The following is a 57,671-nucleotide window of genomic DNA, read 5'->3' as shown; positions in this document are numbered from 1 at the left end:
GCATGAACGCCAAGGTCGACGACCCCAACCGCATGCGCATGACCGGCTCGGAGTTTTACATGAAGACCGAGGAGGAGATGCGGGCGATGTTCCCGTATTGCCCCGAGGCCTGCGACAACACGCTCGAGATCGCCGACAAGTGCTATGTCGAGCTCGACTGGGACTCCATCATCCTGCCGCGCTTCCCGTTGCTCGACCCCGGCGAGACGCACGAGAGCCAGTTCCGCCGCGAGTGCGAGAAGGGCCTGCGCCAGCACTACGGCGACGACTGGGCCACGCGCGAGATTGGTGGCGTCAACATCAAAGAGCGCTTTGAGTACGAATACAAGGTCATCTGCGACAAGGGCTTTGCCGCCTACTTCTTGATCGTTGCCGAGTACGTGCAATGGGCCAAGGACAACGGCATCGGCGTCGGCCCCGGCCGTGGCTCGGCCGCCGGCGCTATCGTCGCCTACGCCATGAACATCACCGCGTTCGACCCGCTCGAGAACGGCCTGATGTTCGAGAGGTTCCTGTCCCCGCAGCGTACCGAGATGCCCGATATCGATATGGACTTCGACGATGAGCGGCGCCTCGAGGTCGTGGAGCACGTTCGCCAGCTCTACGGCCCCGAGAAGGTCACCCACGTCATCACCTACTCGACCATCAAGGCCAAGCAGGCCATCAACGATGCCGCGCGCGTCCTGGACTACCCGGTCTACACGGGCCAGCGCCTGTCCAAGATGGTCTCGAGCGATCCCAAGGTCAAGCTCAAGCAGGTGCTCGACAAACAACCCGGCAAAGAGGATCTGTTTAACCCCGATTTTGCCGAGGCCTATAAAAAGGACGACGACGCTCGCCGCATCATCGACACGGCGCTCTCGATCGAGGGCCTCACCCGTGGCGAGGGCGTGCACGCGTGCGCCGTTCTGATCTGCCGCGACCCCGTCAACGAGCACGTGCCCACTAAGCTCGACACCAAGGGCGGCGTCGAGATTACCCAGTACGAGGGCCATACCGTTGCCGACATGGGCCTGCTCAAGATGGACTTCCTGGGCCTGCGCACGCTGACGGTTATCTCCAAGGCCAAGGCGAACATTAAAAAGAACTTTGGCATCGACATCAAAGAGGAAGAGATTCCCTTTGACGACCCCGAGATCTTTAAGCTCATGGGCTCCGGTCACACCGCCGGCGTCTTCCAGGTCGAGTCCGCCGGCATGACGGCCACGATCAAGAACATGAAGCCCACCGAGTACAAGCACGTCGTGGCATTGATCGCTCTGTACCGCCCGGGCCCGCTGGGCGCCGGCATGGTTTCGTCCTACATCAACCGTATGAACGGCAAGGAGCCGGCCGTCTCCTACGACGACCGCCTGGACGACATCCTGGGCGAAACCTACGGCACCATGGTCTACCAGGAGCAGGTTATGCTCATCTCCGTCGAGATGTGCGGCTTCTCCAAGGGCGAATCGGACTCGCGTATCCGTAAGCCCGTGGCTAAGAAAAAGATCAAGCTGCTCACGTCGACGGTGCTCCACTGGGAGGATGGCTCGGACGAGACCACCTACGACCACTGGATGAACGGTGCTATCAAGAACAACTACACGCGCGAGGTCGCCCAGAAGATTTGGGACGATGTTCTCGAGTTCGCGTCTTACGCCTTTAACAAGTCGCACTCCGCCGGCTACGCCATCCTGGTTATGCAGACGGCGTGGCTCAAGGCGCACTATCCGCACGAGTACATGGCGGCCGTTCTGACGTCCTACACGGGCAAGACCGACAAGATCGTTCATTACGTCTCGGCGTGCCGCCACGACGGCATCCCCGTGCTGTCGCCAGATGTCAACGAGTCCGGTACCGAGTTCACGGCTACCAAGGAGGGCGTGCGCTTTGGTCTGGCCGGCATCCGCGGCGTGGGCACTGGCGTGGCGCAGGCGATTATCGCCGAGCGTGAGGCGGGCGGCCCGTTTAAGACGCTGCACGACTTTGTCGAGCGCGTGGACTCGAGCCAGGCCAACCGTCGCGTGATCGAATCGCTCATCAAGGCAGGCGCCTTCGACTCCACGGGGTATCCGCGTCGCCAGATGATGCACTTTGTGGATAAGAACAACCCCGAGAACATCATCGATGCCGCCGTGAAGCGCCAAAAGGATCGCGCGAGCGGCCAGACGTCGTTCTTCGATATGTTCGGCGACGTTGAGGGCTCGGGCTTTGAGGTGAGCGTGCCCGATCCGGACGGCCAGGAGTGGGACCGCCACCTTAAGCTGAGCCAGGAGAAGGAGGTTCTGGGCATCTATGTCTCGGACCACCCGCTGCGCCCGTTTGAGTATGCACTTAGCAAAGCGCGCGACTTCTCGTTCTCGCAGATCGACACCGGCTACGAAGTTCAGAATCCTACGGGCGGCACCATCAACCAGGAGATTCCCGAGGGCAAGGCGCTGTGGTGGGCCGGCATGGTCTCGAGCGTGTCCAAGCGCGTGACCAAAAACGGCGACCCCATGGGCATCGTGCAGCTCGAGGACATGGAAGGCGAGGCCACGGTCGTGGTGTTCCCCAAGACCTACAAGGAGGCCGAGGGGTATCTGTACGGCGAGGTCGATCCCGAGACTGGCGCGCAGCTGTCCGACGCGTTTGTGCGCATTAAGGGCAAGCTCGAGCGCTCGGACCGCGGCGACCAGATCATCGCGCAGGAGATTGTGCCGCTGGAGCTTAGCGAGGAGAAAAACAAGCCCAAGGTCTTTGAGGTCATGGTGCCCAACAGCCGCTTTAGCCAGGGCAATATGGCGCGCCTGGCCACGGTGCTCACCACCAACCCGGGCGGCGACCGCGTGGAGATCTTTATTGAGCAAGTCGACGGGCGCGTGCTGCGTGCTGAGGTGCCGGCCAAGGTCAATGCACGCTCGATTCCGCTGCTGGCAGAGGCAAAGGCCATCGTGGGTAATCAAGGCCGCGTGACGGTTATCTAAGATGATTTTTCTGGGACGGGGATTAAAAAATCATTTTGGGTGACGTGTAGCGGCAGACCAGTTTTTCTGGGACGGGAATGATTTTTTCATCCCCGTCCCAGAAAAATCATCCGGTGGGTGGATTGGAGGAAGTGATGGCACAGGGGACGTTTGCGCAGGCGCTTCGTAAGGAGGCGGCGCTCAGCAGTACCTTTATGAAGGGGCGCTCGCTCATGCTCAACGGCGCCGTGCTGTCGTTTGAGGACTCCGGCTCGCGCTTCTCCAAAAATGTGACTATCGAGGGCACGGTGCGCGGCTCGCGCGGCGACCTGTACAAGACGCACGTGGCGCTCGACATGGACGAGCACGAGGTTATCGACTACGACTGCGATTGCCCCGCTGCCTATCGCTACCCCGGCATGTGCAAGCACGCCATCGCCACGGCGCTTGCGTATCTGGACGCAAGCGGCGCCGAGCCCGTCGAGGGCCTGCGCACACCGGTTCGCACGTTTACGGCGGCGCCTAAGCAAGCCGCGCGTCCTGCGTCTGCCGCACCGGCGGTCAACCCTAACTTTCCCTTCCCGGCGCCCGTCCCCACGAGCCCGAGCCTCATGAAGGCGCTCTCCGATCTTTCGGACGCGCGCATGGATGAGTTGGCGGGCATGCGCCGCAAGCTCGCCGGTACTGTCGACCCCGATGCCCCCAAGGCGGTGTTGGAGCCCTCGCTGGTGCCGTACTACAATCCGCTGTTTGCCGACCGCTTTAGCTGGGCGCTCGAGCTTCGCATCCGCTGCGGCTCGGTGTCCTACGTGGTCAAGGACATCGACGGCATGGCCGCCGCCTACGTGCGCGGCGGCACGTTCTCGTACGGCAAGAAGCTCACATTCCTCCATACGCCCGAGGCCTTTGACGAGGTTTCGGTGCGTCTGCTCGACCTTGTTGTGGCAACGGTTGTGTATCTGAGCGACATCACAAGCTCGCGTTCGGCGTCGTACGATTTTGCACGCAGCGGTTTTGTCGCCGAGCGCCAGCTGCCGCTGTCCGAGCATGACATCGTATATGTGCTGGACTTGCTGCGTGGCCGGACCATCTCCTTTGAGCCCGCCTGGTCGCGGGGAACGACGACGCATCGTTCCTACGAGGTAGCGGTTGAGTTGTCGCCGGTGGGGGAGGACGAGGCCTCGGCAAAACAACCGCCGCTCCTTGCCGCCAAGATCGCGCCGGCGGCCGGTGGCAGCTACGACCTGCGCCTGCCCGCCGATATGTACTGCTTTGCCTCGGGCGACGTTGCCTATCTGGTCGACGCGCACCGCGCGCGCCGCGCCGATGCGGCGTTTGCCCAGCATGCCGCACCGTTTCTGTCGCGTCTGCTGCCCTGTCGCGCGCCGGTCCATATCGCCGCCGAACAGGTGAGCGAATTCTGCCGCATGGCGCTGCCCGTGCTACGCGAATACACCGACCTCACCGCTCCCGCCGTGCTCGACACCGTGGCGCCCGAGCCGAGCTTTGCCATGGCAATCGGTGTCGATGATGGGCTTGTGACCTGCAAGATTACAGTTGCCTACGGCGACTGGTCGGCAGATCTCTTTAGCCTGGGCGCTCCGGGCAGCCTCTTCGAAGAGCAGCGACCGGGCGTGCCGCCGCGCGACGAGATAGCAGAGTTTCGCGTTATGGACACGGCGGCCCTGTATTTCGACTTTTACGAGGGTGGCCTGGCGTTTGAGGAGCGCGATGACGCCCACCTGTTCCACTTGCTGACCGAGGGCCTGTCTGCCCTGTCCGAGCTGGGCGAGGTCATGCTCAGCGACCGCCTGCGCCAGGTCTCGGTTCGCCCTGCGCCCAAGCTCTCGGTGCGCGCGACCGTCAAGAGCAACCTGCTCGATGTCGAACTGGGCGCGAGCGGTCTTTCGGCGGCAGATCTTGCCATCTATCTCGATTCATATAAGCGCCACCAGACGTTTGCGCGTCTCACGTCGGGCGACATCATTCGCCTGGACGAGGGTGCCCGCGCCGCGTTTGGCCTTGCCGAGGATTTGGGGGTCGATGCTGTCGACCTGCTCGACGGCGTTTCGCTTCCCGCGTCGAGCACCCTGTTCGTCGATAGCATGCTTGCGCGCACACCCGCGCTCGAGGCCGATCGCGACGCGGCGTTCCGCCGTACCGTCGAGCGCCTGGACACGCTCGGCAAGATGGACTTTACGGTGCCCGCCTCGCTCAAGGCCACACTGCGTGGCTACCAGGTCGACGGCTACCAGTGGCTCGGCTCGCTTGAGCACCTGGGCCTAGGCGGCATCTTGGCCGACGATATGGGCCTGGGCAAAACGCTGCAGATGATCGCGCACATTCTGGCGCGCGTGGAGGCGGGGGATACCAAGCCCACGCTCGTGGTATGCCCCGCGTCGCTCGTGTACAACTGGGCTGCCGAGCTGGAGCGCTTTGCCCCCTCGCTTGATGTGTGTGCCATCGTGGGCGCCAAGGCCCAGCGTCGCGTGCAAATTGCCGGTGCCGCCGAGCACAACGTGGTCGTGACGTCGTATGATCTCATGCGCCGCGATATCGACGAATACGTCGAGCAGGACTTTGCCCGCGTGGTACTCGACGAGGCCCAGTACATTAAAAACCCGCTCACCCAGGTGGCCCGCGCCGCCAAGCGCCTGCCGGCCGGCGTGCGCTTTGCCCTGACGGGCACGCCCATCGAAAACCGCCTGTCCGAGCTCTGGAGCATCTTCGACTTTTTGATGCCGGGCCTTTTGGGTACGCGCGACTCATTTGCCAAGCGCTTTGAGAGTCCCGTCGAGCATGCCGAGGGCGACAGCGCCGCTCGTCTGCAGGCGCTTGTGTCGCCGTTTGTGCTGCGTCGCGTTAAGGAAGACGTGGTGACCGACCTGCCCGAGAAGATCGAAGACACGGTGATGGCGCAGCTTACCGGAGAGCAGCGCAAGCTCTACCTGGCCAACCAGGACCGCATCGCCCAGCAGGTGCAGCACCGCGAGGCATCCGAGTTTAAGAAAGACAAGCTCAAGGTGCTTGCCGAGCTCACCAAGCTGCGTCAGATCTGCTGCGACCCGCATCTGCACTATGCGGACTACAAGGCGGGAAGCGCCAAGCTCGATACGTGCATGGAGCTCGTGCACGGCGCGCTCGACGGCGGTCATCGCATCTTGCTGTTCAGCCAGTTTACGGGCATGCTCGATATCATCGGCAAGCGCCTGGCAAAGGAGGATATCGCCTTCCTTAAGCTTACGGGCGCATCGTCTAAGGAGAGCCGCGCCAAGATGGTTGCGCAGTTCCAGGCGGGCGAGGTGCCGGTGTTCTTGATTTCGCTCAAGGCGGGCGGCGTGGGTCTCAATTTGACGGCCGCCGACGTGGTCATCCACTACGACCCGTGGTGGAACGTGGCGGCACAGGACCAGGCGACCGACCGCGCCCACCGCATTGGCCAGCAGCACACCGTGACCGTGTACAAACTCATCGCCAAGGATACGATCGAGGAGCGCATTATGCAGATGCAGGAGTCCAAGCGCGATCTGGTCAACAGCGTGCTCGGCGGCGATGGTATCTCGTCGGCACTGTTTACGCGCGAGGATGTTCTGGCGCTGCTCGGTGGCGACGGTCGCTAGCCGCGCGCGGGGTGGGACTGCTGGAGCGGACAGGACGGTCGACGCATTTTGGCCCGACCGCTTGCCTGATCCGTTATGTGTTCATTTGCAATGCCGTGGATGGTTTGTCTGCCTTTGGGCATAAGAACCATCAAGAACATTGGCACATCAGCAAAGGAGAACATCATGGCGAAATTCTTTAAGGACCCCGACGGTAAGCTCATCGCTGCCCTTGGCGACGGCGTTGCGACCCCTGCCGGTTGCACGGAGCTGACCGCAAATACTGAGGACGCGGCGCACGAGAAGCACGTGCCCGTCGTCGAGACCGAGCGCGACGGTCACGTGATTCGCGCACGCGTTGGCTCGGTCGAGCACCCCAGCCTGCCCGAGCACTACATTGAGTGGATCGCCCTTGAGGCCGAGGGCCGTCTGGAGGTCCATTACCTCCAGCCCGGCATGAAGCCCGCGACGTTTTTCGCGGGCGGCTCCAAGACCGGTACCGTCTATGCCTACTGCAACCTGCACGGGCTGTGGTCCGCGACATTCTAGGAGCGCGTCCCCGCTCGGGGTATCATAGCTAGCATATGCACATGCAAGCGCCGACTGCATTATGCGGCCGGCGCTTTTACTACGATTTCGATGGTTTACGACGGAAAGGGCTGGGCCATGAAGCTCGCGCTTGCACAGATCGATATGCGCCTGGGTGATATTGAGGGCATTTGCGGCCGCATCGAGGACCAGGCTCGTCTGGCCCACGAGCGCGGAGCGCGCGTGCTGTGCGTTCCAGCTCCGCTCTTTATGGGCGCCATGCCCGGTGGCCTGGTGGGCGCTGCCGACTTTGAGCACGACATGCTTGCCGGCTTGACTGGTGTCGCCGAGCGTATCCAGGAGCTTGACATGATCTGCATCGTGCCCGCGGCGGTTTCGTTTGAAGGCCAGCCGCTGCTCGACTACATGATGCTCAAGGACGGTCATGTGGTGCCGGCGCGTTCGAGCATTGCCTTGCAGCGTGGCGAGAACAACGACACGCGTTGGGCGCCGCCGGTGTTCGACGTGGACGGCGTGCGCATCGCCGTGATTTTTGACTTGGACCGCGAGCTCGAGATGTTGCCGACCGGCGTCGACCTCATCGCGTATTTCCAATTCAACGCGTTTGACATGACCGACCGCGAGACTGCCGCCATTGCCGCCGTTCGCAGCGGCGCCTACCGCAAGATCGCATCCAAGCGCAGCGTGTGGTTTGCCTGCATGGCGCCGGTCGGTGCCTATGACGAGTCGGTGTATACCGGCGGTTCGTTTGTGCTCGACGACTGCGGTCGCGTGGTGGCCCAGGCGCCGTGTTTTGAGGAGAGCCTGCTGGTTCAGGAGATTCAGCGCGGCGTGATGCTCGATGCCCTGGAAGATCACGAACTGCCCGAGTTCCGTTCCGAGGAGTGGTTGTGGCAGGCGCTGGTGCTCGCCGTGCGCGACAACGCTCGGGCCCACGGTGCGTCGCGTGCTGTGGTGGCACTCGAGGGTGACCTGCCGTCATCCCTGCTGGCGGCGCTGGCCGTTGACGCTCTGGGTTCGCGTAACGTAATTGGCCTGGTGCTGGGGCGCAACCGTATCTTTACGCCGGCGCAGGAGGAGGCCGAGGCTGCCCGCTGTGCCGCCGTCCGTGCCATCGCCGAGCGTTTGCACATTCGCACCGTCGAGCGCGATGCACCGGATGCGGCGCGTGTGCTCGATCGCGACGTGTCGGCGGGCGATGCCGAGCGTCTGCGCTCGCGCACGCTGGGCCTCATGCTGGAGGACACGGCGCTCGAGCTGGGTGCGATGGCGCTGAGCCCGCTGTCCAAAACCGAGTATGCGCTGGCGGCGCCGGCGCTTTGCGGCGGCTACCAGGGCGACTTTGCGCCCTTTGGCGATGTGTACCTGTCGACGCTTGAGTTTGTGGCACGTGTGCGCAACCGCACGTCTGCCGTGGTGCCCCAAGAGCTCGTGACGCTCAACGCGGTGGAGGATTGCATGGAGCGCGTGCTGGCGCAAGCGCTCTCGACGATCGACGGTCCGGTCGATATGCTCGACCGCGCGGCACAGCTGCTCGGCGGGCTTGAGCCGGGTGAGGTCGATGGCGCGCTCGAGGCGCACGTGGACCGCAATCGAGCTTTCGACGACATCCCGATGGCCGCTGGCAAGCCTGAGGCTTGCTCGCTGCTGCTGATGCTCGTTCGACAGGGTGAGGCTGCCCGCCGCATGTTGCCGATGGCGCCGATCGTCTCGGCCCGTTCGTTTGCCGAGCGTGCCTGGCCGTATATGCTCGCGTGGTCCGACCTGGGGCTTAACGGCAAGGAGCGTATGACGGTCGATTCGCTGGCGCGCGCCGAGGTGCGCCGTTTTGCTGACGAGGATACGAGCGAGCGCGTGCGAAACGAGATGATGGGCGTGCTGGGCGAGCTACTGGGTATTTCGCCCGAGCAAATGGAGGAGCTGCGCTCCGAGGACGGTCAGCGTCGTTTGCACGAGGGAATGAAAAAGTTCGAGGGCGAGGTTCAGGACGCCATCGATAAGATGATGGGCGGTCAGGGCGGCCCGCAAGGTGGGCCCCAGGGCGGACCGATGCCGCACCCGCCGGTGGATCCAAGGCAGTTCCCCTTTTTCTCTCAAAACTAACTCTGGGATAGGGCCAAGGTTACGCGGTTTTACCAAACCGCGTAACGAGTCGACGCTGCGCGAGCCCCTGCCGGGCAATCTGCCGCTCAAACCGTCGCTTGCGTACAGAAGTACGCGGCGCTCCTCTTTCGTGACACCTTGCCACGGCAGGGACTCGCTCGCTGACTTATGCTCAACCTATGGTTCAACCTTGCTTGCTAGATACGGTCGCTGTTGTGTTATTCTAGAACAGACGTTCGTGAATAGTGCGCGGGGCCTTGCCTTGTGCTTTGAAAAAGACGAGGGGAGGTTGGCTTGGTTATCTTGGGCATTGACCCCGGTTTGGCTCATACGGGTTGGGGGATTATCGAGGAGCGTCGTGGCGAGGTTCGCTGCCGTGCCTATGGCTGCATCGAGACCAGTGCCGGAAGTCCGCTCGCGGTGCGCCTGTCGCATATCGCCCGCGACCTCAAGGGTGTCGTGGAGCGCTACCGCCCCGATACCGCTGCTATCGAGAGCATTTACTTTGGCGCCAACGTTCGCTCGGCCATCCCTACGGCTCATGCCCGCGGTGCTGCACTCGTGGCGCTTTCGGAATGCGCGCTCGAGATTGGCGAGTACACGCCCATGCAGATCAAACAGGCTGTTGTGGGCACCGGCGCCGCGGACAAACGGCAGGTCGCCTACATGGTGCGCACGCTCACGCAGCTCGACCACGACCCGCATCCCGACCATGCCGCCGATGCCCTGGCCTGCGCCATCTGCCACGTAAACCTCAGCCGCACCCGCGCCCTCACCGGTGGCGAGTTCTATCAACAGAGAGGAACCGGATACTGATGATTTCCCAGCTCCATGGAACGCTTGTCGAGGCCACGATGAGCTCTGCTGTCGTCGATGTGTCGGGCGTTGGCTTTGAGCTCGGCATCTCGGGCAGCACTGCGGCCACGTTGCCGACGCCCGGTGGCGAGGTCTGCCTCTACACGCGCATGCAGGTGCGCGAGGACGCCATGACACTTTTCGGTTTTTCCTCAAAGGATGAGCGCATGATGTTCGACCGGCTCGTGTCCGTTTCGGGCGTTGGCCCGCGCCTGGCGCTTGCCGTGCTTTCCACCTATACCGTGGGGCAGCTGTATTCGCTGGTGATGGCCGAGGACGACAAGGGCATGGCCAAGGTACCCGGTGTGGGCAAAAAGACAGCTCAGCGCCTGATCCTGGAACTCAAGAGCACCTTTGCCAAGGATAAGGGCTTTGTGCCGGTCGACGTGATTCCCGGACAGGTTGCGATGCCCGTGCCCGCTGCCGCTCCCTCGGTGATCGATGATGCCCGTGCGGCGCTCCTTTCCATGGGCTTTAGCCCGCAGGAGACCGATGTTGCCCTGAGCGGGTATGATGGGCAGAATATGCGTGTCGAGGATCTGCTCGGCGCGGCGCTTAAGCGACTCGGAATGGATGCGTGATGTGGGAAGCCGATGACTCTCAGGACTTGTGGGCGACGCCCGGTAACTCGCCGGCGGCATCCATGGCGCACGGCGAGCGCATGGTGGGCTCGGAGCTGACGGCCGAGGATCTCGATGTCGACCGCACTTTGCGCCCTCAGCGCCTGGACGATTACTGCGGCCAGGAGCACATCAAGCAGAGCCTGCGCGTGTTGATCGAAGCGGCGCAGAGCCGTGGCGAGACGCTCGACCACGTGATCTTCTCGGGTCCTCCGGGCCTGGGCAAGACCACGCTGGCCACCGTTATCGCCAACGAGCTGGGCGCTCAGATCAAGACCACGAGTGGCCCTGCCATCGCGCGCACGGGCGACCTGGCGGCCATCCTTACTAACTTGCAGCCGGGCGATGTGCTGTTTATCGACGAGATCCACCGCCTCAACCGTTCGGTCGAGGAGGTCCTGTACCCCGCGATGGAGGACTTTGCCCTCGATATCGTGATTGGCAAGGGTCCGGCGGCGCGCTCGATTCGCCTGGATATCCCCAAGTTTACGCTGGTGGCGGCAACGACCCGCTCAGGCATGTTGACCGGCCCGTTGCGCGACCGCTTTGGCATTTCATATCGCCTGGATTACTACACGGTCGAGGAGCTCGCGCAGATTGTGACGCGCTCGGCGACTATCCTGGGCGTGACGATCGACCATCCCAGTGCACTCGAGATCGGCTCGCGTTCGCGCGGCACGCCACGTCTTGCCAACCGTCTGCTCAAGCGCGTGCGCGATTACGCACAGGTGCGCGGCAACGGCCCCATCGAGCTCGATATCTGTCGCCAGGCGCTCGAGTTCTTCGAGATCGACGAGCTCGGTCTGGACTGGATGGATATTCGCATTTTGGAGACGCTCGCCAAGACGTTCTCCGGTCGCGCCGTGGGACTTACGACCCTTGCCAGCGCGGTGGGCGAGGACCCGGGCACGCTCGAGGATGTCTATGAGCCCTATTTGCTGCAGTGCGGATTGATGATTCGTACGCCGCAGGGCCGTCAGGCAACCCTCCGCACCTTTGAGCACCTGGGGATTGAACCTACCGTTTAGGGCGTTTTGTTTTGGCGGGCTGTTGGACTATCGCTGGGCATCGGGTAAACATATCGCCGTTCATCGGTTATGGGCGTTTTACTATTGCGCGCCCGTGCTATGCTGAATTGGTCTTTTTCTCATTCGGTAACGAAAGGACCGCCCATGCCTACTGACATCGAAATCGCACGTTCTGTCACGCCGCTGCCTATTACCGAGGTGGCCAAGAACGCCGGCGTCGACGTTAAGCACCTTATTCCGTACGGCTTCGACAAGGCTAAGGTCGACTATTCACTGCTCAACGAGCCGACTGATCACCAGGCCAAGCTCGTCCTCGTGACCGCTATCAACCCAACGCCCGCGGGCGAGGGCAAGACCACCACGACCATCGGTCTGGCCGATGGCCTGCGTCGTCGCGGTATCAAGAGCGCCGTGGCCCTGCGTGAGCCTTCGCTCGGTCCCGTCTTTGGCGTCAAGGGCGGTGCCGCTGGCGGCGGTTGGGCCCAGGTCATTCCCATGGAGGACATCAACCTGCACTTTACCGGCGACTTCCATGCCATCGGTGCTGCCAACAACCTGCTGGCCGCCATGCTCGATAACCATATTCAGCAGGGCAACCAGCTCGGTATTGACGTTAAGCGCATCACTTGGAAGCGCGTCGTCGACATGAACGACCGTCAGCTGCGCCATGTTATCGATGGCATTGGCGGTAAGGCCCAAGGTGTGCCGCGCGAGGACGGCTTCGACATCACCGTTGCCTCCGAGGTCATGGCAATCCTGTGCCTGTCTACGAGCATCAACGACCTCAAGGAACGCTTGGGTGAGATTGTCGTCGGCTATAGCTTTGCCGGCGAGCCCGTCCGTGCCCGCGACCTCAAGGCCCAGGGTGCCATGGCCGCGTTGCTTAAGGACGCGCTTAAGCCCAACCTGGTGCAAACGCTCGAGGGCACGCCCGCGTTTGTCCACGGCGGTCCCTTCGCCAACATTGCCCACGGCTGCAACTCTATTATGGCCACGCGTATGGCGATGCGCTTTGGCGATGTTGCCATTACCGAGGCCGGCTTCGGTGCCGATCTGGGTGCCGAGAAGTTCCTCGACATCAAGTGCCGCATGACGGGCGTTCGCCCCAGCGCCGTCGTGGTCGTCGCGACCGCTCGTGCGCTTAAGTACAACGGTGGCGTCGCCAAGCCCGACCTCAACGAGGAGAACCTCGAGGCACTCAAGGCTGGCATGCCCAACTTGCTGCGTCATGTCGACAACATCCAGAACGTTTATGGTCTGCCCTGCGTGGTCGCCATCAACCGCTTCCCGACGGACACCGAGGCTGAGCTTGCACTCATCGAGTCCGAGTGCCAGAAGCTCGGCGTCAACGTTAAGCTTTCCGAGGTCTGGGCCAAGGGCGGCGAGGGCGCGCTCGAGCTGGCCGATGAGGTCATGCGTCTGATTGAGCAGCCGAGCGAGCTCAAGTTTGCCTATGAGGACGGCGCTGATGTCGCTGATGCCCTCGAGGCCGTTGCCACCAAGGTCTACCGCGCCGACGGCGTTGACTTTACGCCGGCCGCCAAGCGCCAGCTCGCCGAGCTGCGCGAGAACGGCTTTGGCAACCTGCCGGTGTGCGTCGCCAAGACGCAGTACAGCTTTAGCGACAACGCCAAGGCCCTGGGCGCTCCCGAGAACATCCGCATCACCGTGCGTGAGCTCAAGGTTTCCGCCGGTGCCCACTTTGTGGTCGCGCTGACCGGCAGCGTTCTGACCATGCCGGGTCTGCCCAAGGTGCCCGCGGCCGAGAACATCGACGTCGACAACGACGGCAACATCACCGGCCTGTTCTAAGTCTGCTGTCCATAGCTGCTTGTCCGCCCCGCCGTGCCCACAAGGCCCGGCGGGGCTTTTTGATCCTTAGGCCCGCGCATGTCTTGTAGATACCGACGGACTCTGCCCATCATAGGCTTTTGCGCGGGTAGAATGCATGGATAACTTGAGGCTCACGCGCGACGGAAAGGAATCGTTGCATGGATCAGGACAAGACAACCGTGATGGGCGGCTACGGTTCCGCGCAGGCTGGCGATAGCGCCGATGCGACCCGCGTTGTTCCCAACCCCGGTTATGCCGACCCCGCCGCGACGCAGCCTTCTGCCGAGCCCACCCGGGTTATGGGCTATGGCGACACGGCGCAGGATTCTTACGCTGCATCTTCGCAAGGCCCCTATGGCAACGCAGCTCCGGATCCGTTTGATTACGCGCCGCAGGATTCTTATGCTGCCTCGACGCCGAATCCCTATGACAACCTGCCGCAGAATCCCATTCCGCAGCCTCAGCAGACGACGTATATGCCTCGCACGGCGCAGCCTCGCTACGAGTCGCGCGAGCCGTATCGCGAGTACCCCAAGTCGATTCCGCAATATGGCGAGGACGAGGAAGAGACGCCGTCGCGTTCGTCGAGCGTGATTAAGAAGATCCTCATCGTGCTGGCGATCTTCTTTGCGCTGTCGGTTGTGTTTGCCATCGTGTCGGGCATGCTCAACAAGCGGGGGAGTTCAACGGCCGATACCACTGCCGAGCAAACCGAGTCCGCCTCGTCTAGCACCGTCGATCTGAGTGATATCCCGGGGCAGTACTGGTCCAACGCCAAGAAGATCCTCAAGTCGCGCGGCGCCGATCTTTCGAATGCCGTGGTCCTGACTGATGATGGCTCAACGCCCGTCGTCGATGCCAACTGGGTCGTTACTTCTGCCTACTATAACGACAACGGCAACCTCGAAATTCAACTCACGCACAAGAACAGTTCGGGCAACTCGTCCGACGGCCAAAGCGGTACCGACAGCTCGAGCTCCAATACGCTGGAGGACTTGAGCAACAAGGCGCAGGAGTTGGGAGACAAGGCGCAAGAGCTGGGCGACACCGCTCAGAACCTGGGCGATACCGCGCAGAACTTGGGCGGCATGGCGACGGATGCCTGGAACGCCCTGCAAAACGGCATCTCGGGCGCGCAGGGAAACTAGCGGACGAGCGGAGCGGGGCTACAGCTGCTCGGCCGGACGCTCGGGCGAGCTGAAGCCCGAATCAAACGTGACGACGCATGAGACATCGGGCCGGCGCTCGTGCACGATGCGCGTGACGAGCTCCAGCAGCTCCTCGTCGGATATGTCAAAGCCGTCGGGACGCACCAGGTCAAACGAAACGAACCCGTCGTGCTCGTGCAGATCGTGGATGGAGAGCGCGGGATCGATCTGCATGACGCCGCGCTTGACCCAGCCGCGCAAGTCATCGCCGGTTGTCGCGATGGGGTCGCAGTGCAGCGTGATACCAATGCCCATTTGGCGCTTGATGTCGTGCTCGATGGTGTCCAGAATCTCGTGGTGCTCAAACGCGTCGCCCTCGCCGGGCATCTCCACGTGGGCGCTGGCAAACTGACGACCGGGGCCGTAGTCGTGCACCATGAGGTCGTGTGTGCCCAAGACCTGCGGATAGGACATGATCTTGTCGCGGATTGCCTGGACGAGCTTGGGGTCGGGCGCTTGCCCCAGCAACGGGCTGATGGCGTCGCGCACCAGGCCCAGGCCGCTGATGCAGATGAAGATGCCCACACCCAGGCCTGCCCAGCCATCGAGATCAAAGCCGGTCGTCTGCGAAATAAGCGCCGCCACCAAGACCGAGCCCGAGGTGATGACGTCGTTTTTGGAGTCCTGCGCCGTGGCGATGAGCGTTTCGGAGTCGATGCGGTCGCCCAGCGTGCGGTTGAACGCGGTCATCCAGAGCTTAACGAGCATGGACAAGACGAGGGCGGCTAAGGAGAGCACCGAATATGCAGTGGGGGAAGGCTTGATGATCTTAGTGACCGACTCGAGGATCAGATTGATGCCGACGGCGCAAACCAGGACGGCGACGAACAGGCCGGCTAGGTACTCATAGCGACCGTGGCCATAGGGGTGGCCTTCGTCTGCCGGGCGGCTGGCAAGGCGGAACCCGAGCAGACTCACGATGTTGCTCGAGGCATCGGAGAGGTTGTTGAAAGCGTCGGCGATGAGGGAGACGGAGCCGGCGAGCAGACCCGCGATGCCCTTGGCCAAGCACAGCGTGATATTGAGGCCGATGCAGATGAGGCTTGCGGCAAAACCCGCGTTGGTGCGGCAGGAGGTATCGACCGGCTCGCTTTCGCTGCCGGGAACAAGCATATGTACCAGCCGATTTACAAATAGCATAGTGGTCGTCCTCACAATCATGTTTAAGGGGATAGTGTAGCTCGCGCGGGGGCGCCGTGCACCGATGCTCAGAAAATGCAGCAATAGTCTGCTGGTGCTAACGAGCGAGCCTTCTCGTCTGCCTGGGTGGTCCATTTTGGGCCACATGGGTATGGGCATGTGCCTGCTTGCTCGACATACTTAATGTCGACAGCCCCTGTGCAAAGGAGGACGTTTCCATGGACGAGATGTTTGCCATTAAATGTCAAAACTGCGGCGGCCCTATGTACTCGCACCAGGCTAAGCGCAGCTTTGAGTGCGCTTATTGCGGTGTGGTCATTCCGTGGCAGGCTGATGCGGGGGAGCCCAAGAGCGCCCTGGGCATTCGCCATACGCCGCTGACGGTGGTAGATGGACTGCTCAAGCTCACGCATGTGTCGCAACTCGAGCGCCCGGAGGACCCGGACTGGTATTTCTTCAATTCGCACTGGCGCAATCAGTCGGTCCTGGAACATCTGCTGTGGGAGGATCGCGGTACGGCGCAGGAGTTCCAAGAGGCCACGCATGTGAGCATTCCTTGCCCCTTCTGTGGTGCGTCCTTTGAGGGCGAGTCGACCCAGCGCGTGTTTGAGTGCCCGTCCTGCGGCAACAAGATCGGCATTGCCGACCTGCTCAAGCCGGGGACGTTTAGCAAGCGTCTGACCATGGGCGTGGGTGCAGAGTATGTGCCGGAGCAGGGCATTCCCTGCGAAATCTCGCCGCAGCAGGCACGTGCCAACGCACTGCAGCTGGTGCGCCAGTATGCGGAAGCCTTTGCCGGGCACGACGTGGAAGATGCGATCCAAAACGACATGATGCTCTTCTATTTCCCCATGGCGCTGGCGGACCTGCGCATGATGGCGTCCTTCCCGGGCAAGGGCCTGAGCAAGGAGACCCTGGTGTACTACGAGGTGCTCGACTGGGCATACCCCAGGGCAAACTACCTGGACGTTCGCCTCATGGGCATTTTGGAGCCGTGGGACTTTGCCAAGGTCGGTCCGTTCGATCCCGCCATGCAGGAAGGTGACTTTCGCGTTGTCTCAGTCGATGCGTCTACCAAGGACCAGGTGGTCATTGATAAGTTGGCGCTCGACGTTGCGGGCAACGACGCCGAGGATGTACTGGGGCTCAATAAAAAGAGCATTCGCATGTGGGCGCGCAAGGCCCGCAAACATAAGGACGGCCTGGTGATGGTGCCGGTCTACTTTGTCGATCGTCCGGCGACAGACGGCCGCGATGGCGAGCAGGTGCGCATTGCCGTAAACGGCCAGACGGGCCGCGCGGCCGCGGTGGTGTTTAGCGACAAGCGCGAAACGCATATCGTGGCGCCGCTCAGCCCGAGCCTGCATCTGTCCGGTGAGAGCACCGTGCACGCCACGCCCGTCGAGGTCAAATACGTTAAATCGCCCTTCCTGTACCAGATCGTGCGCCGTGGAGGCGGCGAGCAACCGCGCCAGGTTGCAGCCGCCGTCGAGGGTTCCTACCGAGAGGAGAAGCCCAAACGCCGCGGTCTGCTGGGTGCGCTATTTGGGAAGTAGGGGAGTAGCACCGGTTGTTGCCGTAAGGTGATGGCCGGGGGTGCGGGGCAGCTCTCAGGAGTGCGGGCTGCCGTCTGATTGTTTGAGGGTGCCAGATGTAAATAAACAGTGGAGCGGCTGCAAAAGAGCCTCCTCACTGGGTAAAATCAGGTTGTGCCGCGGAACCCGCTCCTCAGCTAGTCACACTTCGGAAGCGCGGGCAACGCAGGTATTATCGTCTAAAGGGCCGGCTGCAACCGGCCCTTTTCTGTGGCAGCCAATGGACCCACATCAGACGAAGGCCGCGTCTTTGCCTGTCAGGTCACGCTCGCCAGCCACGGCTAGAATGTCGTTGCCGGCGTCCATGACCGGTATTGTTTCGTAGCGTGCGTCGCAACCGCGAGTGCGCCTGCGACGGCTGCGGTGGCTTCGGTCGCAACGTGCTGCTACCCTTGCGTTTCGCCATTAGTCGCTTCGTTGATGGCGCGGTACTCGGCGCTTAGTTCGCGCGCCAGCTCTTCCTTGCTTGGAAGATACGGCAGGTATTTGGCGGCAAACACTTGGTCGTTGTCTTCGGGCAGCGTGTACTCGACAATCGAATCGCTTTTGTCCGCGCAGAGCACGATGCCTATGGGCGGATTGTCGCCTTCGTTCATGAGCTCGCGCGTGTAGTAGTTCACATACATTTGCATCTGGCCCAGGTCCTGATGCGTAAGATCGTCCGTCTTAAGGTCGATGAGCACGAAGCAGCGCATCAGATAGTTGTAAAAAACAAGGTCAATATAGAAATGGCGCCCATCAAAGGTGATGCGCTTTTGGCGCGCCTCGAAAGCGAAGCCACGGCCAAGCTCCAGCAGGAACTTCTGAAGATGCGTGATGAGCGCCTGCTCTAGATCGCTCTCGCGAAACGCAGCATCGTCCGAGAAACCTAAAAACTCCAGTACATATGGGTCGCGGATGATATCCTCGGGGCGATGGGTCGGGGCGCTCTCTTGGATTTCCTGGGTGACGGCCTCTTTGTCCTTGCTGGCAAGTAGGCGCTCGCGGAACATGGTGTTGATCTGGCGTTCGAGCTGACGCGTGCTCCAGCGAGAATCGGCGCATTCGTTCATGTACCAGGTGCGAGCTTCGGGGTCAGGAATGCGTATTAACCTGCGGTAATGTGTCCAGCTCAATTCGGGACGCAGTGAGTCCCGAATTGGAAATGCAAGATAGAACTGACGCATTTTGCGCAGCTCTCTTGCTTCAAAACTTTTACCAAAATCCTTGGTAAGTCTGATTGCGAGGGCCTTGAGCAGCGCCTCTCCATACTTGGCGCGCCCCTCTCCGCCCTGTTCATCAACAATACTCTTGCCGATCTCCCAATATGCCTCAACCATCGCAAAGTTAACGGCGGTATAGGCCTTGTCGCGAGCGGCGTTGAGAATCGAGGAGACCTGCTTGTAAAAACCTTCGGGCACGATTGCCGATTCTCCACGGTTTACCAGTTCGCCCATCACTGTCGCCCCACTTTCCTTTTGTGGAATGCGTCTTTATCACATTTAGTTTAAAGCCTCGCGCGGACACGAATTGCTGTGCTGTCTGACATCTTCGCATGGGGCCTTGCGGTGACTAAAATGTGACCATAGAGGCAGTTTTAGCGAATCCCACGGGAGCGACGCGTATGGACAATAACACGCTGCTATTCCAGGACAAAGGTTCGGGTAGGTATAAAGACGTCAAGATCTACCCCAACCGTATTGAGGTGCTCAAGAAGGGCACTTTTGGTGGCAAGCACACCGAGATTGTCTATCTTAAGGACATTACGGGGGTCAACAGGATCAAGGGCCGCGATGTTTTTCTGCGTAACAGGCTGTTGACTGCTTGTGTCTTTAGCCTGAGCAGCCGTGCGAAGGCCCAGGAGTTTGTTAACGCGCTGAACATGGTGATGTAGCCTATGGCGGCGTTTGGGCCAAGGTAAAAATCGGGGGCACAGAACGGTGTCCTGCGCCCCCCATTGAGTCGATGTGTCTAAAAGGCCGGCTTGCCTATTCGCTACCGTCCCCAGCGTTTTCGCGGTCGTTGGCAAGCATTGCCGCGCCGGCGACCGTTGTCGCTACGGCGGCGGCAGCGAGCCCGGCGGCAATGCCGGAGCCGTCGCCCGTGTCGGCGAGTTTTCCGCCCGAGTTCTTGCCCTTGTTGCCCTTACCGTTCTTATCAGCGCTGCCTGCGTTGGAACCCGTGCCACCGTCGGTGCCGGTGCCGCCTGCACTGCTCGAGGCCGCTACGGTAAAGCTCGCGGCTCCGTCATTAGCAAGCTTGTAGTTTTGCGCCGCGTCGCCCAAAAGACCGTTCGCGCGCACCCAGTACGTTCCCGCGGTAAATGCCTCGCCCTCGACCATTGCCGTGCCCGGAGCGCCGTCCGCGTCGTGCACAAACTCGAGCTGAGCCGTGCAGGCATCGTTTTCGAGTTTGCCCTCGAGCAGCGCCGCGACCTTTGTGCGCACATCCTCGCCGGCCTTAAGGCCTTCGAGCCCCTCAAAGTGGGGTGTCAGTGCGCGCGGATCGATATCGATGGGCACGGATCCCTGCAGCCCCGTAACGGTCTCGTTGCCCAAGGCGTCGACATCCACGTATTCGATGGTAAACGCATGGCCCGAAGCCGCCACGTTGAGTACGTTGCTGCTGTCGACAAGGCGGAAATGGCCCTCGCCAACGGTCTTGCCATCCTGGAGCGAGGCATCGCTCAGCGAGTCGCCGTACGTCATGCGCATGCGGGTCGGGAGGCAGCACGAAGCCGACTGCGTGTGCTTCGTATCGTAATTGTAATTGCGCTGGTAGATGCTCCGGGCCAGCGCCGCATCAACAAAGTCGGATGCGATGATGCCAATGTGCTTGAGGTAATCTGACTTTGTATCCTCGGTGCCGCTGGGATTGATGTACGGGCTCTTGTACAGATGCTCGTTGACTACTCGTGCCGAGGTAAAAGGATTGCCTCCGTGCGACAAGCCCGTGCAGCTGGTGTAGTTGATAGACCAGCAACGCTCCTGGACTTGCACCTCGGCCCCGGCATCGTCCACGACGTCTACCTTGTTGCACGTGCGCCCGGTCGTTTCCTTCAGCGCATTATCGACCCAGCTGAGCTTGTCGGTTCCCGTGAGTTTGTACTTGTCCTGGGCATATACCTTGGTGCAATAGGGCTCTTCATTGCCCGTTTCCCCTATGGCTTCAAATCCCCGCGCGTCTTGGACGAGACACATCGACTGCCCGGAATGCGCCTTGATCTTGTCATCCCATTGGGTGAGGTCGAGGCCCCACGTGTGGCCGCTTACGCTGTTGCCGGCGAGCCCAAATCGACGCAGCAGGACGATCTTTCCGCGCACCTCGCCCAGCGTGGGGACGTGGCTCGACGTGTAGAACAGGTTGGGGTTATCGGCCATAACCTTGGCGAAGGCCGTCGTTATGCTTTCGTCGGTAGCCTCATCGTTGCCGCGCGATGCGAGCATGATGAGCGCTTCTGACGGGTTTTCGTTCAAAAACGTTTTGAAGTACCCGATGACATCGGAGAGATGCAGATAGTTCCCGTCTTTTTTGAGTAGGTAGAAAATCCCGTGGTCGATGCCGGGGTCATCGCCCTTTCCGAGCCGGATATCAAAATAGCGAATGCCTTCGAGCAGCTGCGTGGGAATGTAATCCTGCTGGCATTTTACTTGCGAGGATTGGGGCTCAGTGTCGTTGTCCACGCTGCAGGTGCCCGAATCGTGCGTACCCGGGATGCTCAGCTCGTCGAGGAACTTGTTGTCGTCGACGTATTTCATCCAACATGGTCCGTCGACGTAGCTGCTGTACGTGATCCAGTCGAGGCTGCTAACCGTGGCATCGTTCTTTTTCATGTCGTAACCGATAAGTTCGAGCTCCCACGGAATGCTCTTACTCTTATGGCAGATCTTATTGTTGTCCTGGTCTTTGCCCGTTCGATTCTATTGCCAGGTACTTAATGTCTTTTTTCTCGGTTTCTTTCTCGACCGTGCGGTCTCGGATGATGTAGGTTCCGTTTGATTGACGCTCGAACGCAAAAGCGCGGCTGGGCTTGTTGTCATACTCGCCGCCCCATACGTGGATGACCTTTCCATCTTTGTCCGAGTCGTCGTCGACCGACCAAATGCTGTAGCCCGTCTTTTTATGCTCTTCGAAATTGAGCAAGGTGCGGATGGCGTACCAGTTTGTATCGTCATTCTTGGTCGTTACGTTCTCAAGGATGAGCTTGCTGGACGTGCCGTCGTTAAACAGGTGACAGACGTTGCCGCGAACGTTGCCGTCTTGGTTGACGCTCGCGGTGCGAAAATAGCCCGCGGGGCGAAGGCGAATGACGAAATTGTGGAGGCTGTCCGACGGTGCGGGTGTGTTGTCTGCAAATGCCGCTCGCAGGGGAATGCCCGGCGCTGCGGTTTCGGGCAGGCTTGCAAGTGGTGACAACGCCGCAAGCCCTAGGCCCAGCGTAAACGCTCGGCGGCTGATGGCATGGTGTTCGGTCATAACTTCTCCATTCGCAGAGTGCGGTTATGCGATAGTTTTGGTCACTATACTGCCCAGATGTTTAAAGATGCTGGTTTAATTGTCTGCGCGGCGCAATAAATCGGCGGGCGGACGTGTTGGGGTGTTTGTCGTTTTCGTACTGTTGCTACATTTGGAGCGGTTCCGGCGTCCGGCATCCTCGCGTTCGTTGGCTACCGGCATAAGAAAGGGAGGGTCGGTTTACCGGCCCTCCCTGGGTACGAAGCGCTGGGGTACCGCCGCTTGTTAGCACTGCGCCCGTGTTTCCCGCTGCGCTCGCCAGTTACTTAGCGCTTGATCTCGATATCGTCGAGCTTGACGTCCATGGCCTCGGTCTTGGCCTCGGCGATGTCGTCGGCAAATTCCAGAGACTTCATCATGGTCTCGACGGCGTCCTTGTGCTCCTCGACGTTGTCGATGCGCACATACACGCTGCCACCGTCAACGTCGGTGAAGTACTCGGTCGTCACGCCGCCCGAGTGTGTGTAGGAAGCGTTGCGTCAGGTCTTGCCGTTGTACTTGACGGGGTCATTCTCGGTCCACTCAAAGCTGGCATTCCACTTTGCCTCGTAGTCGAACAGCTCGTCGGCGTTCTTGTCAGAGTCGAAGACGGGGATGAAGCGATCACTGGCGTGCTCGCTCTCGGTGAACTTAAACTGGGCCCTGTCGGCGGTGTCGCCGGCAACGTCGGTAATCTCGACGCCCTCGGGAACCTCGACCTTAAACCAAATGAAGTCGGTCCTCATATCCACGGCTGGCTTTTCTGCCCCGCCGCCACCGCCACTTCCGGTAGCGTCGCCGCTGCCACCGCAGCCCACCAGGGCAACTGCGGCAAAGAGACTGATGCAGAGGGTGAGAATCGCAAAGGCCTTCTTTTTCATGGTCGTGTCCTCCTCGATCTGTAACCGCCCATGGATTACCTGTCTTTACTGTACGCGTGGACGGCTCGCTAGGGTGGGCCATGTGTCCCATTCTGAGGGCCGGATTTGCGCCGTTAAGTGGCAATATGTTCGGGCGCAAAAGAGGGGAGGGCTGGTGCTGTCGGCCCTCCCCGGGTTGGGCGCCCGTTGTTTTAATGGGGCGCATGTGCGCGGGTGCGCGTAGGCGCGTGCGGGTGTCCCGTTACTTGATCTCGATGCTCGAAATCTCGACTTCGCGTGCCTCGGAAACTGCCTCTTCCATGTCATCGGGGAACTCGATGGAGTTGAGGAGTGCCTCGGCTTCTTTCTTGTGCTGGTCGAAGTTCGAGATGAGGACGTAGACGCTTCCCGGCTCAACATCGGTAAAAAGCATGGTTGAGATGCCGCTGTTGTCCTCGTATGTTCCGACGAGCCACGTCCTGCCGTTATACTCGACGGACCCGCCATCTTTCCACTGGAACGTATCCCCCTTCTTTTCCGCCTGGTCGGCGTGGGATTCCTCGGCCGTCAGCGCTTTTTTCCAAACGGGGATAAAGCGATCGGCCGAGGCGTTCTCGTCTTCGGGGAAGGTGAGCTGGACCCTGTCGGCATTCTTGCCGGCAGAGTCGCTTACGCCGACGCCCTCGGGCATCTCGACCTTAAACCAGATGTAGTCGGTCTTCTTGGCGACGGGGGCCTTTTCCTTGCTCTCGCTCTTGGGGGCGCTGCCGCCGCCCGATGCGCTCCCGCCGCAGCCCACAAGGGCGAGCGCGGCAAAGAGGGCGATGCAAAGGGAAAGGATTGATAGGGTCTTTTTCATCATGGTGGCGTCCTCCTTGTCTGCTGATGACATCACGGCGCCGCATGCTGTTGGGGTACTGATTGCGCTGGCGGCGGATGTCTCTGTGTACTGTGCGACTTATGCCTCCGTTCATCGCTTGTGGCCGTTGCGCGGCCGTTCCCCAACGGGTTCCTTACTTATAGATATGCCCCAGCTTGTGCTGCTCGGGAGTCTCGAAAGGTGGGCCATGTGTCCCATGTTTGCGTTGACATGGCCTATCGTGTGCCATAGAAATCCGCGATGGCCAGGTGCGCTGACGCTCGCGTACTTATGGGCTAGACTTAGCACCATTACGTGATCGATGCGGTCGGCCGACGTCGGCCGCCCGACCGATATATATGACTTGAAGGTGCGTGTGCGTATGAGCCAAGAGATGATGGATAAAACCTGTCGCGGTTTTGCCGAGGCGCTGGCCGCGCGCGAGCCAGTTCCCGGTGGTGGCAGCGCGAGCGCTTTTGTGGGCGCGCTGGGCGCCTCGCTGTGCGGAATGGTTGCCCGCTACGGTGCGACCAATCCCGCGCTTGCTGATCGTGCGGATGACCTGACGCGTGCGTTTGCCCAGGCAGACGAGTTGGCGCAGGAACTAGTGGGCCTGGTTGCCGAGGATGTGCGTGCGTACGGCCAGGTGTCTGCGGCATACGGTATTCCGCGCGAGGACCCGGCTCGACCGGCTGCGATTCAGGACGCGTTGCACGTGGCGGCCATGCCGCCGTATCGGATCATGGATGCCTGCGGGCGCGCGCTGGCGCTGCTCGAGGACATGGCAGACAAAGGCTCGCGCCAGTTGCTGTCCGACGTGGCGTGCGGTGCCGTATTCTGCCGCGCTGCCATGCAGGGCGCGAGCCTGACGCTCTTTGCTAACACCACATCTATGAAAGACCGGGCGCGCGCCGAGGAACTCGAGGCGGCGTGCGATGAGCTGCTGGATACGTGGCTGCCGCGCGCTGATGCGCTGGCGCGCCGCGCCGCCGATGCCGCGAGGAAGAGGGGGTAGCCATGGCAGAGCTGCTCAAGGGTGCTCCCGTTGCCCGTGCTTTGACCGAGGAGCTCGCCGCTCGCTGCACGGCTTTGCGCGAGCGCGGCGTTGTGCCGACGCTGGCCATCGTTCGCGTGGGCGAGCGCGAGGACGATCTATCCTACGAGCGCGGCGCCCTCAAGCGCTGCGAGAAGGTTGGCATCGAGGCTCGCCGCATTTTGCTTCCCGCCGATGTTTCGCAGGACGAGCTGCTGGCGGCTATTAAGGACATCAATGCTGACCCCGCTGTTCACGGCTGCCTGATGTTTCGCCCGCTTCCCGCTGGACTTGACGAGGATGCGGTTGCCGCGGCGCTCGATCCCGCCAAGGACGTCGACTCCATGACGCCGGCCTCGCTGCTTACCACGCTTTCGGGTCGTGGCGAGGGCTTTGCTCCCTGCACGGCCGAGGCCGTGTTGGCGTTGCTGGACCATTACGGTGTTGAGCTGGATGGGGCAAAGGTTGCTGTGGTCGGACGCTCACTGGTAATTGGCCGCCCCGTTGCCGCCATGCTTACGGCGCGCAACGCAACCGTGACGACGTGCCATACGCATACGCGCGATCTTGCCGCCGAGTGCTGTGCTGCCGACATTGTGGTTGCCGCCGTTGGACGCGCGCGCACGATTGGCGCAGATGCGGTCCGCGAGGACCAGGCGATTATCGATGTTGGCATTAATTGGGACGAAGCCGCTGACAAGCTGGTCGGCGACGTCGATTTTGATGCCGCGGAGCCGGTTGTTGGCGCAATCACCCCCGTGCCGGGTGGCGTGGGCGCCGTGACGACAGCAATTCTCGCCAAGCACGTGATCGAGGCGGCTGAGCGCGCGGTAAAATAGGCGTTTGGAGGCTGTTTAGGGGGTTGGTTAGATACCCTGTGGTCAAAAAATGCCAAATATGAGTACTGTTGCCAAGTTAGTCACATATGTTTGAGATCATTTTGGCTCTTTAGCGATAAGTAATATCGTTAAAGAGCCAATTTTATTGGACGTATGGGGAATTACTAGACTCAGTTTTTGGACAGGTGAGGATTCCCGGCGCCCGGAACAGTGCAATTTGCTGCCACTAAATTTGTGACAGTACTCATATTTGGCATTTTTTGACCACGGGGGCTGCCGAGGCCGTGGTTTCGCCCTTTTTGCGCCGAAGCGATACACTGTTGCCGTTTGATTTCTTCGCTCAAGGAGGATGCGCATGCCGTGCACAACGATTTTGGTTGGTAAGAACGCGAGCTACGACGGGTCGACCCTGGTCGCGCGTAACGAGGACTCGTCCAACGGGGTGTTTGAGCCCAAGCGTATGCGCGTGGTGCATCCCGACGAGCAGCCGCGCGTCTACACGAGCGTCCTGAGCCACCTGACCGTTGAACTGCCCAATAACCCCATGCGCTACACGAGCGTCCCCGATGTTGTCCCGGGCCACGGCATCTGGGCCGAGGCCGGTTTCAACGAGCTCAATGTGGGCATGTCCGCAACCGAGACGCTCACTACCAACGAGCGCGTTCGCGGTGCCGACCCGCTTGTGGACTACGTGCCCGCCAAGGGCAACGAGGGTGAGGACGGCTATGTGCCGGCGCAGCCTGGTGGCCTGGGCGAGGAGGATATGGTAACCCTGGTCCTGCCCTACGCCAAGTCCGCCCGCGATGGCGTTCGTATCCTGGGCGACCTGCTCGAGCGCTACGGCACCTACGAGAACAACGGCATCGCCTTTAGTGATGTGGACGAGATCTGGTGGCTCGAGACCATCGGCGGCCACCACTGGATCGCCAAGCGCGTGCCCGACGACGCCTATGTAACCATGCCCAACCAGCTGGGCATCGACAGTTTTGACCTGGATGACGCCGAGGGCGCCCAGGCCGACCACATGTGTTCCGCCGACCTGCGCTCCTGGATGACCGAGTGGCATCTGGACCTGACGCTGGGCGTCGAGGGCTACGGCCCGGCTGCGGTCTTTAACCCGCGCGAGGCCTTTGGCTCGCACAGCGACAGCGACCACGTCTACAACACGCCGCGCGCCTGGTACATGCAGCGCTGCCTCAACCCCAGCGACGTGTGGGATGGCCCCGACGCCGACTACACGCCCGAGAGCGACGATATCCCCTGGAGCCGCGTGCCCGAGCGTAAGGTGACCATCGAGGACATCAAGTACGTACTCTCGAGCCACTACCAGGGCACGGAGTACGACTGCTACGGTAGCAAGGGCACGCCCGCCACGCGCGGCGCTTATCGCCCCATCGGCATCAACCGCAATAGCCAGCTCGCCGTGTTGCAGCTGCGTCCCTATGCGCAGCCGGCCTATCGCGCCGTGCAGTGGATGGCCTTTGGCTCCAACTCGTTTAACGCGCTGGTCCCGCTGTACGCCAACGTCGAGACCATGCCCGAGTACTATGCCGACACGCAGGCTCGCGTGACGTCCGAAAACTTCTACTGGGCCAACCGCCTGATCGGCGCTCTGGCCGACGTCCGCTTCCATGAGTGCGGCCGCGCTGTGGAGGACTATCAGGAGAAGGTCGGTGGCATGGGCCACAAGCAGATCCATGACGTCGATGCCGCTGTTGCCGCGCTGCCCGAGGCCGAGGTACCCGCCGAGCTTGCCCGCGCCAACGAGGCCTTCGCCGAGCTTGTGTGCGTAGAGACCGATGCCCTGCTGGGCAAGGTGCTCTACACCACGAGCTGCGCCATGAAGAACTCTTTCGCGATGAACGACAACGTGAGGTAGGGATTTCCCGTCGATCGAATAGTGCTAAAACGCTTTGTCGCTTTCGCTCAATCTTGGGTACAAGAACGCCAATGCAGTTGTTTGTGATTGGAGACAACCATGGTTATGAAACTCGATCAGCTTGTTAACGGCGCCATTAACGTGGGCTTTGGCGCTGCCGCCGTTGCTGTCGAAGGCGGCAAGAAGGTCCTCGACGACCTTAATACCAAGGGCGAGCAGGTTCGCAAGGACGCCGGCACCCCCGATATCGCCCGTAGCGTGTCCGACATGTTCGAGCAGGCCGGCGGCACCATCTCCGACCTGACCGAGCGTCTGGGCATGCAGGGCGAGACCGCGGCCCAACGCGTGCTCGACGAGCTCATTCTGGCTCGCGTCCGCGTTATGACCGCGCCCGAGCGCACGGCCTTCCTGGCTCATGTGCGCGACATCGTCGATTCGGTCGAGGACAACGTGACCTCGGTGCCCGTCGAGTCTGTTGAGCCCGACGATGCGAAGGATACCGAAGAGGCCGAGTAGCAGCGCAGATGGCAGATTCCACCACCGATTACAACAATCTAGATCCTCTGGGTGACGAGGCGGCGGTTGTCGATGAGGTCGACGCTGCCGTCTCGGGCGCTCGCAAGAAGCCACGCGCTGTCGATATGGTGCCCGAGGAGCCCGACGCGATGGCACCGGACGAGGAATACCAGCTCACGCCGGCGGGTCGTCGCGAACGCATCGGGCAGATTGTTCGCCTGGTCAAAAAGTACCGCGTGTGGGATAACCTCACGCCGGTTCGTTTGCGCCGCCTGCTCGAGGAACTCGGCCCCATGTTCGTCAAGATGGGGCAGATTCTGGCCAACCGGTCCGAGATTTTGCCGCAACGCTTTTGCGACGAGCTGCGTCGTCTGCGCTCCGACGTGGAGCCGGTGCCGTACGAGGTGGTGCTTCGCTGTCTGGAGGAAGAATACGGCCTGCGCCTGGGGGAGATGTTCGATGCGATCGACCCCAACCCGCTCGGTAGCGCATCGCTCGCGCAGGTACACCGCGCTCGTCTGGTGACGGGCGAGGACGTAGCCGTCAAGGTGCAGCGCCCCGGTGCGCAGCAGGTTATGGCGCAGGACATCGATATCATCCGCTCGGTGGTGCGTATCGTTTCCAAGTTCGTCAACACCGATCAGTTCGTTGACCTGCACGGCGTAGTCGAGGAGTTGTGGACCTCGTTTCGCGAGGAGACCAACTTTTTGGCCGAGGCAAAAAACCTCAACGACTTCTACGAGTTCCATAAGAGCGTTCATGGCGTGACGTGCCCTAAATCCTATCTGGACCTGTGCACCGAGCACGTGGTGGTTATGGACTACGTCGACGGCATTTCGATCGCCGATCCTGAACGCTTGGTGGCCGAGGGCTATGACTTGGAAAAGATCGGTGCCGCAATTGTCGAGGACTACTCGACGCAGGTGCTCGATGACGGCTTTTTCCATGCCGACCCGCATGCGGGAAACATCATCCTCAAGGACGGTATTGTCTACTTTATCGACTTGGGTATGGTCGGACGTATGTCGAGCCATGACCGCGGTATCGTCAAAGACATGATTTTCGCCGTGGCCGAGGGTGACGTGCCCAAGCTCAAGGATTCGCTCATGCGCTTTGCCGTGACGCGCGGCGATTCGGCCGAGCTTGACCATTCGGCCTTTTTGTCCGACTTGGACTTTATTGTTGCCGACTTTGCCGGGCTCGACCTTAAAGACCTGGATATCGGCGAGTTTTTGACCTCGCTGGTAAACCTCGCGCGCAAAAATGACGTTGAGCTGCCGAGCGTGGTGACGATGTTCGCCCGCGGCATGGTGACGCTCGAGGGCCTGTTGACCGAGTACATGCCCAACGTCAACATGATCCAGATCATCCAGACGCACATCAAAAACGAGAAGAGCACCTACGCCCGCATGCGCGAGATGAGCCGCGATCTTGCCGCGAGCAGCTATCGCGCGGCAAAAGGCTCGCTCGAGGCGGCCGAGTATCTGGGCTTGGCTTCGCGTATGCTTACGCGCGGCCAGCTTAAGGTAAACACGCAGATCATGAGCAGCGATAAGGCGCTGCGACAGCTGGGCGGAATTATCGACCGCATGTCGATGGCAATTGTGATCGCCGGTCTGTTTATCGGTTCGTCGGTGGTGTACTACGCGCGTATCGAGCCGGTTGTGTTTGGTATCCCAGTCATTGGCTTTATGGGCTACGTGAGCGCGCTGGTGCTGGCGCTTATGCTGGGCCGCAATATCTGGCTCAACAGTCACGGCGGCAAGCACTAGAGGCTGCGGCCGTCACCGCATTTTCCTATCGCAAACAATAGCTTTTACCTTGGGCTTCGCCTGCGTGCGAGGCCTTTTTGCGTGATACCATTTTGACGGTAATAATCGATGGCCTAGATGGTGGTGCGGAGACGCACGAATGCGCGGTTATCCTGCGCATTTGGGAGAATCGGGGTGCAAGTCCCCGGCTGTACCAGTAACCGTAATTCCTCTTGGCTCGGGATGCTCGCGTCGCAGATCGGACGACGTGCCCGAGTCGTTAAGGTTAAGTCGGATCGCCTCCCGTCTTGCATGCGGCTGCGGCTTTTGCCGCCGGTGTGCATAGGGCTCTGGAGGGAAGGGGGTCCCCGATGGGGGAACTCGAGCGCAACATGCGCGATGACGTGGGGCAGCCGCAAGGCAACGCTCCAAGTACAGACAGTAGGAGACAAATGGATATGTTTGAGGACGAGCGCCAGCGCGCCTCGCATCGCCGTGGCGCGATTGCGCGCGGTGTAGCCAAGCGCGGCCTGGTGGCATTCCTGGCCTTCGCGATGGCCTTTGGCACCACGCCGGCTCAGCTGTGGGCCGAGGGCGCTGAGGGCATTGCCGAGGCTGTGGCTCAGGCTGCTACGCCGGGCGAGGACGCAGCGCTTGCGGGCGGTGCCGCTGAGCAGAGCGGCGCCGAGGTTTCGGATTCTGGGAGCGCGTCTGCAACTAGTGTCGCCACAACTGAGGCGGCAACTGGCGACGAAGGCTCGGCGACGGGGGAGAGTCCTGCCACGAGCGAGCAGTCTTCGACGGCATCCGCTGGCCAAGCAGGATCTGCCGCCGCGGCTGCCATCCAGACAGAGAACCCGACAGAAACCGGCGATGTCGCCAAGAAGCAGGTCGAGGTCTCGTTCTCGATTATCGGCACCGATGCCGACGGCAAGGCTCAGACCTGGGTGGCACCTACGCAGCTCAAGCTCGACGAGGGCGCGACGGCTGCGGATGCCTTCATTAAGCTGCAGGAGAAGACGGGCTTCAAGGCGAAGTACGAACCGAACACGGCATACGGTTTCTACCTCGAAAGCATCACATCCCCGAGCGATGGTCGCACGCTTGCCTACGATCCGACGACTTATGCCTTCTGGCAGCTGTTCGTCGACGGCGCGTCTTCCTCGGTTGGCGCGAGCAGCGTCAAGCTCACCCAGGGGCAGAAGATTGAGTTTGCCTATACGGCTGGTAGCTCGTCCCCTGTCGTTAAAGACCAGGTTGCCGCAAATGTGACCGTCATTGGTCGCGATGCCCAGGGCAAGACTCAGACTTGGGTCGATAATACGCAGTATGTGGTGACGTCCGGTTCGAGCGCGCTTGATCTTACGAAGGTCGCACTCGAGGCGAACGACATTGACGCCGTTGCTGCGGGCTCCTTCATTCTGAGCCTTAAGTACAACGGTGTTGAGCTGGGTACGCCCCAAGATTATTCGACCTATTGGCAGCTGTTCATCAACGGCAAGTCGAGTGACTATACGGCGGACAATGTCACCATCCATGCCGGCGATACCGTCACGTGGTTCTACGGTGGCTGGGGCGACCAGTTGCCGTCCGATTCTGTCCATGCTTCTGTTCAGGTTCTCGGTAAGGACAAGGACGGCAAGCAGCAGGTTTGGGCCTCGACGGGTCAGACGAGCCTCAAGGCGGGCTCTACTGCCAAGGATCTCCTTGAGCAGACCGGTCTTGAGCTCGTTGCTAGTGAAGAGTCTTGGGGCTGGTACCTCAGCGGCATTTATTCGCCGTTCGACGTCGACGGTAAGCCCTATGACTGGGACGCTGCGACCAATAGCTATTGGCGCTTCTACGTAAATGGCAAGTTCGCCGACGTTGGCGCCGGTGCCTACAAGCTCCGAGAGGGCGATGCCGTCACCTTTATGTATGGTGCTGACGCCGATGCCCTCCCCGGTCAGGTTCTTGGGTCCGTCGATGTTATCGGTCCCGATGTCAACGGCAACAATACTCGCTGGGGCTCGGCAAGCAATGTTTCTTTGCCCGAAGGCTCTACTGCCCAGAATCTTATTGAGACGGTCCTGAAGGCCAAGGGCGTTACGTACAACGGCTCCCAGAGTGGTGAGTACTGGTTCCTGAATTCCATTACTTCGCCGTTCGATCACAAGCCGTATGGCTGGGATGCTGCGACCAATAAATATTGGCACTTGTATATCAATGGAGAGCCCTCCTTACTCTGCGCCAATCAGATTACGCTCAAGAGCGGCGATAAGGTTACGCTTGCCTATACCACCGACGATTCGGCCATGCCCGATCCCGACAAGATTGTCGTGGACCCGAGTGCGACGGCTCCTGATTGGGATGCCGAGTGGGCCGGCTACGGCAACAGTGGCAACGGTTCGACCGTAACGGATGCCAAGACGCCTGCGCAGGCCGCCGGTCTTAAGTGGGCCTTCGATTGGAAGGCCGAGTCTGGCCAGCAGTATGCCAACTGCAGCGAGCCTGTCATTGCTAACGGTTTTGTGTACATCGCGACCGAGAACGAGCTCATTAAGATCGATTCGTCCACGGGCAAAAAGGTTGCCTCTGCGCCGCTTGCCTCCAAGGTGAGCTACACCTCTCGTCCGATCTATACCAACGGCCTTATCATCGTTCCGCTCAACGGCGGTGCGGTCCAGGCGATTACTGCGGACAAGCTGATCTGCAAGTGGCTGACGCCTGGTTTGACGGACTTGACGCAGAGCTCCTGCACCGTGGTTTCGGACGGCGAGTACGTCTATGTTGGTACGGTCGATATTTCGTATGACGAGAACTACAACGCGACCTACGGCAACGGCTCCCTGAAGCGTATCAAGATTGCCACGGGCGAAGTCTCTTGGCAGAACATTGACCCTTCCGAGGGCTACTATTGGACTGGCGCTGCGCTGACGGATAAGTACACCATTGTTCCTACGAGCGCGGGCACGCTTAAGTGCATTGATAAGACGACGGGCGATGTCGTTTCGACCATGAAGCTCGGCGCCCTTGCGAACGCTGACTGCGTCGCCGATCCGTCCAATGGTTCGACCTTCTATCAGATGACGCACGACGGAAAGCTCCATGTGATTTCGCTTTCGGCGAAGGGCGTGCTGAGTGAACAGAAGACGGTTGATCTGGGCCTTACGAATAATCTGAGCGCCCCTGCGGTGTCTGGTGACAATCTGATTGTCGGCGGACAGACGGCTACTGGCTCTGCTCTGGTTCTCTATAACCTGAAGACGGGTAAGACCACGATGGTCGCTGCTGCCGACGGCAAGGCGCTGCCGGCTGGCCTCAACGGTATTGCTGCTACTCCGCTGGTGAGTGTTCAGGGCGGCAAGACCTATGTGTACTTCACCGTTAACAGCGCGGATAGCAAGGATTACGTCAACTACTCTGCTGGTGGTGGCGTGTATCGCTATACGCTCGGCGATGCAGAGGCGACGCAGATTTATGATGCGGCTGGCCATTACCAGTACTGTGACTCTCCGGTCATTGCCGATGCTTCTGGCAATCTCTACTACATTAATGATTCGGGCACGCTGTTTAAACTTGGAGCTGTCGAGTCTTGGACGGTTGCCTTTAACTCCAACGGCGGGTCTGCTTGCGACACTAAGTTTGTTGCTACGGCCGATGGCAAGCTGGTCAAGCCGGTCGATCCGACGCGCGATGGCTACACTTTCGGCGGTTGGTATACCGATGAGGCTTGCACGCAGGCGTATGACTTCAGTACGCCGGTGACGGCCGACCTGACGTTGTATGCCAAGTGGACCAAGAATGCCGTTAACCCTGGCGGTAATGGCGGTCCAGGCTCCAATGGCGGCAATGGCGGCGTTGGGTCGAATGGCGGCGGCGGTTCTAGTACCGGTACTGGTTCCGGCACTGGCGCTGGCGCTGGTTCTGGCTCCGGCTCGAAGGGCGGCGCTATTGCCCCGGGCCAGAAGCCGGTGACCAAGACGACGGTGTCGACCAAGACCGAGACCAGGGACAACAAGTCCGACAAGAAGGACTCCGATAAGTCCGATAAGAAGGACGAGAAGAAGTCTGACAAGAAGTCTGACAGGAAGTCTGACAGGAAGGACGGCAAGTCCGACAAGAAGTCCGATAAGAAGTCCGATTCCAAGTCCGACACGGGCTCTGCTTCTACGGCCACTGCCAAGAAGTCCGCTGGTGCTTCCGAGCAGGAGGCCGGCACCAATCCGCTCGCTATCGTTGGCATCGCGGCGGGCGTGATTGGCCTTGCGCTCATCGCCGTCTTTGTGCTGACCAAGCGCGGCAAGGGTGACAGTAATGCCCGATAAGCCAAAGGAGACCAACGGGCAACAGCCCGACTCCTCGTTTATCCAACTCGACGATGCAAAGCAAAAGGGCGCCGCTTCGGCGGCGTCCGCCCCTCGTCGCAAGGCGCTCGTTAGCGCCCTTACGGCTGTCTGTATCGCACTGATCGTCGTCTCGCTGGGCTTTGTCCATCCTTCCGAGAGCGGCGCCTGGTCCATTGACTGGATCGTTCAGACCGTGACGGGGGAGAGCGTCGTCGCCAATGATGCCAAGGCGCCTGGTTCGGCTGCTGCTTCTAGCAAGGCCGACTCCAAGAATTCCAAGGCTTCGGGTGATGCGAAAGATAAGTCCAAGGACTCGGGTGACGCCAAGGGCGATTCCGAGTCCTCGAACAAGAGCTCGGATAAAAACTCGGAAGGCAAAAAGTCCGAAGAGCAGGATGGCAAGAAGTCTGGCGAAGCATCGGTTTCTCAGAATACCGGAGCTGCCGATACGTCCAACACGTCTGGCGGCGCCTCTTCGGGCGGTGGCCAGTCGTCTGGCGGAGCTACGGCTTCTAACGGCGGAGGCGCTTCCACGGGCGGCCAGGGTGGCTCTCAGGAGTCTGGATACGTTACCGCGTCGGTCTCGGTTACGTCGAGCGCCGTGGGCAATCCTGTATCTGCTGGCGGCACCTATACCTTTAACGAAGGTGCCACCGTCTACGATGCTCTGTGCGCGCTGGGTCTTTCCGTTAACGCGCACGGCTCGTCGTACGGCACCTACGTTGCAGCTATCGGCGGCTTAGCCGAAAAGCAGTACGGCGGCACAAGCGGCTGGATGTACTCCGTCAACGGCGCAACGCCCATGACGGCCTGCAGTAACTACGTTCTCTCCAATGACGACAACGTCGTTTGGTATTACGTAACGGGCTAGAGGCCTCGACATAGCGCGCCAGACGGGCGGTTCGGGCCAACATCCGGACCGCCCGTTTTTCATGCGAATGGGACTGGGTCGCCGGGTCTCTCTGCAAACAAAAAACCGGTTGGAACGGGAATTCCAACCGGTTATACATTCAAGCAAATAGTGAATCGACTACGACCGTGCGCCCTCGAGGAAAAAGCGACGGCTAAAGTAGTTGTACCAGGTGACCAGGAACGTGGCGATGGCCTTCATGGCCTGGTAGCCGATGCTCAAAAACGTGACGCCCACAAACATGTACAGGTCGTTGAGGCCCAAACCAATCACCGACAGGATGGTGAAGATCGTGAACTCGCGCTTGCGGCTCATGCCCTCGCGATGGTCGAACACGTACTTCATGCTGAGCCAGTAGTTGACCACGACGGACGTGATAAACGAAATCGTGGTGCTCATCAAAAAGTCGAGATGGAACAGCTCGACGAGCGCAATGAGCATGCCCCAGTCGATGCCAAAGGAGATAAGACCCACGACAGCGAACTTGAGGAATTGCTTAGTATGAGGTTGTGCCAGTGCCTTGCGCACGTAATCACATCCAATGCGTTGACGAATCGAGCAGAGGATACTTTAGAGCTTTTGCAAGGGAAACGTAAGGGCTTTGCTAAGAACTATACGAACTCGTCAAATTTGCAAGAGACAATCCGCAAACGTCGTAAATCCTTCCGTAAACGAGCAAGGCCCACGAACAACGCAGCGTTCGACGCGCGCCGTCCGTGGGCCCCGTAGTGCAAGGAGGAGGTCGAGCTACTTGGTCTCGTCGCCCTCCAGGAAGATCTTTCGGGTCACAAAGTTGTAGACCATAACAAGCGCGGTGGCGCAAATCTTGGCGATATTGGCCTCGAGCCCCAGGCCGGCGTTGAGCGCCAGCACGATACCGTCGTTGAGCGCCAGGCCGATCACGGACAGCACGACAAAGATAATGAACTCGCGGCGGCGGCTCATGCCCTCCTTGTGCGCAAACACGTACTTCATACTCGCGACGTAGTTAAAGATGAGCGAGACGATAAAGCCGCTGGTATTGGCGATCAGGATGTTAAAGCCCAGACCGTAGTGGAGCAGATTCATGATGCCAAAGTCGATGACCGTGGCAACGACGCCGACGACGCCAAACTTCATGATCTGCGCAAGGAGCTTTTGCATGGTACCTGCCTTAGGGTGGCGCCGGAGCGCCGCGGGGATGACGAACTCAGCAAGTTTAGCCAATCCCCGCAGGCGGGGCTAGGCGCGCTCCTCGATAGCACCGTTTCTATATGCATCGAGCAGTTGGCGTAGGTCCTGGATCTGGCTGCGGATCTTGGCACCGGTATCGGTGTCGCTCACCATGCGGCGACGGTCGGCCTGGTCAAAACGGTTGGTCTCGCTTTCGATGTCCACGTTGCGCGTGAGCGCTTCGGCAACCGTTGTAAAGGCCCGGTGCGACTTAAGGCGACAGCCGCGTGAGCTCGAAATAAGCGTGTAGCCGGCGATGCCCGTCTTGGGGTGGTAGGCGCGGCAGAAGCCACCATCGATGACCAGCAGCTTGCCCTCGGCGCGGATGGGCTGCTCGCCCTTGGTGGTTTTAACGGGTGTGTGTCCGTTGATGATGTGGCCGGTCGGCGAGCATGCCATGGGCGCGACGCCAAACTCGCGCATGATGTCGTCGCAGACCGAGGGCGACTTGGTAAGCGTAAAGTACGGGTCCATCGGCTCGACCCAAGTGCTCTTATCAGCGATATAGGCGCGCTCAAAGGTACGCACCAGGCGTCCACTGGCGGGTGAGTTAAAGCCGATCCACAGGTACCACATCCAGTCGAGGGCGTCGCGGTCGCCCACGCGCCAGGCGCGGCGGGCGATGCGGTCGCAAAAATCGAGATAATCACGGCCGGCGTGCCAGGTACCCAGGCAGTTCATGCTGCTAAAGGTGCCGTCTTCGTTGAGCGGCACGCAGCCATGGAACAGCAGGTTGCCGTTGGTGACCTTGTACATCGAGCCGTGGGTGTAGAGGAAATCGATATGGCGATGCAGGTGATCGGCGGTGACAAACTCGGACACGAGCTTGTTGATGATATGTTGCTCCTGGGGCGTGAGCGTGTAGGGGTCCGTCGGGTCGACGGTGGGGAAGTCGTTGGTCGTGAGCGGCCACACGCTGCCGTCGGCGAGCGTGACCGTGCCGGTGTCGTGGTCGATCTTGTCGAGCAACAGACGGTCGGTCATGTCAAACTCGGGGTGACGCTGGATAATCTGGCCCTCGAGTTTAAAGAGCAGCACGTTGATGGCCTTGATCAGCGGGGTGATGGACTCACCGGCGGTGTAGGTGGCATCGGCAAAGGCGACGAGCTCGCGCAGCGAGATACCGTAGTCGTTCTCGAGGATCTCGTAATTGTCGTAGCGCAGGTTGTTGCGCAGCACCGTGGCGATGCAGGCGGGCTCGCCGGCAGCGGCGCCCATCCACAGCAGGTCGTGGTTGCCCCACTGAATGTCGAGCGAATGATAGGTGAGCAGGCGGTCCATAATTTTGGCCGCGCCGCCGCCACGGTCGAAGATATCGCCCACCAGGTGCAGGTGGTCGACGGCCAGGCGCTTGATGAGCGAGGCGAGCGACTCGATAAAGTCGTCGGCGCTTGCGGTCTCTAGGATGGACTCCACAATGCGCTCGTGATAGCGCACACGATAGTTGTTCTCGTCCGGATGCGTGTGCAGCAACTCGTCGATGATGTAGGCGTAATCGCGCGGGATGGCCTTACGCACCTTGGAGCGCGTATAGCGGCTCGAAAGCGAGCGGGCAACCATGATGAGCTGGTCGAGCATTGTCTTGTACCAGGTGGGGGAGTCCTCGCGCCGGCTGCGGACCAGCTCGATCTTCTCGCGCGGGTAGTAGATGAGCGTGCACAGCTCGCCCTTTTCGTCAAAGGAGAGCGTGTCGCCAAAGATCTCGTCGACATGTTCGCGCACGACACCCGAGCAGTTGTTGAGGATGTGCATAAAGGCTTCGTACTCGCCGTGCACGTCGCTCATAAAATGCTCGGTGCCTTTGGGCAGGTTGAGAATGGCCGAGAGATTGATAATCTCGGTAAACGCGGATTGCTCGGTGGGAAATTGTCTCGACAGCAGACGCAGATACTTAAAGTCTTGCGGGTTGCGATCGAATGCGACCATGAAACACCTTCCGATATGGTTGGTAAAACTGATAAACAGCGTCAAACGTTTATCAGTATGCGCCGGCTTTGTTTCGATTTTGCGCCGGCGGCTGAATTGTCGGCTGAACGGTTTGGTAAATCGATTTAGTTGAGGTTGATGTGTCGGTTGGGTGGAGACGAAGGGGGTGATTTTGCCCATGTTGGCCCATGGCGGGGATGGGGATGTTCATGATAAAGATATTCAATGCAAATGGTTCGAATTGGTAAATAGTGGACATATGTACCGCATTTAGGCTCACTGTGCGATAATTTGCGCAACAATGAGTAAGGAGCCTCATATGAGTGATTTTGTCCTGACCTGTGAATCCGCCGCCGACCGAACCCGTGAGTTCTTTGCGTCGCGCAATATCCCTGTCGTGTGTTTTCATTACGAGATCGACGATGTTGTCTATACGGACGATCTGTATCAGTCGATTACGCCGGACAAGTTTTTTGCCCAGATTGCCGCGGGCGCCATGCCCAAGACGTCTCAGGTGAGCGTGGGTGAGTACGAGGAGTTTTGGGAGCCGTTTGTTACCGAGGGTAAAGACGTGCTGCACCTGACGTTGTCGTCGGGTATTTCGGGTACGTATGGTTCGGCTTGCGTTGCGGCACAGATGCTCGCGGATCGCTATCCCCAGGGCGGCAAGGTGCGTGTCATCGATTCACTGGGGGCGTCTTCGGGCTTTGGCCTATTGCTGGAATATGCCGCCGACGTTCGCGATAGCGGCGCTTCGCTCGATGAGACGGCCGCTTGGATTGAGGAGCATAAACTCAACCTGCACCACTGGTTCTTCTCGACCGATCTGTCGAGCTACCTGCGTGGCGGTCGCATTTCGGCCGCGAGCGCGATCATCGGCACGGCGCTTAAGATTTGCCCACTTATGACGGTAGATTGCGAAGGTGGGCTGTCGCCACGTGAGAAGATCCGCACCAAGAAGCGCGCGATTTCCGAGATGGCTAAGACCATGATGGCACACATGCAGGACGGTGCGGATTATTCGGGTAAGTGCGTCTTGTCCCATTCGGCGTGCCGCGAGGATGCCGAGGCCGTTGCGGCGCTGATTGAGGAACAGGTTCCGCAGCTCAAAGGCAAGATTGAGATCAACAATATCGGTGCTCTGATCGGTTCGCACACCGGGCCTGGTACGGTGGCGCTCTTCTTTATGGGCGACAAGCGCGTGGATTAATTCGCCCCATCACGTCGTGCACGATTGCTCAAACGAAAACGGCCCGTCTCACGTTTGTGGGGCGGGCCTTGCTGTTGCGGTTAGCGTTTCTTGCCGCGGAAGAAGAAGCCGTGCAGCGAGGGCTTGAGTCCACGGTTGGCGCGACGCTCCTCGATATGATCGTGGATCGAAGCGACGCGTTCGATAACCTCGTCGGGAATCGGCACGTCGGGATTCATGTTCTCGACCTGGCTGACCTCGGCGGCGGCGACCTGGTCGATAATGGGCACATCGTCGCGCGAGATGACGGGCGTGGCGTCTTCTTTCATCTTGCGGTAGCGCTGCATCATGTCGGTCTGCAGCTGCTGGGCCGAAGGCGGCGTCCAAATGATGGCGTTGGCACCGGCGGCGATGGTCTCGCGGATGCTCTCGGGCGTCTTGCCGCCCGGCGCGATGAGCGGCAGATTGGGATAGTGCTCGCGCAGTTCACGCAGGACCTGGGGCGTGTTTTTGCCGGCCGCGATGTTGAGGATCTTGGCTCCGGCGCGCACTTTGGCATGCGCATCATCGTCGCAACGTACGACCGTGGCGATGACGGGGATGTCGGCGATGTTGGTGATGTGCTCGACCATCTCGGCAGTGGCGGGGGAGTTGACCACACAGCCCGCCGCGCCCTGCATCTCGGAGACGGCTGCCATCTGTACGGAGCGCTTACCGGTCGTAGTTCCGCCACCCACGCCTACAAAGACCGGGCACTCGGCGACGGTCAACAGCGCCTGCGTAATGGCAGGCTGTGGCGTGAAGGGGTATACGGCAAAGACGGCATCGGCGTTGGAGTTGCGGATGACCGCGACGTCGGTGGTGTAGATAAGCGACTTGATGCGACGGCCGAAGAGCGTAAAACCGCTGGCCTCCTCGATCTCGTCGGGCATGCGGAGGGCCGCCTTGCGCAGACGCCCGTCGATGGGCAGCGGCTCCATGGGGAGTAGTCCGTTGGGGGTCACGGCTACCTGGGGCTCGGTGAACTCGTCTGCAAGCTCGACCTCGGAAAAATCGACCGAGGCGACGATGTCCTCGTGAACCTCGGCGGGAACATCGATGGGGGCCTGGTCGTTCGTCGCGGCAGGCGCGTCGAAGGAACTGGTGCCGACAAAGGCGTCGACGCGCTCGTTCAAATCGTTGAGAGTATCCATGGGGGCTCGATTCTATGCGATGGTGGCCGGCGGGGTGCCGACAGCGTTGTGCTTGCTAAATCGTTTGACGAGTTGATTTTTCCCCGCCGCGCCATCCGTTAGACCGAAGGACCGGCGAACGTGAAGGAGCTGTGGTGGCGGGTATTGAGGTGCTATCTTGAATGTCCCGTTTAAAAGAGAGGTGACGCGGTATGGATTTCACAGCAATGTTGGGCTCGATTGGCCTGTGTGTGGGCGCAATCGTTGCCGCCGCGGTCATCTACTTTGTGGTTACGGCCATTAAAGGCAAAAGAGTCGAGCGTAAGGAACGCGAGGCACTTAAGCAGCACCGTGACCAGCAGGACAAGCGCGCACGGAGATAGTTTGTTGAGTTTTGAATCCGTGCGCTAGCTGCGTTTTCGGATCAGGGCGATATAGAAGCCCTCAAAGTCGCGGCTGGGCGGAATGGTCAGCGTGCCGGGCATACCGTTGGCGACGGACGAGACGTGGCCGGCGGCGATGGCCTCGGTGAGGGCGTTGCTCTCGACGCGCGGCTCTTCGCCAGCTTCCTGAGCACGGCGCGTTTCACTTTCGCTCGGCGTGCCGTCGAGGGGGATAAGCTCGCAGTCCATGTGCTTGTCGAGGGCCTCTTGCAGGGCGTCCTCGTTTTCCTGCGGCAAGATCGAACAAGTCGAATAGACGAGCGTGCCGCCCGGTTTGAGGGCTCCCATGGCGCGGTCCAGAAGCGCGCGCTGCGAGCGGGCGCACTTGCCGAGCAACTGCTCGGTCAGGCCGCGCAGACTCTTCTCGTTGCCGCTGATGACGGTGCCCGTGCCGGTGCAGGGAGCGTCGAGCAGGATACGGTCAAAGCGGAAGAACTCGTCGAGCTCGCGTGCGTCGATGCGCATGACGGGCACGTTTTTTGCGCCTTGGCGGTGGAGGTTGGCTTCGAGCTTCTCGGCGCGGGGAATGCTCATCTCGCAGGCGGTAAGGTGCGCCTGTCCCTGCGTGAGGGCGGTAATTTGCGTCGTCTTGCCGCCAGGGGCTGCGCACATGTCCAGGATGTCCTCGCCTGCCTGGGCGCCCAGGACCAACGGTGGCATCATGGACGACAGGCTCTGCAAGTAGATCTTGCCGTCGCAGTAGATGTCGAGGTCCCATAGGTCGGAAACCTGGGCCTCGGGCAGGATGAAGGCATCCCGGTACCAGGTAACGGTTTGGTGTGCGATGCCGGCCTCGTCGAGTGCGGCAGCGATGTCTTCGGCGGTCGCCTTGAGCGTGTTGGCGCGCAGTGTGACTGGGCGCGTGGCCGCAGCGCCAAAGCCTTCGATCATGAGCTCGGCATCGGCGGGTGCATAGGCGCCGGCGACCGTGTCGACCATAAAGCGCGGCAGGTCGGTGGCGCAGGGAAGGGCGGCAAGCTGGTCGGAAAGCTCGGTAGCGGCAAACTGCCTGAGCTTGAGCTCGGCCTTGACCTGCTTTTTCTGCTTACGACGACGCGGCTTGGACATCCGTCTTTCCTTCCCATTCCATTAAAAGTAGTCAATTTGGGACGGGGCTATTTTAGCTACCCGTCCGTTTCGGCAGGCGTTGCAGTTAAATTTGGGACGGGGTAGCTAAAATAGCCCCGTCCCAAATTGACTACTCTGCCTTGGCGTTGGCCTAGTACTGGCTCTCGTGCTTGCTGAAGAAGTCGAAGCGCGGGGGCAGCGGCTTCACGCGGTGCTCGCCGGGCTTCTCGCCCAGGCTCTCCACAAACTCGTCCGTGGAGGCAAAGATGTTATCCCAGCTAAAGAAGGCGACCGGATCGACGTCGAAGTACTCGCAGATGAGCTCGCAGCCGGCCGGGACGATGCCGTGCATGAGCACGGTCGCCACGCGCAGTTCGGTAAAGGCGTCGACCAGGGCCTGCGTCATGGCGGCGTTTGCCGGCTCGCCCTCGAGCTTGTTGGCGGCCTTGGAGGCGTCGCTCCAGCGCTTGTTGGCGGCACGCAGGTAGTCGTCGCATACGGCGAGCGCGCGGTGCGTCTCGAACTTGTACATGGCCTGCTCAAAGGCGAGAACTGCCTGTTCGGCGGCTTCGACCACGGTGTCAGAAGCGGCGCCGGCGGGAATGCAACCGTTGCGGTACGGGCTCTCGTCGCCCTCCTTGATGGCGACTCCGTAGAAGCAGCTGCGGGCCAGGCGGTTGAAGACGCCGGTCAAAAGGGCGCTCTCCTTAAGGGCCGGGTCGATAACGCGCTTGTCATCGCAGGCGCGCACCTCGTTGCCGTCCTTGTCCTTGCCGGTCACGCGCGTGTCGTATGCCTTGGGACTAAAGCTCACCGGCTTCTCGGACAGGCCGAGCGACAGCCAATGCGCACGCATCTGCTCGCAGGTGTAGTGGTTGAGCAGGTCGTCTGCCGGCGGGGGAGGCGTCTGCGAGGACGAGCTGGCCTTTTTGCCCATGTAGAGCAGGTGATAGCAGGCGCTGACGGTGCTCTGCGTAAGGTCCCAACCCAGAGCCTCCCACATGGCGGTCTGCGCGATGCAGTAGAAGTAGATGTTGTCCTGGCCGATGAACTGGTAGATCTGAGCGTCGTCAGAGCACCACCAGTCGCGCCAGTCGAGCGAGCTGTGCTGGTAGGTGGGCGCGGGGACCTGCGTGGAATCGGCGGCGGGCTCGCCCATGAGGGCGGCATCCTGGGCGGCGACGCCCTCGGTCACGCCGGCGGCGCGGGCATCGCGTGCGAGCACGGTGCGGGTGTAGCTGATGGGCGCCCACAGGCTCTCGGGCCAGCACCAGCAGGTGACGTCGGTCACGCCGTCGACCTCGGGCACCGGAACGCCCCAGTCGATGTTGCCGGTGATGCGGAAGGGCACGAGCGCCTTGCCGCTGCGGAAGCGCACGCCGCCGTTGGCGAGCACCGCGTGGGCGTCGTCGCGCTCCTTCCAGCTGGGGAAGGTGACGGTAAAGCTGCTCTTGTTGCCCTCGGGCTCCAACACGGTGTGCTCGGGGAGCTGGTCCTCGACGGCGTCGAAGGCCTCGCGGAATTTGTTCTGAATGTAGAGCTGAGCCGGCAGCAGCCACTCCTCCATGGTCTTGGAGACCACGGAGCGAACCTGCGGGTTTTGGGCAAGCTTGGCGGTGTAGGTCTTCATAAAGTCGAGGTAGGCCGGCAGGTCAAAGTAGAGGTTGTCGACCGGGCGCAGCTCGGGCACCTCGCCGGTGAGCTGGCTCTTGGGCGCGATGAGCTCCTCGGGCTCAAACTGGTGTCCCAGGTCACACTCGTCGGCGTAAGCCTTCTCGGACTTGCAACCTTGGATGGGGCAGCGGCCGATGACCTGGCGACCGTTGAGGAACGTGCCGGCCTTGGCATCGTAGAACTGCAGCGTGGAGCGCTTGGAGATGGTGCCCTGCTCGTGCAGACGCTCGATAATCTCGGCGGTCACCTCGTTGTGGATCTGGGCCGCCGGCTCAAGGCCCGAGCCGCCGTAGATGTCGCAGCTGATGTTGTAGTTGTTGAGGGTCGCGGCCTGGCGGGAGTGGTTGGACTCGACGTACTCGCTAATGGACTTGTCGTAGCCCTCGTTCTCCTTGAGCTTGCGGTAGCTCTCCATGATGGGCGAGCCGTAGCAGTCGGTGCCCGAGGTGAAGATGACGTTCTCGCGGCCCAGACGGTCGCGCAGGAAGCGGGCGAAGAAGTCGGCCGGGACAAAGACGCCGCCAACGTGGCCAAAGTGAAGGCCCTTGTTACCGTAGGGCTCGCCGGCGGTAACGATGGCGCGGCGAGGCCAGCTGGGACGGTCGTTCATGGAGTATTTGGATGCCATGGGACTCCTTCGCATATGGTGAGAGCACGGCCGGGCGCGAGGCTCGGCGGCGCGGTGATCAATTCGTGCATATCGTTCGACATTATCGCACATGCGGACGGGTACGTGGCAGGGGCGCTATCCTAAGATGCTATGAATGAGATTTCCAACATACATGCGTTTGAAGACGAGGATTTTCTGCACGCCTGCTTTGTGTGGGGGATGACCGTGCTCGGCGCATTTGCCGTGTGCTTGGTGCCGGTGTTTATGTTGCTGGGTGGGCCTGCAGACTTGGATGCGGCTGACGCGGGCGGCTGGATGGCTGTCGTGGGCTGGATAGTCGGCTTGGCTGCGATCTCAATGGCGTCGTTCGCCGTGCACGAGCTGGTGCACGGTGTGTTTTTTAAGCTGCTGGCGCCTGCGGGCGCGAAGGTGACCTTTGGGGCGAATCGCGAGACGGCGATGATCTATGCCTGCGCCGAGGGCGTTGTGTATTCGCGCCGGCGGTACATGGCGGTTTGCCTGGCGCCGACGGTTGCCTTGACGACGGCGTTTGCCCTGGGGTTTGCGTTCTCGGGCTATCCGCTGCTGTGCTACCTGGCGGCCGGCTTGCATTTGTCGGGTTGCGTGGGCGATTGGTATTACGTGCGGACCATCCTACGCGACCGCCGCATTGTCGCCTGCGAGGACACATCCTTTGGCGTGCGCTTTTTCGCAAGGTAGTCTTTTTGGGATGATTGTTCTGGGACGGGGATTAAAAAATCATTAGGTACGCAATGATTTTTTAATCCCCGTCCCAGAAAAATCATTGTGGGAGAGGAGATGTTGATGAAGCCGTTGCTGTTGCACGCCTGCTGTGCGCCGTGCTCGCTGGAGCCGGTCCGCCTGCTGCGCGAGGAGGGGTTTGAGCCCACGATTTGCTGGACCAACCCCAATATTCAGCCGCGCGATGAATGGCAGCGCCGCTTGGACGAGCTGCGCCGGTGGTGTGCTGATGGCGACATCGAGCTCATTGAAGCAGGCGAGGACCGCGAGCGCTGGGAGGCCGGTGTGGCCCCGTTGGGCGCCGATCGACCCCGTCGCTGTCGTGCGTGCTATGCCCTGCGCTTGGCCGAGGCGTGCCGCGTGGCCCAGGAGCGCGGGTTTGAGTTTGTGGGCACGACGCTCGCCGTCTCGCCGTATCAGCTGTTCGAAACCTGCAATGATGTGTTGGAGCGTCTGGCTGCCGCTCGCGGTCTCACTCCGGTGATTCGCGATTTTCGTCCGTATTATCCCGAGGCCACGCGTCGTTCGCGCGAGCTTGGCATGTATCGGCAGAACTACTGTGGTTGCCGCTTCTCGGCTGTCGAGGCGGCCATGGACCGCGCCCGTATCCGCGACGAGCGCAAAGCCGCCAAAAAGTAGTTCATTTGGGACGTCAGCCTGCTAGGATGTAGAGCGGACTTTAGCTATATAAGGAGTATCCGACGTGTCTATGCGTACCGATGATTTTGACTATAACCTTCCTGAGGAACTGATTGCCCAGGCGCCTGCCGAGCCGCGTGACTCCTGCCGCCTGCTGGTGGTTGATCGCAAGGGCTCCCAGGCGGGAACGCCGCTGGAGCACGGCGGTACCGTCGAGCACCGCATCTTCCGTGACATCATTGACTATATCGAGCCGGGCGATGTGCTCGTCATCAACAAGACGCGCGTGATGCCGGCCCGCCTGATCGGTCGCAAAGCCGGCTCGGGTGGCGTGGTCGAGACGCTGCTGCTCAAGCGCCGCGAGGATGTTGACCCGCTGGGCCATGTTTGGGAGTGCTTGGTCAAGCCGGGTAAGCGCCTGAAGCCCGGTGCTCAGATTGAGTATCGCGCCGGTGGCGCTCATGCGCCCGAGGGGGCTCCCGTGGTGCTGACGGCCGAGGTCGTCGACTTTGTCACCGATAGTCGCGGCGGCCGCCTGGTGCGTTTTGAGCCGGCCGGTTGCAATGCCGCCGGCGAGCCGCGCACGCTTGACGAGGCCATCCATGCTGCCGGTCACGTGCCGCTGCCGCCCTACATTACCGATTACGAGGGCGATCCCGAGAAATATCAGACCGTGTACGCCATGAAGGAGGAGCACTCGGCTGCCGCTCCCACGGCGGGCCTGCATTTTACTCCTGAGCTCATGGCCGCTATCGAGGCCAAGGGTGCCAAGTTTGCCGCCGTCGAGCTCGAGGTGGGCATCGATACCTTCCGCTTGGTGGAGGAGGACGACCCCACGCAGCACGTCATGCACACCGAGCGCTACCACGTGTCGCAGGAGGTTGTCGACGCCGTGCATAAGGCCAAGGCCGAGGGTCATCGTGTGATCGCCGTCGGCACTACCGCGGTGCGCTCGCTCGAGAGCGCGTTTGACACGGACGCGCCGGTGTCCGATCCGGCCGTGACGGCGCGCTATTTTGAAGGCCGCGAGGACGGGGCCGATACGCTTGGCCGCGGTGACATCGTGGTGCGCGAGAACGCCACGACGCAGCTTTACCTCATGCCCGGCTCGACCTATCACGTGGTCGACGCGCTGATCACGAACTTCCATGTGCCGCGCTCCACGCTCATGATGCTCGTGAGCGCGCTTGCCACCCGCGACCAGATCATGGATGCCTACGCCGCTGCCATCGAGGAGCGCTACCGCTTCTTCAGCTTTGGCGACGCGATGCTCATTTGTTAGTTACGCGGTTCTACGAACCGCGTAACTGCTCGACGCTGCGCGGGCCGCATTTGGACAATCTGACGTTCAACTTCAAGGGCGCGACCAGAAGGTCAGCGCCCTTTCGTTTCACGTCACCTTGTCTCAAATGCGGCCCGCTCGCTCATATGACCCAATCCGCTGTCAAGAGCCACAATGGCCCCGCCGACCGCTTGCAATCGGTCGGCGGGGCCTGCCGTTGAACCCGTCCCGGTCCGCCCCCGGCATGTCGTCGACGCCTTCGGCTCAGTCTCATATCCGCGGATACCGCTCCGGCGGCCCGCAATCCTCTCCTTCGGCGGGGCTCCCCAAGTCTGTCGACGCGGATGCGGCGGCCGCCGCGCGCACAGCGAGAACGGGGGTGTCCCCGAAGGCTGCCCGGCTCGCCGGGACGTGTCTCTATAGTTTTGTCAACCGCGTGCTTCGCGCCATTTCGGCATGACGCATCCGGGCGCCCGGCGCCCCCGCTTCCCCTTCGGTTGATCCCGCCGCCCGCTAGGCCGCGTACGGGACGGCGTCGCGCATGATCGCGTAGATGACCTTGAGCCTCTTCCTCGCGACCGCCTTCAGCGCCTTGCTGTGCCTCATCCCCCTCGCCCTGCACTCCCCGTAGTACCTCCCGAACCTGTTGTCCGTGCCGATGAGGGAGTTGCAGCTGAATATGAGCAGGTTCTTGAGCTGCCTGTTCCCGCCATGCTGCGGCGATGTCGACCTGATGCTGCTCCCGGAGCGCCTATCGGACGGCGCCACGCCGCAATAGCTCGCGAGCTCGTCGTGCCCCCTGAACGCGGATATGTCGATCGACGTCACCAGCGCCGCGGCGGTCTTGGGGCCGATCCCGGGCACCGTGAGGAGGCACTCGTAGACCTCGTCGCCCGCCAGCGAGTCGGCCACGAGCGAGTCGAGCTCCTCGATGTCGGCGTCGAGGGAGGCTATCTCCCGGGCGAGTATCCGGACCGCGACGTCCTCGCCGGCCGGGAGCCGCCTTCCCGAGCGCGACGAGGCCAGCAGCGCCTCCCAGAGCCTCCTGGCCCCCGCGGCGGGGGCGCCCGCGCGCCTGGCGGCGCTCGAGAACCTGCGCCAGCCGGCGGCCGAGCACCCGGCGGCCCCGCCGAACTCGGCCAGCATCGACACCTGCCAGCGGCTCGACGGGTCGACCGCGCCCTCGAGCGCGGGGTCGGCCTCGAGCAGGGTCGCGCGCAGCCTGTTCTTCGCGCGGGTCCTGGCGGACGACGCGAACTCGCGCTGCGACGACAGGATCCGCAGCGAGGCGGTCCCCTCGGGCTCCTCGGGCGCCGGCCTGAGGGCGCGGGGCACGCCGAGCGCGGTGCGCGCGATCACCTCGGCGTCGATGGCGTCGGTCTTCGCGATGCCGGGGAACATCCCGCGGGCCTGCTTCTCGGCATATCCGGGCAGGTAGGCGCAGGGGTTCCCGTGCGCATGGGCGCGCGCGAGGACCAGCGCGCCGATGTTTCGCTTCTGGTCGACGACGACCAGCGCGCCGGAGCCGGCCCGCTCGAGCACCCGGTCGATGTCGTCGGGCCTGTTGGCCAGCTCGGCCCTGAAGGCGACGCCCCCTCCCGCATCGAGCGCGCACGCGCTGTGCGAGCTCTTCCCGACGTCGATCCCCAGGTAGGCCACGGGCGTCTCTGCTGCAGGCATGGTGTATCCTCTCCCTTGAGCCGGCCGTAAGCCGCGGAAGCGACACCCACATTACCCGGCCGTGGCCCGGTCCGGGCCCGGCACATCTCTATCAGTCGTTCCCCGCGGCCCCTCCCGCCCCGGCGGCAACACGTCCCGGGCCCTCTACGGGGCAGGGGCTGACGGCCGTCCGGGGCGGTCGGCCAGCGACCACCGGTACGGCTCAATCGTATAACCATGCAACGGAAAAGAGCCGCCCTTTCGGACGACTCAAACTGTAATGGGGGCTATGTCTATTCGCCGGCCTCCCGGCACATCGCGCCGAGGGCCCACAGCCACCTCACGAGCTCGGCGGCGGTGGCGGCGTTCGCCTTCCCCATCTCGGACATCGAGGTCTTCCACACGGACCGCGGCAGCGAGTTCGACAACGCCGAGATTGACCTGATGCTCGAGGCCTTCGGCATTGAGAGGTCGCTGTCGGCCAAGGGCTGCCCCTACGACAACGCCGTCGACGAGTCGACCAACAGGATACTGAAGGCCGAGCTCGTCCACCGCGAGACGTTCGGCACGACGCGCGAGCTCCGGGCCAAGCTCTCGGACTACGTGCACTGGTACAACAACTTCAGGATCCACTCGACGCTGGGCTACATGTCTCCGGTCGAGTTCAGGGAGGCGGGGCTGTCCCTCCCGGAATCGTCCAAATAGGTGTTGCCAATCCAGTAGCCGCTCTCGTAGGCGGCGAGCGACGGGCCCGGGAAGCCCGACATCCACTCCGCGACCTCGCCCCAGGGGTTGCCGCGGAACCTCCTCGTCACGGCCTCGCCCGTCTCCGCGTCGAGCGCGCAGACGGTGGTGGACCTGAGGTGTACGTCCATTCCGAAGGCGGTAGAATATCTAGGCACGGGAGCCTCCCAACCTCGTTGCGGCGCGGCTGCGCCTCTGGCACTTCAACAACATTGTCGCAGCCCCGACCCGCGGTCACGAGCGGGGGCTCCTGTCGTTTCCGTGCCCTCGGATTGGGTCATAGTGTCTGTCGTTGCCAAAACATCGGCGTTGCCGTGGTTGTCGCTGTAGTCATTGGGTGGTCATTGGGTAGTCATTGGGGACGTTCTTAAATGACTAGTCAAAGGGGACACTCTTACGGCACTTGGCACTTGGGGACGTTCTTTTTGTGCCGGCACCTGGGGACAGTCCTTATGTCAAGAGATCGGTGCAAGAGGGATAGGTTGCCTTGCGTCGATCTAAATAAGTTGCGGTGAGATAGTTCTTGAATTGGCCTTTTTGGGGCTAAACAGAAACTTTCTCACCGCAACTGAGTTGAGGCGTTTTTTGGCAGCTGGTTTACTTGCTCGCGAACAGCCAGATCAGGATGATTACCAGAATCACGGCGACGATGCAGACGATGGCGCCAGTGAATTTGATGCGTGAGTCGCGGGTACGCTCGCGCACCGCGTCCTCGGTGGCCTCGAGCTGGGCGACTTCTTGCTCGGTCTCGGCGTGTTCGGCTTTGTCTCGGGCCAAGGATCCTGCAAGCGACTCAGTGATCTCTGGATGGTCATGCACCTCGGTCGCCTGCTCGATGATCGACTGTGCATGTGCGGCATCTGCTTGGGCGTTGGCGACGCTTTGCTCTTGGTCGCGGCGTGCCTTGTCCTCGGCGGCTATCTTCTCGCGCAGTTCGCGCTGGCGCGTCGTGGCGGCAGTTTTCGCCGTCTGCAGCTCGTCGCGCGCGGCATCGGCCTCAGTCGTCACGGCTTGGTGTGCGCGTTTGGCTTCGGCAATGGGGGCTTGAGCCTGCTCGACGGCCTGCTCGGCTGCGGCAAGCGAGTGCTCAAGGTCGGCGGTGATGCGCGGGACATCTTCTTCGGCTTTTCGCAGGGCATCTGCCGTGTCGGAGATCTGCATCGAGAGCTCGCTGGTGCGCACCGTATAGTTGGCGGGATTTGCCGAGGGATTGCGTTGCAGCTCGGCATACTCATGACGCAGCGTCTCGAGCTGGGCGCGCGTGGCATCGACGGTTTGTTGTGCGGCCGCAATGCCGGCGTCTCGCTCGGCCTTCACCTTGTCGCGGATGCGCTTGGAATCCTCAAGACGTCGAACGAGGCGGTTGCCGGTCTCGCGAGAGCTTGCCTCGCGGGCCTCCACGGCGTCGAGCGCGGCCTTCAGGCGGAGCTCAGTCGCGTCATCCTCTGTCTTCATTTGTTCGAACTGACCCTTGAGCTCTGTCGCTTTGGCGGCGTGGGCATCACGGTCAATCTCGGCTGCCGCGGCGGCCTTTTGCGCTGTAGCAATCGCTTGGCGCTGGTCGGCGACGATCTGGTCGTAGCGGCCTGCGATATCCTGGCGCGTCTCGAGTTCCTCGGCCTGATCGGCAATGCGCTGCTCAAGTTCGGTCAGGTGGGCGCGGGCATCGGCAAGTGCCTTTTTCGCGGCGTTCATCTCGCGCATGGCCGAGGCGCCCTGGGCGATAAAGGTGCCCACGGCGTTCGCGGTGTTCGAGACAGCGGTCCCCAGATCGCGGCTCGCGGCGGGGGAGTGCGGGGCGGTCGGGCGAGTGGTGTCGGCAGCGTCCGCATCGGCAGTCTGCGGCGCGGCGATATTGCCGGTACCGCCCTCGACCACAGAAAAGCCTGCTGCGTGCGGATCGACCGCATCGGCGCCAATCGTGGGGTGCTCGAGCTGGAGAAACGAGGGCATGGTACTGCCCTGGTCGGCAACCGGAGTCTCGCCGGGCACAAAGGTCGAGGCCGCCTCGGCGGCCTCCTCTTCCTCGGCATCAATATCGGCATCGGCGACGGCGTCTTTCATCGCTTTGACGGCATCCATCATGGAGTCCATGACGGCATCGAGCTCTTCTTCCGAAGACACCTCGATAGGGCCCGCAGCTTGCGGAGCGGCATCCTGTACGGGGTCGTCGTCCTGAGCGGGCGCATCGTCGTTTTGCTCGCCTGCATCTTCGGCGCCAGGGGTTTCCGCCGTAGCGCTTTCGTCCAAGATGGGGTCGTCGAGGTCAATATCATCGCAGGTCACAGCATCAGCATCTGCGGTGACGTCTGCGGAATCATCAATATGCTGTTGAGTCTGGGGGTCCAGCTCGTCTGTCATAGGTATGTGCTCCTCATCGTTGTTTGTCACCCTATGATAAAGTCTCGCGCCGACTTCCCGCGCGCCGCAGCAAAGATTCAAAACGTGTTCGATGGCTCGCGTCGATAGCAAAAACTCGGCCACTCTATCCAATTTTTACTTGACATTCCCTTCGCCGAAAGACGTTGCGCCGTTCGCCTGCCATGGGCTTTATTTTTCACTTGAACCCGTTAAAGTTGCATTTCAGCTTTTGGCGCGTTTATTTGGATGCGCGCAGTCGGCGGGTGCGCCCGTCGCGATTTGAAAGGACTTTATATGGGACTTTTCACTGGTAAGACCGTGATCGTCACCGGCGGCGGCAAGGCCACGCTTAAGGACGGCTCCGCTGGCTCCATCGGTTACGGCATCGATATCGCTTTTGCAAAGGAGGGCGCGAACCTCGTTATCACCGGCCGCAACGTCGCCAAGCTCGAGGCCGCCAAGGAGTCCCTCGAGGCCGAGTACGGTGTCAAGGTTCTGCCTGTTCAGGCCGATGTTTCGGCTGGTCAGGACAACGAGGCTGTCGTCCAGAACGTTATCGACAAGGCCATTGAGGAGTTCGGCCGCATCGACGCCGTCGTCAACAATGCTCAGGCCAGCGCCTCGGGTGTGACCATCGCCGACCATACCATGGATCAGTTTAACCTAGCCATTTATTCCGGTCTGTATGCCACCTATCTGTACATGCAGAAGGCCTATCCGCACCTGAAGGAGACCAAGGGCTCCGTGGTCAACTTTGCCTCGGGCGCCGGCCTGTTTGGCAACTATGGTCAGTGCAGCTATGCCGCCGCCAAGGAGGGCATCCGTGGTCTGACTCGCGTTGCCGCCAACGAGTGGGGCAAGGACGGCATCAACGTCAATATCGTTTGTCCGCTTGCTTGGACCGCTGCGCTCGAGAACTTCCAGGATGCCTATCCCGAGGCGTTCAAGGCCAATGTCCACATGCCGCCGGCAGGCCACTACGGCGACGTCGAGAAGGAAATCGGCCGCGTTGTCGTTCAGCTCTGCGGTCCCGACTTTAAGTACATGAACGGCGAGACTGTCACCCTCGAGGGTGGCATGGGCCAGCGGCCTTAGGGGTTACGCGGTTTTTTCAAACCGCGTAACGGCTCGACGCTGCGCGGTCACCAGGGCGACAACTTGTCATTCAAAGAGGGCGGCATGACCAGAAGGTCTATGCCGCCCTCTTTTCATGCCAATTTGTTCGCCCTGGCGACCGCTCGCTGACGTCGCCAGAGCATCGGCGTTGCCTTGGCTGTTGGAGATGATCTCGTAGTCGTTGGGGACGTTCTTAAATGACTAGCTATAAGGGACACTCTTGCCGGCACTTGGGGACAGTCCCTAAGTGCCGGCAGATTGGGACACTTCTTTGCAAGATGGCGCTGAAGATTGTCCTCGACGACTAGTCGTTTAATGCATCAGTTTCTGTCGAGTCGGTGCGGTTTGCTGGTTGCCCGTATAATGGTCTGCGTATGAACCGCAACCAAGGAGTTCCAGTTTATGGACCAGAACCTTTTTAAATTCGACCTGATCGCCGAGGACCCGACGACGCATGCGCGTGCCGGCGTGCTGCACACCCCGCACGGCGACATCGAGACGCCAATCTTCATGCCCGTGGGCACCAAGGCAAACGTCAAGGGCATTCCTACCGAGACCGTCAAACAGCTCGGCGCCCAGATCGTGCTTGCCAATACCTATCATCTGTCCATGCGTCCCGGCGAGGACACTATCGCCGAGCTGGGCGGCCTGCACAAGTTTATGAACTGGCACGGTCCTATCCTCACCGACTCGGGCGGTTTCCAGGTGTTCAGCCACAACGACGCCGTCAAGCTCACCGACGAGGGCGTGCGCTTCATCGTCAACGATTACGACGGTCGCCACGTGTTCTGGACGCCCGAGGACAACATGGAAATCGCCATGAAGCTCGGCTCCGACATCTGCATGCAGCTCGATCAGTGCCCGGGCTATCCCGCCACGCGCGCCTACGTTGAGCGCGCCGTTGAGCTGTCGAGTATGTGGGCCGAGCGCTGCTATAAGGCGCATAACCGCGACGACCAGGCGCTCTTTGGCATTGTTCAGGGCGGCATGCACCTAGATCTGCGCCTGCGCTCGCTGCGCCATCTGGAGGAGTGCGGCGACTTCCCCGGTTACGGCATTGGCGGCTACTCGGTGGGCGAGGACCACGAGACCATGTTCGAGACCCTGGCACCGCTCGTAAGCGAGTACATGCCCAAGCACAAGCCGCGCTACCTGATGGGCGTCGGCAACCCCACCACCCTCGTGCGCGGTGTGGGCGTGGGTATCGACATGTTCGACTGCGTGCTGCCGACGCGTACGGGCCGCATGGGTACGGCGTTCTCCAGCGAGGGTCGCCTTAACTTCCGCAACGCGCGCTTTGCGCACGACGACGGCCCCATCGACCCCACCTGCACCTGCCCGGTGTGCACGGGCGGCTACAGCCGCGCGCTCATCCGTCACATGGTCACGCAGAAGGAGATGCTCGGCGGCATTCTGCTTTCGATGCACAACATCTACTACCTGCTCAACCTTATGCAGCGTGCCCGCCAGGCCATTATCGAGGGCCGCTACGGCGCGTTTGTGAGCGACTGGATGAACAGCCCTGCGGCGGTGGATTACTAAGGGCGACAGACACGCTTGCAGAGCGTGGGCAATGGCAAAGGCTGAGCGGCAACCGCTCGTCACATTTGCTGACACCGGCTGCGCGACCGCTGACCGATAGCTTGCAAGCACTTGATGCATCGTGGGTACCATACCGAATAGTTGATGTTCGGGCGGGTGTTTGGCGCATGGCGTCGACCCCGCCCGCTTTTCTTTTTCTCGATAGGAGTACCCATGATTAAGAATGAGAACGTCGAGGGCGAGCCTGCCTACGACGAGACGTACCGCCGCGGCCCCGTGGTCATGCGCGGCCCCATGATTCCTAAGGACAACACCTACGCCAACCTGCTGGCGCCCGAGGAGTCGACCGACTGGCTGCATGCCGATCCGTGGCGCGTGCTGCGCATCCAGGCCGAGTTTGTCGATGGTTTTGGCGCGCTGGCCGAGCTCGGACCCGCAGTGACCATCTTCGGCAGCGCCCGCACGCCCAAGACGGACCCGGCCTACAAGGCGGCGCGCACCGTCGGCCGTAAGATTGCTCAGCGCGGCGTGGCGTTTATCACCGGTGGCGGCCCCGGCATCATGGAAGCGGCCAACAGGGGAGCGGCGAGTGTCAACGGCAAGTCAGTTGGCCTGGGCATTGAATTGCCGCACGAGCAGGGGCTCAACAAATATGTGAACCTCGGTATGGACTTCCGCTACTTCTTTGTGCGCAAGACCATGTTCGTCAAATACAGCTCGGGTGCCATTGTGTTTCCCGGTGGTTTTGGTACGCTCGACGAGATGTTCGAGGTGCTCACGCTGGTGCAAACGCACAAGGTCAAGCGCATGCCGCTTGTGCTGGTAGGCAGCGAGTACTGGCAGGGCCTATTCGACTGGCTTAACGGTCCGGTGCTGGATGCCGGCATGATTAGCCCGCTCGATCCCGAGCTCGTGCACATCACCGACGACCTCAACGAGGCCGTCGACATTGCCCTGAGCGGGCTGATGTAGATCAATCGTGCTCACGCGACATGAATACGCATGGCAATCTGATGTTATCTAACATCAGATTGCCATTTATATTGGGTATACTGGTGTAAAAGACGAGGGCGAGGAGGTCGCAAATGTCTACAGCAACAGTTAAGCCTACGACGGTTCGAATCGAAGAGGGGCTCAAGGAGCAGGCGACTGAGTTCTTGGATTCGGTCGGCCTCAGCCTCAATTCCTATCTCAATCTTGCCGTTCGGCAGCTGGTAAATCAGCGAAAGATTCCTTTTGAGATTGTAGGAAGGGCGGAGGTGCCCAACGAGGCGACGAGGCGTGCCATGGTGATCGCCGAGGCTCATGAGTTGGGGATTTTGCCGGACGATAGCCTGTCATTCAATAACGCTGATGAGCTTATGTCATTCCTCGATGAGGAATAGCGATGTTCGAGATTAAAGTCGAGGCTCAATTTAAGGTGGACTACAAACGAACGATGCGCATGCATCCGCAGCTAAAAAGTGAGTTTAAAGCGGCGGTTGCGGAGCTTGTGGCTCATGGGTCACTTCCGGCGGAGTATGGCGCCCACGAGCTCTCAAACCCGGGCGGAAACTACAACGGCCACATCGATTTCCACCTATCCGATGGCTTGGTCGATGTGGTCGTTCTTTATCTTCCCCATAAGACTAACCCAGTGATTAGGCTGGTGAGAATGGGCACTCATCAGGAGCTGTTTCAGGGTCCGCTGGGCTGATCGCCGATTTCCAAGTTGCGGTGGAATAGGGATTGATTTGCGGTCGATTGGCCAAAAACAGTCCCTATTTCACCGCAACTGATAGGCGCGCCCCGTTCGCTGCTGCGGCCCCCGGTTCTCCTCATTGCTGGATTTCGCTCAAAAACTCAGCGGCGACTTCGTTGCTTTTGAAACGGATGCTGCGGTCTTCTTTCTTGGGGAATGCCAGCAGCGGGATAGTCCCGTACCAGACAGTTTCCTCGTCAATCACGGCCGCGCACAGCCGCCCTTTGGCCTTGACGGAATAGTCGACGTTCATCTCGGCAAAAATCGCTTTCGCGTCATCGCGCGGAGGTGAGGCAACATAAACCTCAAGGGTAATCCCACGGGCGGCTGCGCCTGCGAGTGTGGTGGTGAGTTTCGTGAGGCATGCGGCGGATGCGTAGGATGCGGCTATGAAGGCACTCTTTGTGGCACCGGTGATGTCTTTAATTAATGCCTCAATAGCGTTTGCCGGCTCTATGAGAATGTTGTAATCGGGTTGCTCGCTGTCCTCTGCTGAATAAATTTCGTACCCCAACTTGGCGTACGTCTTGAGTCTTTTCTGGTACATGCGGGCGAGCATGGGTATCGACAGGTCAATGTAGTCGAATATCTCAACCTGTTGCTTGCCCTCGTGGCTTCTATGCAGTCTGCCCACCTGCTGCGTTACGCTGCCGTCCCAAGATATCGGCGTGGCAATGAAAAGGGTGTCAAGGTAGGACAGATCGAAGCCCTCGCTCAGAAGGCTTTCGGTGGCGACGATGATTCGATGTTCATGCTCAAAGCCGGGAAGACTGTTCAGTATCGCTTTTCTTTCTTTGGCGCTGATTTCTCCGGTTAAGAGTATGGGCTCGTGTCTGCGATCATTAAGCAACCTGAACAGTTCCTCAGCATGCTTTTTCCTTTTGGATAGTATGAGCGGATGTCGACCGTTTGACGCTGCTTCGAGGGCGTCATCGACAATCAATTCGTTTCTTGCCGCATGTGCACACAGCATATCGAGAATCTGATTGAAGCTTGCATCCGGCTCGTAGGCGGATAGCCGAATGCCGGTAAATCTCGGTCGAACGATGCGCTGGATGCCCTGCTGAATTGCCTGCGTTTTTGGATCGATGACATAGCGAAGCGGGCCGCAGAGCATCGAGAGCGCCCGCGTGAGTCCGTCGGAGCGCTCGGGTGTCGCGGAGAGGCCATATATATATTTGGCTGGAGCGGACTTGAGGACGAGCTCGAGCTGTGGCGCGGCAGCATGGTGGCATTCGTCGCAGATAATGAGGCCGTAATTACGAACAAGGTTCTTAACTATCGGCTCCCCGGTTTGGGAGTCTTTGCCAGATAGCGACTGAAAGGAAGCGACGTCGATAAGGCCGCTGACGGCGGTTTTGCCCCCTCCGATTTGTCCAATAAGGGGAGGTTGCTTTTTGCTGATTCGTCCTTTTGGCGTTCGGACCGGCTCTCTGGTGTCCGTAATGTCGAGAAATCGTTCGAGCTGCGATTTCCATTGGGCTATGAGCGCGGTCTTTGGAACAATGACGAGCGCCGGAAGACCAACGGCGGCAATAAGATAAGCTCCGATGACGGTTTTACCGAAGCCCGTTGGCGCAGACATGATTCCGTCTTCGTATTCAAGCATCTGGTCGGCGGCAATTTGCT

General features: G+C 60.8%; 46 protein-coding genes (1 of these 46 cut by a window edge). 29 read left to right on the top strand and 17 right to left on the bottom strand.

Annotated features, from left to right (window positions below):
- The 9 genes from dnaE to AB5750_RS04400 form a co-directional block, all read left to right on the top strand.
- Positions 1-2,945, top strand: the 3' portion of a protein-coding gene (gene dnaE / locus AB5750_RS04440; RefSeq protein ID WP_368145453.1) for a DNA polymerase III subunit alpha. Its footprint begins 859 nt before the window's first position; 2,945 of the gene's 3,804 nt are visible here — the last part of the coding sequence; its start codon lies off the left edge, out of view; it ends in the stop codon at positions 2,943-2,945.
- A 134-nt stretch (positions 2,946-3,079) separates the two neighbouring features.
- Entirely contained in the window at positions 3,080-6,544 is a 3,465-nt protein-coding gene (locus AB5750_RS04435) for a DEAD/DEAH box helicase (protein WP_368145454.1), read from the top strand.
- 165 nt (positions 6,545-6,709) lie between these two features.
- Positions 6,710-7,072: a desulfoferrodoxin family protein gene (locus AB5750_RS04430; protein WP_238022419.1), complete on the top strand. Its 363-nt coding sequence runs from the start codon at positions 6,710-6,712 to the stop codon at positions 7,070-7,072.
- A gap of 117 nt (positions 7,073-7,189) precedes the next feature.
- Complete coding sequence (locus AB5750_RS04425; protein WP_368145455.1) at positions 7,190-9,175, top strand: NAD(+) synthetase; 1,986 nt, start codon at positions 7,190-7,192, stop codon at positions 9,173-9,175.
- A 294-nt stretch (positions 9,176-9,469) separates the two neighbouring features.
- Complete coding sequence (gene ruvC / locus AB5750_RS04420) at positions 9,470-9,991, top strand: crossover junction endodeoxyribonuclease RuvC (RefSeq protein ID WP_035137351.1); 522 nt, start codon at positions 9,470-9,472, stop codon at positions 9,989-9,991.
- Positions 9,991-10,611, top strand: a complete 621-nt coding sequence (gene ruvA / locus AB5750_RS04415) for a Holliday junction branch migration protein RuvA (protein WP_271736621.1) — start codon at positions 9,991-9,993, stop codon at positions 10,609-10,611. Before ruvC ends, ruvA begins: the two co-directional genes overlap by 1 nt.
- Positions 10,611-11,678 (top strand): Holliday junction branch migration DNA helicase RuvB, encoded by a 1,068-nt coding sequence (gene ruvB, locus AB5750_RS04410; RefSeq protein ID WP_022095140.1) that lies wholly within the window; start codon positions 10,611-10,613, stop codon positions 11,676-11,678. Before ruvA ends, ruvB begins: the two co-directional genes overlap by 1 nt.
- Before the next feature lie 144 nt (positions 11,679-11,822).
- Positions 11,823-13,490, top strand: coding sequence for a formate--tetrahydrofolate ligase (locus AB5750_RS04405; protein WP_368145456.1), 1,668 nt, complete (start codon positions 11,823-11,825; stop codon positions 13,488-13,490).
- A 179-nt stretch (positions 13,491-13,669) separates the two neighbouring features.
- Entirely contained in the window at positions 13,670-14,659 is a 990-nt protein-coding gene (locus AB5750_RS04400) for a hypothetical protein (protein WP_368145457.1), read from the top strand.
- An 18-nt stretch (positions 14,660-14,677) separates the two neighbouring features.
- Here the strand turns inward: AB5750_RS04400 and AB5750_RS04395 are convergent, their stop codons facing one another.
- Positions 14,678-15,859 (bottom strand): cation diffusion facilitator family transporter, encoded by a 1,182-nt coding sequence (locus tag AB5750_RS04395; RefSeq protein WP_368145458.1) that lies wholly within the window; start codon positions 15,857-15,859, stop codon positions 14,678-14,680.
- A 218-nt stretch (positions 15,860-16,077) separates the two neighbouring features.
- Between AB5750_RS04395 and AB5750_RS04390 the strand changes: the two genes are divergently transcribed.
- Positions 16,078-17,415 carry a TFIIB-type zinc ribbon-containing protein gene (locus AB5750_RS04390; RefSeq protein WP_368145459.1) on the top strand — a complete coding sequence of 446 codons (1,338 nt, stop codon included), beginning with the start codon at positions 16,078-16,080 and terminating at the stop codon, positions 17,413-17,415.
- 425 nt (positions 17,416-17,840) lie between these two features.
- Here AB5750_RS04390 and AB5750_RS04385 read toward each other — a convergent pair whose 3' ends face one another.
- Positions 17,841-18,890: a PDDEXK nuclease domain-containing protein gene (locus tag AB5750_RS04385; protein WP_368145460.1), complete on the bottom strand. Its 1,050-nt coding sequence runs from the start codon at positions 18,888-18,890 to the stop codon at positions 17,841-17,843.
- Between the two features lie 167 nt (positions 18,891-19,057).
- Between AB5750_RS04385 and AB5750_RS04380 the strand changes: the two genes are divergently transcribed.
- Positions 19,058-19,327 carry a hypothetical protein gene (locus AB5750_RS04380; protein WP_138112918.1) on the top strand — a complete coding sequence of 90 codons (270 nt, stop codon included), beginning with the start codon at positions 19,058-19,060 and terminating at the stop codon, positions 19,325-19,327.
- 94 nt (positions 19,328-19,421) lie between these two features.
- Here AB5750_RS04380 and AB5750_RS04375 read toward each other — a convergent pair whose 3' ends face one another.
- From AB5750_RS04375 to AB5750_RS04355, 5 genes are all read right to left on the bottom strand, one after another.
- Entirely contained in the window at positions 19,422-21,266 is a 1,845-nt protein-coding gene (locus tag AB5750_RS04375) for a phosphatidylinositol-specific phospholipase C (RefSeq protein ID WP_368145461.1), read from the bottom strand.
- A 55-nt stretch (positions 21,267-21,321) separates the two neighbouring features.
- The gene (locus AB5750_RS04370; RefSeq protein WP_368145462.1) at positions 21,322-21,909 is read right to left on the bottom strand and encodes a hypothetical protein; all 588 of its coding nucleotides are present in this window, start codon (positions 21,907-21,909) and stop codon (positions 21,322-21,324) included.
- 305 nt (positions 21,910-22,214) lie between these two features.
- Complete coding sequence (locus tag AB5750_RS04365; RefSeq protein ID WP_368145463.1) at positions 22,215-22,397, bottom strand: hypothetical protein; 183 nt, start codon at positions 22,395-22,397, stop codon at positions 22,215-22,217.
- A gap of 30 nt (positions 22,398-22,427) precedes the next feature.
- Positions 22,428-22,808, bottom strand: a complete 381-nt coding sequence (locus AB5750_RS04360; protein WP_368145464.1) for a hypothetical protein — start codon at positions 22,806-22,808, stop codon at positions 22,428-22,430.
- 241 nt (positions 22,809-23,049) lie between these two features.
- A complete protein-coding gene (locus AB5750_RS04355) occupies positions 23,050-23,649 on the bottom strand; it encodes a hypothetical protein (protein ID WP_138112912.1) in 600 nt (199 codons plus the stop codon).
- Positions 23,650-24,028: 379 nt separating this feature from the next.
- Here AB5750_RS04355 and AB5750_RS04350 point away from each other — a divergent pair, with 379 nt between their 5' ends.
- The 7 genes from AB5750_RS04350 (at position 24,029) to AB5750_RS04320 (ending at position 34,863) form a co-directional block, all read left to right on the top strand.
- Positions 24,029-24,661, top strand: coding sequence for a cyclodeaminase/cyclohydrolase family protein (locus AB5750_RS04350; RefSeq protein WP_055310221.1), 633 nt, complete (start codon positions 24,029-24,031; stop codon positions 24,659-24,661).
- A gap of 2 nt (positions 24,662-24,663) precedes the next feature.
- Positions 24,664-25,518 carry a bifunctional 5,10-methylenetetrahydrofolate dehydrogenase/5,10-methenyltetrahydrofolate cyclohydrolase gene (locus tag AB5750_RS04345; protein WP_368145465.1) on the top strand — a complete coding sequence of 285 codons (855 nt, stop codon included), beginning with the start codon at positions 24,664-24,666 and terminating at the stop codon, positions 25,516-25,518.
- 355 nt (positions 25,519-25,873) lie between these two features.
- Positions 25,874-27,397 (top strand): C69 family dipeptidase, encoded by a 1,524-nt coding sequence (locus AB5750_RS04340; protein ID WP_368145466.1) that lies wholly within the window; start codon positions 25,874-25,876, stop codon positions 27,395-27,397.
- 99 nt (positions 27,398-27,496) lie between these two features.
- Positions 27,497-27,913, top strand: a complete 417-nt coding sequence (locus AB5750_RS04335) for a hypothetical protein (RefSeq protein WP_227789819.1) — start codon at positions 27,497-27,499, stop codon at positions 27,911-27,913.
- Positions 27,914-27,921: 8 nt separating this feature from the next.
- Entirely contained in the window at positions 27,922-29,685 is a 1,764-nt protein-coding gene (locus AB5750_RS04330; protein WP_368145467.1) for an ABC1 kinase family protein, read from the top strand.
- Positions 29,686-30,116: 431 nt separating this feature from the next.
- Positions 30,117-33,971, top strand: a complete 3,855-nt coding sequence (locus AB5750_RS04325; RefSeq protein ID WP_368145468.1) for a DUF4430 domain-containing protein — start codon at positions 30,117-30,119, stop codon at positions 33,969-33,971.
- Complete coding sequence (locus AB5750_RS04320; protein WP_368145469.1) at positions 33,961-34,863, top strand: DUF4430 domain-containing protein; 903 nt, start codon at positions 33,961-33,963, stop codon at positions 34,861-34,863. Before AB5750_RS04325 ends, AB5750_RS04320 begins: the two co-directional genes overlap by 11 nt.
- A 159-nt stretch (positions 34,864-35,022) precedes the next feature.
- On the opposite strand, the gene AB5750_RS04315 is transcribed toward AB5750_RS04320, so the two are convergent.
- From AB5750_RS04315 to AB5750_RS04305, 3 genes are all read right to left on the bottom strand, one after another.
- Positions 35,023-35,376, bottom strand: coding sequence for a GtrA family protein (locus AB5750_RS04315; RefSeq protein WP_368154920.1), 354 nt, complete (start codon positions 35,374-35,376; stop codon positions 35,023-35,025).
- 273 nt (positions 35,377-35,649) lie between these two features.
- Positions 35,650-36,045 (bottom strand): GtrA family protein, encoded by a 396-nt coding sequence (locus AB5750_RS04310; protein ID WP_329739013.1) that lies wholly within the window; start codon positions 36,043-36,045, stop codon positions 35,650-35,652.
- Between the two features lie 78 nt (positions 36,046-36,123).
- Positions 36,124-38,040 carry a fructose-1,6-bisphosphatase gene (locus tag AB5750_RS04305; protein ID WP_368145470.1) on the bottom strand — a complete coding sequence of 639 codons (1,917 nt, stop codon included), beginning with the start codon at positions 38,038-38,040 and terminating at the stop codon, positions 36,124-36,126.
- Between the two features lie 319 nt (positions 38,041-38,359).
- Between AB5750_RS04305 and AB5750_RS04300 the strand changes: the two genes are divergently transcribed.
- Positions 38,360-39,250: a DegV family protein gene (locus AB5750_RS04300; protein ID WP_368145471.1), complete on the top strand. Its 891-nt coding sequence runs from the start codon at positions 38,360-38,362 to the stop codon at positions 39,248-39,250.
- Positions 39,251-39,330: 80 nt separating this feature from the next.
- Here AB5750_RS04300 and AB5750_RS04295 read toward each other — a convergent pair whose 3' ends face one another.
- On the bottom strand, positions 39,331-40,422 hold the full coding sequence (locus AB5750_RS04295; RefSeq protein ID WP_195568806.1) for a beta/alpha barrel domain-containing protein: 1,092 nt from the start codon (positions 40,420-40,422) through the stop codon (positions 39,331-39,333).
- Between the two features lie 191 nt (positions 40,423-40,613).
- On the opposite strand from AB5750_RS04295, the gene AB5750_RS04290 reads away from it, so the two are divergent.
- Positions 40,614-40,784: a hypothetical protein gene (locus tag AB5750_RS04290; protein ID WP_368145472.1), complete on the top strand. Its 171-nt coding sequence runs from the start codon at positions 40,614-40,616 to the stop codon at positions 40,782-40,784.
- Between the two features lie 24 nt (positions 40,785-40,808).
- Here the strand turns inward: AB5750_RS04290 and AB5750_RS04285 are convergent, their stop codons facing one another.
- A complete protein-coding gene (locus AB5750_RS04285) occupies positions 40,809-41,912 on the bottom strand; it encodes an RsmB/NOP family class I SAM-dependent RNA methyltransferase (RefSeq protein ID WP_368145473.1) in 1,104 nt (367 codons plus the stop codon).
- 151 nt (positions 41,913-42,063) lie between these two features.
- Entirely contained in the window at positions 42,064-44,214 is a 2,151-nt protein-coding gene (locus AB5750_RS04280; RefSeq protein ID WP_368145474.1) for a methionine--tRNA ligase, read from the bottom strand.
- 132 nt (positions 44,215-44,346) lie between these two features.
- Here AB5750_RS04280 and AB5750_RS04275 point away from each other — a divergent pair, with 132 nt between their 5' ends.
- The 3 genes from AB5750_RS04275 to queA all read left to right on the top strand — a co-directional run bounded on the left by AB5750_RS04275 (position 44,347) and on the right by queA (position 46,879).
- Positions 44,347-44,916, top strand: a complete 570-nt coding sequence (locus AB5750_RS04275; RefSeq protein WP_368145475.1) for a DUF3267 domain-containing protein — start codon at positions 44,347-44,349, stop codon at positions 44,914-44,916.
- A gap of 105 nt (positions 44,917-45,021) precedes the next feature.
- Entirely contained in the window at positions 45,022-45,597 is a 576-nt protein-coding gene (locus AB5750_RS04270; protein WP_316367051.1) for an epoxyqueuosine reductase QueH, read from the top strand.
- Positions 45,598-45,667: 70 nt separating this feature from the next.
- Positions 45,668-46,879, top strand: coding sequence for a tRNA preQ1(34) S-adenosylmethionine ribosyltransferase-isomerase QueA (gene queA, locus AB5750_RS04265; protein ID WP_368145494.1), 1,212 nt, complete (start codon positions 45,668-45,670; stop codon positions 46,877-46,879).
- 513 nt (positions 46,880-47,392) lie between these two features.
- Here the strand turns inward: queA and AB5750_RS04260 are convergent.
- Entirely contained in the window at positions 47,393-48,559 is a 1,167-nt protein-coding gene (locus AB5750_RS04260; protein ID WP_195232962.1) for an IS110 family RNA-guided transposase, read from the bottom strand.
- Between the two features lie 336 nt (positions 48,560-48,895).
- On the opposite strand from AB5750_RS04260, the gene AB5750_RS04255 reads away from it, so the two are divergent.
- Complete coding sequence (locus AB5750_RS04255; protein ID WP_368145476.1) at positions 48,896-49,243, top strand: IS3 family transposase; 348 nt, start codon at positions 48,896-48,898, stop codon at positions 49,241-49,243.
- Here the strand turns inward: AB5750_RS04255 and AB5750_RS04250 are convergent.
- Positions 49,183-49,440, bottom strand: a complete 258-nt coding sequence (locus AB5750_RS04250; RefSeq protein ID WP_329739002.1) for a hypothetical protein — start codon at positions 49,438-49,440, stop codon at positions 49,183-49,185. The two genes, AB5750_RS04255 and AB5750_RS04250, sit on opposite strands and share 61 nt — an antisense overlap.
- A gap of 439 nt (positions 49,441-49,879) precedes the next feature.
- Entirely contained in the window at positions 49,880-51,643 is a 1,764-nt protein-coding gene (locus AB5750_RS04245; protein ID WP_368145477.1) for a coiled-coil domain-containing protein, read from the bottom strand.
- Between the two features lie 294 nt (positions 51,644-51,937).
- Between AB5750_RS04245 and AB5750_RS04240 the strand changes: the two genes are divergently transcribed.
- The 5 genes from AB5750_RS04240 (at position 51,938) to AB5750_RS04220 (ending at position 55,997) form a co-directional block, all read left to right on the top strand.
- A complete protein-coding gene (locus AB5750_RS04240) occupies positions 51,938-52,738 on the top strand; it encodes an SDR family NAD(P)-dependent oxidoreductase (protein ID WP_006235414.1) in 801 nt (266 codons plus the stop codon).
- 423 nt (positions 52,739-53,161) lie between these two features.
- On the top strand, positions 53,162-54,301 hold the full coding sequence (gene tgt / locus AB5750_RS04235) for a tRNA guanosine(34) transglycosylase Tgt (protein ID WP_195521157.1): 1,140 nt from the start codon (positions 53,162-53,164) through the stop codon (positions 54,299-54,301).
- A 213-nt stretch (positions 54,302-54,514) separates the two neighbouring features.
- On the top strand, positions 54,515-55,273 hold the full coding sequence (locus tag AB5750_RS04230; RefSeq protein WP_368145478.1) for a TIGR00730 family Rossman fold protein: 759 nt from the start codon (positions 54,515-54,517) through the stop codon (positions 55,271-55,273).
- A gap of 113 nt (positions 55,274-55,386) precedes the next feature.
- Positions 55,387-55,686, top strand: coding sequence for a type II toxin-antitoxin system RelB/DinJ family antitoxin (locus AB5750_RS04225; protein WP_152067857.1), 300 nt, complete (start codon positions 55,387-55,389; stop codon positions 55,684-55,686).
- Between the two features lie 2 nt (positions 55,687-55,688).
- Positions 55,689-55,997 (top strand): type II toxin-antitoxin system RelE/ParE family toxin, encoded by a 309-nt coding sequence (locus tag AB5750_RS04220; RefSeq protein ID WP_055250871.1) that lies wholly within the window; start codon positions 55,689-55,691, stop codon positions 55,995-55,997.
- 121 nt (positions 55,998-56,118) lie between these two features.
- Here AB5750_RS04220 and AB5750_RS04215 read toward each other — a convergent pair.
- The coding region (locus AB5750_RS04215) for a DEAD/DEAH box helicase family protein (protein WP_368154917.1) at positions 56,119-57,671 on the bottom strand (1,553 nt) is incomplete at its 5' end.

The organism is Collinsella aerofaciens (assembly GCF_040926185.1).
GTDB classification, from domain to species: domain Bacteria; phylum Actinomycetota; class Coriobacteriia; order Coriobacteriales; family Coriobacteriaceae; genus Collinsella; species Collinsella aerofaciens_BC.
Note: the sequence above shows the minus strand (reverse complement) of the source record. Positions and strands in the feature narration are given on the sequence as shown.

What these genes read in the sequence shown, in the direction of transcription:
- AB5750_RS04435 (WP_368145454.1), top strand. Translation starts at nt 3,080, where the DNA reads ATGGCACAGGGGACGTTTGCGCAGGCGCTTCGTAAGGAGGCGGCGCTC.
- AB5750_RS04430 (WP_238022419.1), top strand. Translation starts at nt 6,710, where the DNA reads ATGGCGAAATTCTTTAAGGACCCCGACGGTAAGCTCATCGCTGCCCTT.
- AB5750_RS04425 (WP_368145455.1), top strand. Translation starts at nt 7,190, where the DNA reads ATGAAGCTCGCGCTTGCACAGATCGATATGCGCCTGGGTGATATTGAG.
- ruvA (WP_271736621.1), top strand. Translation starts at nt 9,991, where the DNA reads ATGATTTCCCAGCTCCATGGAACGCTTGTCGAGGCCACGATGAGCTCT.
- ruvB (WP_022095140.1), top strand. Translation starts at nt 10,611, where the DNA reads ATGTGGGAAGCCGATGACTCTCAGGACTTGTGGGCGACGCCCGGTAAC.
- AB5750_RS04405 (WP_368145456.1), top strand. Translation starts at nt 11,823, where the DNA reads ATGCCTACTGACATCGAAATCGCACGTTCTGTCACGCCGCTGCCTATT.
- AB5750_RS04400 (WP_368145457.1), top strand. Translation starts at nt 13,670, where the DNA reads ATGGATCAGGACAAGACAACCGTGATGGGCGGCTACGGTTCCGCGCAG.
- AB5750_RS04395 (WP_368145458.1), bottom strand. Translation starts at nt 15,859, where the DNA reads ATGCTATTTGTAAATCGGCTGGTACATATGCTTGTTCCCGGCAGCGAA.
- AB5750_RS04390 (WP_368145459.1), top strand. Translation starts at nt 16,078, where the DNA reads ATGGACGAGATGTTTGCCATTAAATGTCAAAACTGCGGCGGCCCTATG.
- AB5750_RS04385 (WP_368145460.1), bottom strand. Translation starts at nt 18,890, where the DNA reads ATGGGCGAACTGGTAAACCGTGGAGAATCGGCAATCGTGCCCGAAGGT.
- AB5750_RS04380 (WP_138112918.1), top strand. Translation starts at nt 19,058, where the DNA reads ATGGACAATAACACGCTGCTATTCCAGGACAAAGGTTCGGGTAGGTAT.
- AB5750_RS04375 (WP_368145461.1), bottom strand. Translation starts at nt 21,266, where the DNA reads ATGAAAAAGAACGATGCCACGGTTAGCAGCCTCGACTGGATCACGTAC.
- AB5750_RS04370 (WP_368145462.1), bottom strand. Translation starts at nt 21,909, where the DNA reads ATGACCGAACACCATGCCATCAGCCGCCGAGCGTTTACGCTGGGCCTA.
- AB5750_RS04360 (WP_368145464.1), bottom strand. Translation starts at nt 22,808, where the DNA reads ATGAAAAAGAAGGCCTTTGCGATTCTCACCCTCTGCATCAGTCTCTTT.
- AB5750_RS04355 (WP_138112912.1), bottom strand. Translation starts at nt 23,649, where the DNA reads ATGATGAAAAAGACCCTATCAATCCTTTCCCTTTGCATCGCCCTCTTT.
- AB5750_RS04350 (WP_055310221.1), top strand. Translation starts at nt 24,029, where the DNA reads ATGAGCCAAGAGATGATGGATAAAACCTGTCGCGGTTTTGCCGAGGCG.
- AB5750_RS04345 (WP_368145465.1), top strand. Translation starts at nt 24,664, where the DNA reads ATGGCAGAGCTGCTCAAGGGTGCTCCCGTTGCCCGTGCTTTGACCGAG.
- AB5750_RS04340 (WP_368145466.1), top strand. Translation starts at nt 25,874, where the DNA reads ATGCCGTGCACAACGATTTTGGTTGGTAAGAACGCGAGCTACGACGGG.
- AB5750_RS04335 (WP_227789819.1), top strand. Translation starts at nt 27,497, where the DNA reads ATGGTTATGAAACTCGATCAGCTTGTTAACGGCGCCATTAACGTGGGC.
- AB5750_RS04330 (WP_368145467.1), top strand. Translation starts at nt 27,922, where the DNA reads ATGGCAGATTCCACCACCGATTACAACAATCTAGATCCTCTGGGTGAC.
- AB5750_RS04325 (WP_368145468.1), top strand. Translation starts at nt 30,117, where the DNA reads ATGGATATGTTTGAGGACGAGCGCCAGCGCGCCTCGCATCGCCGTGGC.
- AB5750_RS04320 (WP_368145469.1), top strand. Translation starts at nt 33,961, where the DNA reads ATGCCCGATAAGCCAAAGGAGACCAACGGGCAACAGCCCGACTCCTCG.
- AB5750_RS04310 (WP_329739013.1), bottom strand. Translation starts at nt 36,045, where the DNA reads ATGCAAAAGCTCCTTGCGCAGATCATGAAGTTTGGCGTCGTCGGCGTC.
- AB5750_RS04305 (WP_368145470.1), bottom strand. Translation starts at nt 38,040, where the DNA reads ATGGTCGCATTCGATCGCAACCCGCAAGACTTTAAGTATCTGCGTCTG.
- AB5750_RS04300 (WP_368145471.1), top strand. Translation starts at nt 38,360, where the DNA reads ATGAGTGATTTTGTCCTGACCTGTGAATCCGCCGCCGACCGAACCCGT.
- AB5750_RS04295 (WP_195568806.1), bottom strand. Translation starts at nt 40,422, where the DNA reads ATGGATACTCTCAACGATTTGAACGAGCGCGTCGACGCCTTTGTCGGC.
- AB5750_RS04290 (WP_368145472.1), top strand. Translation starts at nt 40,614, where the DNA reads ATGGATTTCACAGCAATGTTGGGCTCGATTGGCCTGTGTGTGGGCGCA.
- AB5750_RS04285 (WP_368145473.1), bottom strand. Translation starts at nt 41,912, where the DNA reads ATGTCCAAGCCGCGTCGTCGTAAGCAGAAAAAGCAGGTCAAGGCCGAG.
- AB5750_RS04280 (WP_368145474.1), bottom strand. Translation starts at nt 44,214, where the DNA reads ATGGCATCCAAATACTCCATGAACGACCGTCCCAGCTGGCCTCGCCGC.
- AB5750_RS04275 (WP_368145475.1), top strand. Translation starts at nt 44,347, where the DNA reads ATGAATGAGATTTCCAACATACATGCGTTTGAAGACGAGGATTTTCTG.
- AB5750_RS04270 (WP_316367051.1), top strand. Translation starts at nt 45,022, where the DNA reads ATGAAGCCGTTGCTGTTGCACGCCTGCTGTGCGCCGTGCTCGCTGGAG.
- queA (WP_368145494.1), top strand. Translation starts at nt 45,668, where the DNA reads ATGCGTACCGATGATTTTGACTATAACCTTCCTGAGGAACTGATTGCC.
- AB5750_RS04260 (WP_195232962.1), bottom strand. Translation starts at nt 48,559, where the DNA reads ATGCCTGCAGCAGAGACGCCCGTGGCCTACCTGGGGATCGACGTCGGG.
- AB5750_RS04245 (WP_368145477.1), bottom strand. Translation starts at nt 51,643, where the DNA reads ATGACAGACGAGCTGGACCCCCAGACTCAACAGCATATTGATGATTCC.
- AB5750_RS04240 (WP_006235414.1), top strand. Translation starts at nt 51,938, where the DNA reads ATGGGACTTTTCACTGGTAAGACCGTGATCGTCACCGGCGGCGGCAAG.
- tgt (WP_195521157.1), top strand. Translation starts at nt 53,162, where the DNA reads ATGGACCAGAACCTTTTTAAATTCGACCTGATCGCCGAGGACCCGACG.
- AB5750_RS04230 (WP_368145478.1), top strand. Translation starts at nt 54,515, where the DNA reads ATGATTAAGAATGAGAACGTCGAGGGCGAGCCTGCCTACGACGAGACG.
- AB5750_RS04225 (WP_152067857.1), top strand. Translation starts at nt 55,387, where the DNA reads ATGTCTACAGCAACAGTTAAGCCTACGACGGTTCGAATCGAAGAGGGG.
- AB5750_RS04220 (WP_055250871.1), top strand. Translation starts at nt 55,689, where the DNA reads ATGTTCGAGATTAAAGTCGAGGCTCAATTTAAGGTGGACTACAAACGA.